47 protein-coding genes and 1 tRNA gene are annotated in these 49,243 nt (G+C 65.3%); 21 read left to right on the forward strand and 27 right to left on the reverse strand.

The genetic code is table 11. From position 1 onward, the window contains the following. Window positions 1–315 precede the first annotated feature (315 nt). Both BST44_RS22660 and BST44_RS22665 read left to right on the forward strand, forming a co-directional pair. Window positions 316–708: a heme-binding protein gene (locus tag BST44_RS22660; protein WP_083179325.1), complete on the forward strand. Its 393-nt coding sequence runs from the start codon at window positions 316–318 to the stop codon at window positions 706–708. A gap of 48 nt (window positions 709–756) precedes the next feature. Next, window positions 757–1,053, forward strand: a complete 297-nt coding sequence (locus BST44_RS22665) for a hypothetical protein (protein WP_083179368.1) — start codon at window positions 757–759, stop codon at window positions 1,051–1,053. Between the two features lie 33 nt (window positions 1,054–1,086). On the opposite strand, the gene BST44_RS22670 is transcribed toward BST44_RS22665, so the two are convergent. From BST44_RS22670 to BST44_RS22705, 8 genes are all read right to left on the reverse strand, one after another. Then, window positions 1,087–1,986, reverse strand: a complete 900-nt coding sequence (locus BST44_RS22670) for a TPM domain-containing protein (RefSeq protein WP_083179326.1) — start codon at window positions 1,984–1,986, stop codon at window positions 1,087–1,089. A gap of 80 nt (window positions 1,987–2,066) precedes the next feature. Beyond that, the gene (locus tag BST44_RS22675) at window positions 2,067–2,453 is read right to left on the reverse strand and encodes a YchJ family protein (RefSeq protein WP_083179327.1); all 387 of its coding nucleotides are present in this window, start codon (window positions 2,451–2,453) and stop codon (window positions 2,067–2,069) included. A 2-nt stretch (window positions 2,454–2,455) separates the two neighbouring features. After that, the gene (locus BST44_RS22680) at window positions 2,456–3,583 is read right to left on the reverse strand and encodes a cytochrome P450 family protein (protein WP_083179328.1); all 1,128 of its coding nucleotides are present in this window, start codon (window positions 3,581–3,583) and stop codon (window positions 2,456–2,458) included. Window positions 3,584–3,716: 133 nt separating this feature from the next. After that, entirely contained in the window at window positions 3,717–4,256 is a 540-nt protein-coding gene (locus BST44_RS22685) for a DUF4352 domain-containing protein (protein WP_439330749.1), read from the reverse strand. Between the two features lie 133 nt (window positions 4,257–4,389). Then, the gene (locus tag BST44_RS22690; RefSeq protein ID WP_083179329.1) at window positions 4,390–5,562 is read right to left on the reverse strand and encodes a CaiB/BaiF CoA transferase family protein; all 1,173 of its coding nucleotides are present in this window, start codon (window positions 5,560–5,562) and stop codon (window positions 4,390–4,392) included. Between the two features lie 70 nt (window positions 5,563–5,632). Further along, on the reverse strand, window positions 5,633–7,156 hold the full coding sequence (locus BST44_RS22695) for an aldehyde dehydrogenase family protein (protein ID WP_083179330.1): 1,524 nt from the start codon (window positions 7,154–7,156) through the stop codon (window positions 5,633–5,635). Between the two features lie 31 nt (window positions 7,157–7,187). Next, window positions 7,188–8,393 carry an amidohydrolase family protein gene (locus BST44_RS22700; protein ID WP_083179331.1) on the reverse strand — a complete coding sequence of 402 codons (1,206 nt, stop codon included), beginning with the start codon at window positions 8,391–8,393 and terminating at the stop codon, window positions 7,188–7,190. Window positions 8,394–8,458: 65 nt separating this feature from the next. Next, a complete protein-coding gene (locus BST44_RS22705) occupies window positions 8,459–9,685 on the reverse strand; it encodes a cytochrome P450 (RefSeq protein WP_208619871.1) in 1,227 nt (408 codons plus the stop codon). Window positions 9,686–10,052: 367 nt separating this feature from the next. On the opposite strand from BST44_RS22705, the gene BST44_RS22710 reads away from it, so the two are divergent. The 5 genes from BST44_RS22710 (at window position 10,053) to BST44_RS22730 (ending at window position 15,062) form a co-directional block, all read left to right on the forward strand. After that, a complete protein-coding gene (locus BST44_RS22710) occupies window positions 10,053–10,742 on the forward strand; it encodes a TetR/AcrR family transcriptional regulator (protein WP_083179332.1) in 690 nt (229 codons plus the stop codon). A gap of 216 nt (window positions 10,743–10,958) precedes the next feature. Then, entirely contained in the window at window positions 10,959–13,307 is a 2,349-nt protein-coding gene (locus BST44_RS22715; RefSeq protein WP_083179333.1) for a CaiB/BaiF CoA transferase family protein, read from the forward strand. 3 nt (window positions 13,308–13,310) lie between these two features. Next, on the forward strand, window positions 13,311–13,511 hold the full coding sequence (locus tag BST44_RS22720; RefSeq protein WP_083179334.1) for a ferredoxin: 201 nt from the start codon (window positions 13,311–13,313) through the stop codon (window positions 13,509–13,511). Then, on the forward strand, window positions 13,508–14,623 hold the full coding sequence (locus tag BST44_RS22725) for an NDMA-dependent alcohol dehydrogenase (RefSeq protein WP_083179335.1): 1,116 nt from the start codon (window positions 13,508–13,510) through the stop codon (window positions 14,621–14,623). Before BST44_RS22720 ends, BST44_RS22725 begins: the two co-directional genes overlap by 4 nt. A gap of 25 nt (window positions 14,624–14,648) precedes the next feature. Continuing rightward, window positions 14,649–15,062, forward strand: coding sequence for a limonene-1,2-epoxide hydrolase family protein (locus BST44_RS22730; RefSeq protein WP_083179336.1), 414 nt, complete (start codon window positions 14,649–14,651; stop codon window positions 15,060–15,062). Window positions 15,063–15,173: 111 nt separating this feature from the next. Here BST44_RS22730 and BST44_RS22735 read toward each other — a convergent pair whose 3' ends face one another. Both BST44_RS22735 and BST44_RS22740 read right to left on the reverse strand, forming a co-directional pair. Next, window positions 15,174–16,271, reverse strand: coding sequence for a cytochrome P450 (locus BST44_RS22735; RefSeq protein ID WP_083179337.1), 1,098 nt, complete (start codon window positions 16,269–16,271; stop codon window positions 15,174–15,176). A gap of 378 nt (window positions 16,272–16,649) precedes the next feature. Continuing rightward, window positions 16,650–17,300 carry an HAD-IA family hydrolase gene (locus BST44_RS22740; RefSeq protein WP_083179338.1) on the reverse strand — a complete coding sequence of 217 codons (651 nt, stop codon included), beginning with the start codon at window positions 17,298–17,300 and terminating at the stop codon, window positions 16,650–16,652. Between the two features lie 472 nt (window positions 17,301–17,772). Here BST44_RS22740 and BST44_RS22745 point away from each other — a divergent pair, with 472 nt between their 5' ends. Then, on the forward strand, window positions 17,773–18,702 hold the full coding sequence (locus BST44_RS22745; protein ID WP_158086673.1) for a class I SAM-dependent methyltransferase: 930 nt from the start codon (window positions 17,773–17,775) through the stop codon (window positions 18,700–18,702). 267 nt (window positions 18,703–18,969) lie between these two features. Here the strand turns inward: BST44_RS22745 and BST44_RS22750 are convergent. Together BST44_RS22750 and BST44_RS22755 are read right to left on the reverse strand one after the other, a co-directional pair. Then, window positions 18,970–19,043 (reverse strand) — tRNA-Ile (locus BST44_RS22750). 15 nt (window positions 19,044–19,058) lie between these two features. Next, window positions 19,059–20,285: a tyrosine-type recombinase/integrase gene (locus BST44_RS22755; protein WP_083179340.1), complete on the reverse strand. Its 1,227-nt coding sequence runs from the start codon at window positions 20,283–20,285 to the stop codon at window positions 19,059–19,061. A gap of 289 nt (window positions 20,286–20,574) precedes the next feature. On the opposite strand from BST44_RS22755, the gene BST44_RS31545 reads away from it, so the two are divergent. The 7 genes from BST44_RS31545 (at window position 20,575) to BST44_RS29700 (ending at window position 27,963) form a co-directional block, all read left to right on the forward strand. Next, on the forward strand, window positions 20,575–20,775 hold the full coding sequence (locus BST44_RS31545; protein ID WP_083179371.1) for a helix-turn-helix transcriptional regulator: 201 nt from the start codon (window positions 20,575–20,577) through the stop codon (window positions 20,773–20,775). A gap of 1 nt (window position 20,776) precedes the next feature. Next, complete coding sequence (locus tag BST44_RS31550) at window positions 20,777–20,962, forward strand: helix-turn-helix transcriptional regulator (protein WP_083179341.1); 186 nt, start codon at window positions 20,777–20,779, stop codon at window positions 20,960–20,962. Between the two features lie 299 nt (window positions 20,963–21,261). Beyond that, the gene (locus BST44_RS22770; protein ID WP_083179342.1) at window positions 21,262–22,401 is read left to right on the forward strand and encodes a DUF3631 domain-containing protein; all 1,140 of its coding nucleotides are present in this window, start codon (window positions 21,262–21,264) and stop codon (window positions 22,399–22,401) included. Window positions 22,402–22,815: 414 nt separating this feature from the next. Beyond that, window positions 22,816–23,220, forward strand: a complete 405-nt coding sequence (locus tag BST44_RS22780) for a hypothetical protein (RefSeq protein WP_083179344.1) — start codon at window positions 22,816–22,818, stop codon at window positions 23,218–23,220. Between the two features lie 715 nt (window positions 23,221–23,935). Next, complete coding sequence (locus BST44_RS22790) at window positions 23,936–24,265, forward strand: P27 family phage terminase small subunit (RefSeq protein ID WP_244184907.1); 330 nt, start codon at window positions 23,936–23,938, stop codon at window positions 24,263–24,265. Window positions 24,266–25,182: 917 nt separating this feature from the next. Then, window positions 25,183–26,487, forward strand: a complete 1,305-nt coding sequence (locus BST44_RS22800; protein ID WP_083179348.1) for a phage major capsid protein — start codon at window positions 25,183–25,185, stop codon at window positions 26,485–26,487. Between the two features lie 696 nt (window positions 26,488–27,183). Further along, on the forward strand, window positions 27,184–27,963 hold the full coding sequence (locus BST44_RS29700; RefSeq protein ID WP_142274651.1) for a hypothetical protein: 780 nt from the start codon (window positions 27,184–27,186) through the stop codon (window positions 27,961–27,963). A gap of 264 nt (window positions 27,964–28,227) precedes the next feature. On the opposite strand, the gene BST44_RS22805 is transcribed toward BST44_RS29700, so the two are convergent. The 7 genes from BST44_RS22805 to BST44_RS22835 form a co-directional block, all read right to left on the reverse strand. After that, a complete protein-coding gene (locus BST44_RS22805; RefSeq protein ID WP_083179349.1) occupies window positions 28,228–28,584 on the reverse strand; it encodes a DUF732 domain-containing protein in 357 nt (118 codons plus the stop codon). Window positions 28,585–28,749: 165 nt separating this feature from the next. Then, entirely contained in the window at window positions 28,750–29,079 is a 330-nt protein-coding gene (locus BST44_RS22810; RefSeq protein ID WP_142274652.1) for a hypothetical protein, read from the reverse strand. Between the two features lie 306 nt (window positions 29,080–29,385). Next, window positions 29,386–29,742, reverse strand: a complete 357-nt coding sequence (locus BST44_RS22815) for a DUF732 domain-containing protein (protein ID WP_142274655.1) — start codon at window positions 29,740–29,742, stop codon at window positions 29,386–29,388. 355 nt (window positions 29,743–30,097) lie between these two features. Beyond that, window positions 30,098–30,520: a hypothetical protein gene (locus BST44_RS22820; RefSeq protein WP_244184908.1), complete on the reverse strand. Its 423-nt coding sequence runs from the start codon at window positions 30,518–30,520 to the stop codon at window positions 30,098–30,100. 386 nt (window positions 30,521–30,906) lie between these two features. Then, window positions 30,907–31,773 carry a carboxymuconolactone decarboxylase family protein gene (locus BST44_RS22825; protein WP_083179353.1) on the reverse strand — a complete coding sequence of 289 codons (867 nt, stop codon included), beginning with the start codon at window positions 31,771–31,773 and terminating at the stop codon, window positions 30,907–30,909. A 62-nt stretch (window positions 31,774–31,835) separates the two neighbouring features. After that, window positions 31,836–33,209, reverse strand: coding sequence for a TldD/PmbA family protein (locus BST44_RS22830; protein ID WP_083179354.1), 1,374 nt, complete (start codon window positions 33,207–33,209; stop codon window positions 31,836–31,838). Then, on the reverse strand, window positions 33,206–34,735 hold the full coding sequence (locus BST44_RS22835) for a TldD/PmbA family protein (protein ID WP_083179372.1): 1,530 nt from the start codon (window positions 34,733–34,735) through the stop codon (window positions 33,206–33,208). Before BST44_RS22835 ends, BST44_RS22830 begins: the two co-directional genes overlap by 4 nt. Window positions 34,736–34,794: 59 nt before the next feature. Between BST44_RS22835 and BST44_RS22840 the strand changes: the two genes are divergently transcribed. From BST44_RS22840 to BST44_RS22850, 3 genes are all read left to right on the forward strand, one after another. Then, window positions 34,795–35,679 carry a carbohydrate ABC transporter permease gene (locus tag BST44_RS22840; protein WP_083179355.1) on the forward strand — a complete coding sequence of 295 codons (885 nt, stop codon included), beginning with the start codon at window positions 34,795–34,797 and terminating at the stop codon, window positions 35,677–35,679. Further along, on the forward strand, window positions 35,666–36,481 hold the full coding sequence (locus BST44_RS22845; RefSeq protein ID WP_083179356.1) for a carbohydrate ABC transporter permease: 816 nt from the start codon (window positions 35,666–35,668) through the stop codon (window positions 36,479–36,481). The genes BST44_RS22840 and BST44_RS22845 overlap by 14 nt, the downstream gene beginning before the upstream one ends. A 79-nt stretch (window positions 36,482–36,560) precedes the next feature. Continuing rightward, window positions 36,561–37,883 carry an extracellular solute-binding protein gene (locus BST44_RS22850; RefSeq protein ID WP_083179357.1) on the forward strand — a complete coding sequence of 441 codons (1,323 nt, stop codon included), beginning with the start codon at window positions 36,561–36,563 and terminating at the stop codon, window positions 37,881–37,883. Here the strand turns inward: BST44_RS22850 and BST44_RS22855 are convergent. Genes BST44_RS22855 through ddaH form a run of 4 tightly spaced genes read right to left on the reverse strand, consistent with a single transcriptional unit; the run spans window position 37,880 to window position 42,308 of the window. Then, a complete protein-coding gene (locus tag BST44_RS22855; RefSeq protein ID WP_083179358.1) occupies window positions 37,880–38,758 on the reverse strand; it encodes a universal stress protein in 879 nt (292 codons plus the stop codon). The two genes, BST44_RS22850 and BST44_RS22855, sit on opposite strands and share 4 nt — an antisense overlap. After that, window positions 38,755–40,200: an amino acid permease gene (locus BST44_RS22860; RefSeq protein WP_083179359.1), complete on the reverse strand. Its 1,446-nt coding sequence runs from the start codon at window positions 40,198–40,200 to the stop codon at window positions 38,755–38,757. The genes BST44_RS22855 and BST44_RS22860 overlap by 4 nt, the downstream gene beginning before the upstream one ends. A 24-nt stretch (window positions 40,201–40,224) precedes the next feature. Further along, window positions 40,225–41,460 carry an ornithine--oxo-acid transaminase gene (gene rocD / locus BST44_RS22865; protein WP_083179360.1) on the reverse strand — a complete coding sequence of 412 codons (1,236 nt, stop codon included), beginning with the start codon at window positions 41,458–41,460 and terminating at the stop codon, window positions 40,225–40,227. After that, entirely contained in the window at window positions 41,457–42,308 is an 852-nt protein-coding gene (gene ddaH, locus BST44_RS22870; protein WP_083179361.1) for a dimethylargininase, read from the reverse strand. Before ddaH ends, rocD begins: the two co-directional genes overlap by 4 nt. Window positions 42,309–42,430: 122 nt before the next feature. Between ddaH and BST44_RS22875 the strand changes: the two genes are divergently transcribed. Beyond that, entirely contained in the window at window positions 42,431–42,877 is a 447-nt protein-coding gene (locus BST44_RS22875) for an Rv2324 family transcriptional regulator (protein ID WP_083179362.1), read from the forward strand. A 43-nt stretch (window positions 42,878–42,920) separates the two neighbouring features. Here the strand turns inward: BST44_RS22875 and BST44_RS22880 are convergent, their stop codons facing one another. The 4 genes from BST44_RS22880 to BST44_RS22895 are packed head-to-tail and all read right to left on the reverse strand — an operon-like array spanning window position 42,921 to window position 48,013. Continuing rightward, window positions 42,921–44,723, reverse strand: coding sequence for a sulfatase-like hydrolase/transferase (locus BST44_RS22880; RefSeq protein ID WP_083179363.1), 1,803 nt, complete (start codon window positions 44,721–44,723; stop codon window positions 42,921–42,923). Then, the gene (locus BST44_RS22885) at window positions 44,716–45,174 is read right to left on the reverse strand and encodes an SRPBCC family protein (RefSeq protein WP_083179364.1); all 459 of its coding nucleotides are present in this window, start codon (window positions 45,172–45,174) and stop codon (window positions 44,716–44,718) included. The genes BST44_RS22880 and BST44_RS22885 overlap by 8 nt, the downstream gene beginning before the upstream one ends. Window positions 45,175–45,194: 20 nt before the next feature. Next, a complete protein-coding gene (locus BST44_RS22890) occupies window positions 45,195–46,046 on the reverse strand; it encodes a CbiQ family ECF transporter T component (protein ID WP_142274653.1) in 852 nt (283 codons plus the stop codon). Then, window positions 46,043–48,013, reverse strand: coding sequence for an ATP-binding cassette domain-containing protein (locus BST44_RS22895; protein WP_142274656.1), 1,971 nt, complete (start codon window positions 48,011–48,013; stop codon window positions 46,043–46,045). The genes BST44_RS22890 and BST44_RS22895 overlap by 4 nt, the downstream gene beginning before the upstream one ends. A 193-nt stretch (window positions 48,014–48,206) precedes the next feature. On the opposite strand from BST44_RS22895, the gene BST44_RS22900 reads away from it, so the two are divergent. Both BST44_RS22900 and BST44_RS22905 read left to right on the forward strand, forming a co-directional pair. Beyond that, window positions 48,207–48,680 (forward strand): MarR family winged helix-turn-helix transcriptional regulator, encoded by a 474-nt coding sequence (locus BST44_RS22900; RefSeq protein WP_083179367.1) that lies wholly within the window; start codon window positions 48,207–48,209, stop codon window positions 48,678–48,680. Between the two features lie 81 nt (window positions 48,681–48,761). Beyond that, window positions 48,762–49,243 (forward strand): FHA domain-containing protein (locus BST44_RS22905; protein WP_244184909.1); only part of this gene is annotated, 482 nt, incomplete at its 3' end.

Here is a 49,243-nt window from a genome sequence, read left to right on the forward strand (position 1 = left end):
CCGCCGGACCGCCGGCCGTCCCCATCCCGCACATCCCCCTGCCCGGCATCCCCCATCTGTAGCGGGTAGTGGCACCGAGGCGTTATTCTCGTTTTTCGCAACGCATTTCGTCATCTATGGGACTCCGCAACCAGGCGAGGCGGCCGTGCCGCCGAGCCACGCTGCGCGGCCGCACCCCAGGGCAACATCAGTGACGCTTGGCCGTTGGGGTAGTGACTTTCGGCCCGAGCAAAGGACCTCGCTCAGTGCCCAGAGTTAACCCATGCCAACTGCTGCTCAACTCGGTTTGAACCGTGCCGGACTAAGGGGGCCGTCGTGTTCCGCGCAGATCTGATCCGCCGACCGTTGGTCGGGGCAATCGGTGCGGGCGCCGTGGCCGGCACCCTCGTGTGCGCCACCGCGGGGACCGCCGCGGCCGACCCCCCGCCCCGGCCGCCCAACTGCACGGCCGCCGACGTCGCCGGTGTCGCGGCCGGTGTGGCCGCGGCGCTGTCGACCTACCTCTACACCCACCCGGACTTGAACGGCTTCTACACCGGCCTTCAGGACCAGCCCAAAGACCAGATCCGTGAGGATGTGCAGCAGTACTTCAACGCCAACCCGCAGGAGCAAGCCGACCTCGAGAACATCCGTCAGCCGCTGGCGGACATCAGGCAACGTTGCCAGTGGACACCGCTTGTCGGGCAGCCCGGTGCCACCCCAGACTGATGGGGAACGCCCGTGTGCCAACGCACGGCCTGGGTTAAGGAGATCCCGATGAAGGCGTGGGCACGGTCCCGGACCGCAGGAGGAATAGCCATACTGGCCCTCGTCGCGATTCCGGAGACGTATGCCGTCGTGCAGCCCTCCGGGGCGGCCAACGCGGACGTCTGCGCCAGCGTCGGCAGGCGTGTTTCGGTGAGCGGGTGCACCAACGTCGCCGATACGATCAACGCCAACGTCGCACCGCCGGACGCGTATGCGCCGCTGCCGCAGGACTTTCCGCCCCCACCGCCACCGGTCAACGTGTGCGTGGGAGGCGGGCGGCGAGTCCATGTCAGTGGGTGCTTCTGAACTGGCGTTCCGAGCCGGCGGTGGTATCGCCGGTCATCGGCTAGCAGTGCTCCCGCCTCGTCGCGGCCGGTGCGCCTTGAGCACGTCGGCGTTCGCCAGCGTTTGCGCCTGAGCGGCCAGTGTCGATGCCCTGTTGGCATAGGCCATTGCTTCGGCCTCGTTCGTCGGTTGCCTGCCGTGCGCCGCAGCCAGATACCGCTTGGCCTCTTCGGCGCGGGCCGCGGCCTCGGCGCCGATGCTCTGGCGATGCCGGGCGACATAGTCCGAGACCTGGCGCGTCCGCGCGTCCGCGGTCGCCAACGCCTGCGCCGGCGACTGCCACTCGATGTTGGCCTGCCCGCCGCGGGTGTCGATCCGCCGCCGGCGCGCGCGATAGAGCAGGAGAAACACCAGGACCACGACGACGACCACGATGACCACGACGAGGCCGCCCACGATCGGCAACCAGATCGGCTTCGACGAGCTCACCGACACGTCCAACCCGTCGGCCGCGGCGACCGCGGCGCCGCTCCAGTCCTTGGCATCCACCGCAGGTTCAATTCGCTTGCTCCGCAGAGTGTCCAGCTCGGCCAGGGTCAGGCCGGGCACCTGCGGCGGCACCGCGAACGCGTACGTCTTCGTGTTCGTGGCCACGGCCAGCAGCACGTCGCGGCCGCCCAATCCGCTGGCGTTACGCGTCCGGTCGGCCCAGTTCTCCGGTTTGAACCTGGAGAAGTTGTCGACGTAGACCACCCATAACTGGATGTGCCGATCGCGGTAGAGCCGGTCGATTGCCGAGCTGACCGCCGCCCGACCGGGGTCCGTCAACACGCCGCCGCTGTCGGTGATGTGATCCGTGAGCTTCAACGGTTGCTGCGCCCCAGCGGGCGCCGCCAGCAGTAAGGCCGCTGTGAGGATCGTCAGGACCGCACCGAACAGGCGACTACCGCGCATACGGGTAATTTAGCCGTCGGCTCACGATGTGGCGGACACTGCCGCCCGCGGAAACGCGCGGGCCGGGGCGCCACCCGCGGCTACGCCTGTTCCGCCACGCCGTCGAGATAGAACCACCGGCCGGCGCGGCGCTCGAAGCGGCTTCGCTCGTGCAGGCTGCCGGCGCGGCCCACGGACTCGAACCGGGCAATGAATTCCACCTCCCCGCCGTCGTCTTCCGGACCACCCGCGACGGTGTCAAGCACGCTCAGACCGGTCCAGGTGATGTGCGGATCGACCGTCACGTCGGACGGCCGCGTGCGCGGGTGCCAGGTGCGGAACAGGTAGTCAGCGTCACCCTGGGCGAACGCCGAGTACCTCGATCGCATCAATTCCTCGGCCGTGCCGGCCTGCACCTCGCCCTCGTGAAGCGGCCGGCAGCAGGCGCGATAGTCATCGTCACCGCCGCAGGGACACGGTTCCTTCATGCTCAGAGCCTGACAGACCGTTGCGGCGGCGCGGCGCTCGCGGCGTACCGCCACCGGAGTGGCACGTGAACCGGGAACCAACCGTCGAAAATGTCGCTCGGCGACGGGCCATAGGGCTTGGGATACCACGCTTTGGGGACCTCACCGCTGTTCCAGTCGAACCAGAAGAACGGGATCTTGGCGAGCCACACTTCGAAGAACACGCCCAGCAGGTCGCGGGCCAAGTGCGACGCCGGACACCGGTGCGGCCCTCCCCCGAAGCTCCAATTCCGCTGTGGTCCATCAAGTTTGATGTCATGACCGGACATATCGTCAGCCTCGTCGCGGTGAACGAATCCGACGCACAACTCGACAGGCGCCCCGGCCGGGACCGTCGTTTCGCCGATCGTCACGCTGCGGCTCGTGATTCGGGACACGGTCTTCGCCCCGCCATCCAGCCGCAGCAGCTCTTCGATGAACCTGCGTTGCCGGTCAGGGTTTTCACGTAACTCGCGCTGCAGCACCGGCTTTCGCGCCAGTACTGCCAACCCGGCCTTGATAGCGAACGACGCGAAGATGAAGCCGCGACCCACCGAGGCCATCAGTCCCAGCACCTCTTCGTCGGTCAGGGGTTCGTCGGCGAGGAGGCTGATCACATCGGGACCGCCCTGCGGGGCCCGGCGGATGGCCGCCACCAGGTCGGTGTTGACCGCGTCGGGAGCGACGTCCGTCGGCAGCCCGCAAACCGTGACGAAGGCTGCGCGCCAAACGACCTCGGCGACCCCCGCACCGTCGCAGCCGTCCAGTTGCGTCGCTACGGCGTCGACGCATGTTTCGACGATCGCGCGCACGGGCTGCAGCATGTCCCGCGAATTGCCGGGAGTGAACAACTGCTCGACCATGATTTTCCGGTACGGACCGAATGGCGGATTGCCCGGCATCAGCTCGCCTTGGCGGCTGGCGAAGAGCTCGCCATCGCGGATGGCAGCGAGGACGTCGTCGCGCCGCCACAACACGTACGTGCCGTCGGGCTGCCGCAGCACTCTGCGACCGGCCCGTTCCGCGGCGGCCAGCCACTCCCGGAAACCCGTGGCCGCTTCCTCGTCGGAGCGCATGACTTCCAGCGCGGCGTCGCTAACCGGCTCGGTCACCGCGCACCACCGACTTTCACGTTCGGCGGTCGCTGGGAAACTACGTCTTACCGGCGCCGCCTGGGACTTTGACGCCGAAGTCTATCCCCGAGGTCGGCGAGATGTCGCCGCAACGGTCGCCGGTTTGCGGCGGCTAGGTGTGGACCTTCCAGCCCGCCAGGGGGGTGGGCGCCGCCGGAGCGTTGGGGTCGTTGAACTCGATGTACACGTCACCCTGGTTGACACTGCTGTCGTAGGCGATGTATCCGTGGGCGGTTTGGCCGTTGGTGACGCTGCCCGAACGCAGGGGCGGCGTCTTGTTGATCTTCTGGTAGTCAGCGGTGGATGAGCCGCCTTGCACGTCCCGGTAGGGGTCTTGCCTCCACGGGGAGGACGCGGCGGTCAGAGTGGTCGCGCTGTAGCTGAATGGTGCATCCGACTTGCCGACGATGGTGAGCTCGACGACGTTGCATCCCCCGCCGGTCAGGCCGCAGCCCGACGAGACCCAGGTCGCGTTGTTGAGCGTGACGTCGGCGGTCGCGGTGCTGTATTCCGTGACGTGGATGGTGGTGCCGGATTTTCCGGTCGGGAACGGCGACTGTTGGGGTGTCGGGTCCGCGGCGGCGAGCGGCGCCGTCGCACAAGCTGTTATCACAACCAACGTCACGACCGCTGCGCTCACCGGAGTCGATATGGCCACCAGCAGACGATAACGCGGATTGTGCTCGTGGTAACCCGGTATGCGACTGCGGGGATCGGTGGCCCCATCGGTGAAGGGCTGCGGGGGCCGGTCCGCGACCAACTGGTCAACAGTCGTCCGCCGGCGTTCAGATAGCACCGATCGCACGGAGGCGCGCGATTCCGGCCGGTTCGTAGCCGGCCAGGGCGGCGAGTAACTCCTCCGTGTGCTGCCCGACGTGCGGCGCGGCCGGCGGTGCAAAGTCTTCGTCGGGTTTGGTCTTGATGCACGTTCCGATGAATCGCTGCGAGGTTCCCTCCGGCTGAGCCTGTTCGTAGACCAGCCGGCGAGCCTTCATGTGGTCGTCCTCGAACAGGTCTGCTCCCAAAAAAGCCGGCGCCCCTGCGATGTCGGTCGCAATGAAGAAGTCAGTCCATTCCCTGCGGGTGCGGCTTTTGAATATTGTCGTCAACTCCTCGCGCAGCCGGGCCTCTGCCTCGAGATCCTCCCCCGGCTTCCGGCGACCTGGTTCGTAGAGATCCATCCTGTCGAGTGACTCGCAGAATCTGCGCCAGAACTTGTCTTCCAGGGCGTTGAACACCACGTAGTTGCCGTCGCCCGTTTCGTAGTACTGGTAGCGAAGCGAAGCACGAATTCCCTCGCCGTAGCCCGGCTGACCGTTCGCGAGCGCCGTGAGGTGCTGAAAGTTCCAGTTGATCGCCGCATCGACCTGCGCCACTTCGACGTACTGCGGTTTGCCGTCGCGGCGGGCGGCATGAAGCGCGGCGAGTACGCCCATCGCCGCGTACAGCGGTCCCGCCAGAACACCCGTCGTCCCTGTGGACGCCCCCGAAAGGCGTGGTGTTCCATCCGCTTCGATGATCGGCGGACTCAAGCCGGCGAAACAGTCGAAGGACAGCCCGTGCGTGGGCAATCGGGTGTAGGGCCCATAGCTGCCCATGCCATTGAGCGCGCAATAGACAACCGTCGGGTTGACTGCGACGATGTCGTCGTAGCTGAAGCCGAGCCGGTCCGCGGTTCCGTAACGTAAACCGTCGACGACTACCGCCGATTTCGCGGCCAAGCGGCGAAACGCCTCTTGACCATCACCCGTTTTCAGGTTTATCGCCACACTCTTCTTGCCGCGGTTCCAGTGCGAGTCCTGCAGCCCGCCGCCGGAAACCGCCGAACCGCGGAACCCGGCGCCGCCGGGCGGCTCCACTTTGATCACCTCTGCGCCGAGGTCCGCCAGATGCCCGCCCAGCGCATCCGCGGAGAACAGCGACACCTCGAGGACCCGGACGTCCCGGAGAAGTTCCATAATGCCGACCCTTCCAACCGCAAGTCCCCGACGTGGACCCACGCCGCGTCATCCAAGGCGCGGCGCCCCGCTACATCATGGTGATCGACTTCAGCTCGGTGTATTCCTCGAAACCCCAGCGCCCCTGCTCGCGGCCGAGTCCACTCTGTTTGAAGCCGCCGAACGGCCCACCGCCGTTGAACATGCCGCGCGCCGGCAGTGACCAGCCGGGACCCTGCCCGCCACCCGGATTGACCCCTAGATCGACACCGGGCGCGACAGTCTGCACCATGATGGTGCCGGTCCGGACCTGCCGGGCGACGTTGAATCCCCTTGCGGCGTTACGGGTCATCACCAAACCCGCCAGCCCGTAGATGGAGTCGTTCGCGATGCGAATGGCTTCGTCCTCGGAGCGATAGGTCATCACGGCCAGTACGGGGCCAAACACCTCGTCCTGGCACAAGCGCATACCGCTGTGGCAGTCGACGAATGCCGTCGGCTCGTAGTAGAAGCCGCGTTCGAGATGTTCGGGACGTTTGCCGCCGACCACCAGCCGCGCGCCTTGCTCGAGGCCCGACTGAACGAACGACTCGACGCGCTGGCGCTGCTGATCCCTGATCAGCGGACCGACGACGGTGGCGGGATCACGCGGGTCCCCGACCGTGATCGTGGGAGCCATGGCCTTGAGGCCTTCGACATACGCGTCGAGCAGGTGCTCGGGCAGCAGAAGTCGCGACGTGACGGTGCATGCCTGTCCGGCATGCATCAGCACTTGCCCGAAACCGATTCCCGCAACATCACTTTCCGTGACATCGTCAAGGACGATGTGCGCGCTCTTGCCGCCGAGTTCCAGCTGTGCGCGCTTCATCGTTGCCGCCGATACTTCGCGGATGCGCCGACCCGTCGCCGTCGAACCGGTGAACCCGATCATGTCGACGCCCCGGTGCGTACACAGCTCCTCCCCCACGTCGGCACCGCCCACAACGACGTTGAACACGCCGGGCGGCAGGCCCGCCTCCTCACCAACCTTGGCCAGCTCCAAGGCGTTCATCGGGGTCCACGGGTGGGGCTTGAGCACCACGGTGCAGCCGACGGCCAAGGCGGACAGGCACTTCTGAATGTTGATCGAGAACGGAAAGTTGAACGGCGTGATGACGCCGACCACCCCGACCGGTTCGCGGACCACCGTCACGCCGCCCAGGCCGGTCGGCGAAACCGTGGGCCCGCCCGGCGTTTCCACCCACGTCACATCGTGTTCGACGAACTCACCGTAGTAGTGCGCGGCCTCGATGGCGCCGCCAACCTGAATCAGGTCGGTGATGAAGCCGGTCGAACCGATCTCCGCGACGACCAGCTCACGCAGTTCCGCTTTGCGCTCGTCGAGGATCTGAGCGAGCCGCTTGATGATCTTCGCCCGTTCCCGGACGGACATCCACGGCCACGGCCCGTCGTCGAACGCCCGCCGGGCAGCCTCGATCGCCATGGCCGCCTGTTTCGGTCCACCATTGACGACGCGGCCGATCAACTCCTCATTGGACGGATCGATGACATCGATGGTGCCGACGGCGTTGTCGCTCAACCACCGACCGTCGATGAAGCTCTGATACTCCCGCATCAAGCGAATCCGTCAGCCACTGAAGCCATTGCTAGGTCAGCGTCGGGTATGGCGCGGGCTCAAAGTCGAAAACCCGGCGGGCATTACCCTGCAGCACTTTGTACTTGTCGAGGTCGGACCGGCCGTCGAGTGCCTTATGGGCGGCCTGAAGGGAGTTGGGCCATAGGCTGTCGGTGTGCGGGTAATCCGTTTCGATCATCACATTCTCGACGCCGATGAAGTCGAGATTCGCCGCCCCGAAGTCGTCCTCGATGAAGCAGCCGTACATGTGGTCGCGGAACAGCTGGCGCGGAGACTCCGGGAAGATGTCGGGATCGGTGGGCACCGGGGTCAAGCGCATCGTGGCCGGGTCAACCGCCCAGTTGTTGGCGCGCAGGTATTGGTAGTCGGCGGCGACATGTTCAGCGCGCTCGATGAGGTAAGGAATCCAGCCGATGCCGCCCTCGGCAAGCACGATCTTCAGATCGGGGTACTTCTGCAGCTTGCCCGAGAACAGCCAGTCGGTGGTTGAGTTCGCCAGGTTGAGGTTGATGTTGACCGCCTGAACGCCAAACGGTGCGTCAGGTGCTGTGGTGGGGCTAACCGAGGACGATCCGATGTGTGTGCACAGCGGCATTTTCGTCTCGTTCACCACCGCGAAGAAATCGTCCCACTCCCCCGAGTGGATGGACGGAAACCCTAATGGATGCAGGTTCTCCGAGAAGGCGATGGCTTTGGCGCCCTTGCCGGCGCACCGCAGGGTCTCCTCGACGGCCAGTCGGGTATCCCACAGTGGGATGATCACCATCGGGATGTAGCGACCGGGTGCCGCCGCACACCACTCGTCGATGACGAAGTCGTTGTAGGCCCGCACGCACTTCAGACCCAGGTCGCGGTCACCGAGGTGGGCGAACATCTGACCACAGAACCGGGGGAAGAAGGGAAAGTTCAAACCCGCGATCACATGATCCTCGTCCATGTCGGGGATGCGGGCCACCGGATCGAAATAGGCACGCGGCATCTCGTCGTAATTCACTGGCAGCGGGGAATACTCGGCAGGCCGTTGGTGAGCCGCAACCAAGATGCCCAACACCGACGCGCGCGCTTGGTCGTAGACCCATGTATCGACGCCGTCGATGCGCTCGACGTGTGGGACTCGATCGCGATCGGCGGCCGATGCGCGGTCGACCCATAGGTTCGGTGGCTCGATGATGTGGTCATCGACGGAGATCATCCATTGCAGATCTTGCTTGTCCACGGGTTCCTCCCTGATTTCGCTATGACGTTGGCTGCGAGACGTTATCGGCGGTCGTTTGCCGCACCTCACCGGCCGACGCGGGCACCCGGCGCGAAGACGATGGGCAGCGCGCGGTAACCCCGGGTCACCGAGTTCCCGTGAAAATCGACCTTCGCCCCGGGGGGGATGGCGTAGTCGGGTATTCGCTTCAGTGTCTGTTCGACGCCAACCCGAAACTCGAGCCGGGCGAGATTGGAACCCAGACAGCGATGCACGCCGGCGCCAAAGCCGAGGTGACGATTTGTCTGTCGATCGAGAATGCACTTGTCGGGTTCGTCGAACTCGCGCGCATCGCGGTTGGCGGCCGCATAGTTCACGACGACGGTCTCGCCGGGACAGAACTTCTGGCCGCTCAGCTCAACCTCCTCCGCGACCGAGCGATGCAGTCCGTGGACCGAGCCGGCGAACCGGATGAATTCCTCTATCGCCGTGGGCATCAACTCGGCATCGCGCACGAGTAGGTCGCGCTCCGAAGCATGGGTGCCCAGATAGAAGAAGGCGAACGACATTGCACTAGACGTGGTCTCGAGCCCCGCTTGCACCAGCAGCATCACATTCGCGACGACGTCGTCGAAGCTCAACTTCTCACCGTCGATCTCGGCGGCGAGCAGGACATCGATCAGGTCGTCGCGCGGCGGTTCACCACGACGCTTGTCGATCTCCTCACGCACTCGGAGATAGAGATTCGTCATCGAACCGTTTCGGACTTCTTCGCTCTCACCATTGATCGCGAGGTCCGCTGTCTCGATGTAGAGCGGAACGTCCTCAACGGGCATACCGAGTACGTACCGGAAGAACACGATCCCTGGTTGCTGCCATGCAACGTCTGCGAGGTCGCCGCGGCCCAATTCGATGAAGTTGTCGATCAACCCATCGGTGACGGAGCGCACCTGGGGCTCCAGCTCCTTCATCCGGCCCGGAGAAAAATATGGGTTGAGAACCTTGCGGAGCTGTTGCTGCCGTGGGGGATCCAAGGTGATCACGATGTCGCCGAACGACATCGGGTTGCCCTCGAGTCCCATGGGCTTGCTGGAGAAGCTGCGCCAATCCCGCAAGATTTCGTAGCAGTCGTCGTAGCGGGTGGCGATCCATGCACCGCCTGGCGTAGGGCCCAGGAATGGCACGTCCTGGTGACTGAACGGTCCGTTGTCCCGCATCACCGAGTAGACCTCGTAGAGGAACTCCTGGTCGTTGAAATCTTCATGACGCAGATCGAGGTTCCGGGCGTGTTCCTCCGGTGACTTGCTCACCATGGGCAGTCCTTTCCGCCCCCGAACGCGGGCACGCCGACACCGAGACACCGCCAGCGGTCAACCCGGCCGGACAGCCCCCAACGAGGGTCCGCCCACCTTCCGGCTACGCCGCAATCGTGCCACCGTCCATGTGCCATCTGCGCCGGCCCTCGGATTCCTCGCACACACCGAAATTCGCTTTGGCAGCACAGTAAGTCGTCGACCACGCAGAGTCAAGTCGCACTCGATAACTAGCTGAGGGCGCTAGCCGCCAGCGCGCCGCAGGGCGCGCGCACAACAGCGATGAGCCGGCGAAGGCCCGGGTGACATGGGGCGGCACGCATGCGAGCTTCCCCGCAGCCGAGGGGCGCTCGCTACAGTATGGGTGATGACCACAGGCGCGCGACGGCGAGTTCGCGACAAGGACGGCAAACAACGAGCCCTCCTTGAAGCGGCTGCCGAGGTCTTTGCCGAAGCGGGATACGCGGCCGCGGCGACCAAGGAGATCGCCCGTCGCGCCGACTGCTCGGAGGCAATGCTGTTCCACTACTTCGGGGACAAGCGGGGCATCTTCGAGCAAGTCGTTTCCCGGCAGATCGCGGACCTCGTCAGCGAGGCCGAAGAGCAAGTCGTGGCCGCCCTCCCCGCGCGCTTCGAGGACTACATCGAGCAGCTTTTCTTTGCGAGGCTACGGATCGACGACCGCGAGAGCGGCGTTCCCGGCTGGGACATTTCCGGTCGAGCGTTATCCGATCCGGACTTCTCGCTGCGCGTGCTGCAACCCAATCACGCACGCCGTACGGCCGTTATCGCCCAAGGCGTTCGCCACTACCAAGCCGCGAGGCAGATCCGGGCCGACGTCGACGCCGACCTGTTCGCCGAACTTCTCGCCAATTTCATCATTTTCACGACGAGCCTCGGGCCGCGCTGGTTCGGCACGGGCGAGGCAGACATCCGCGCGCAGATCGAACTGGGCTCGCAGATCCTGGCCAAAGGCGTCAGCACGTCAACGACAAAACCGCCCGCCAAACGTGGCGGACGGGTCCAGCGAGCTCCAGAGGCGCGCCCGGCCGACTGAGAGATCCGACGAACTCCACCGCGGCCGCAGTTATCGAGTCACACTTGACACCTGAGCTTTCCCGTCGCTAGCGTCGTTGCCAGCCAGGCCGCAGCCATGCGGATGCAGAGCACCCTGCTCGATCGGCGCGAGCGTGAGGACAGGACGTGGCGTGTGTGCACTCATCGGCCCGAGTAATCCACTGCCGAAGGCAGTGACGCGGAAAGCCGCAAGGCGATGAACGCGCTGGGCGGGGTGCGTGTCATCGAGTGGGCGACGGAAATTTCCGGACCGTACTGCACCAAGTTGTTCGCCGACCTCGGAGCTGAGGTAATCAAGGTCGAAGCACCGGACGGGGATCCGTTCCGCCGCAGAATGTTTGGTGATCGAAGCGACGCCGGCGCGCTGTTCAAATTCTTGAACGCCGGCAAACGTTCGGTCATCGGCGCTTCGCTGGCCGACCTGGAGACTCTGATCGCTTCCGCCGATGTGTTCGTCGATTCACTCGGCCCCGGGGCGCTCGACCGCGAGGCCCTCCTGCGCCGTGCGCCACACCTGGTGATCGTGGCGTTGACTCCGTACGGGTTGACCGGACCGTACCGGGACCGACCCTCGACGGAGTTCACGATCCAGGCCGAGAGCGGCACCCTGGCGTTGCGGGGCCGCCCGGACCAACCGCCCATTCAGGCGGGTGGCCGAGTCTTCGAATGGGTCATGGCCAGCTATGCCGCCGTCGGGGCGCTTGCGGCCCTGCGTCGGGCTCAACTCGGCGGACCAGGCGAGATCATCGACTGCTCGTTGCTGGAGACCTGCCACCTCAGCGCCGGCGGATTCGCTGACCTCTATTGCGAGTTGGCCGGTCGTCCCCCGTTGACCGTGCCGGCCCGACAGGTCGAAATCCCGTCGATCGAACCGACCGCAGACGGATGGGTGGGCTTCAACACCAATACCCGCCAACAATTCGAGTCGTTCCTGGCCATGATCGGCCGACTGGACCTGCTCGACGACGATCCGGCATGGGCACTCGCCACGACGCGCTGGGAACGCCGAGACGAGTGGAATCAGATTGTGCGGGAATGGACGACGAGACGTTCCACGGACGAGATCGTCGCGCTGGCCTCCGACCTGCGGATCCCCGTCTCACCGGTCAACAATGGCCAGACCGTGTTGGACCACCCGCAGTTCGCGGCGCGCGGTGTGTGGGGCACGTATGCCGACGGCAGCTTCATCCACCCGCTGGCGCCCTACCAGATCGATGGCCGACGACCCGCCCCGACCGCCGGCGCTCCACCGCTCGGCGAAATGGCAGAAGTACCCGCCCACAGCAGGATTGCGAGCGCCGCCGACCGTCCACCGGGGCTTCCGCTGGACGGCGTACGGATTCTCGACGCGACAGCCTGGTGGGCGGGCCCCTCCTCCACCCACATTCTCGCCGCACTGGGCGCCGAGGTCATTCACCTGGAATCGACCGCCCACCCCGACGGCGCACGGATGGCCGCCGCCGCGTTCGCCGATCAGCCCCAGTGGTGGGAGCGCTCGGGGATGTATCTGGCGACCAACACCAACAAGCGAGGACTCACCCTCGACCTGTCCCGGCCCGAAGGGCGGGACTTATTGTTCGGACTCGTCAAATGCTCGGACATCCTGGTCGAAAACTTCTCGCCCAGAGTCTTCGACAATTTCGCCATCACGTGGGAGGCCGTCAGGGAGCAGAACCCACGAATAGTGATGGTGCGCATGCCCGCGTTCGGGCTCGACGGACCATGGCGCAACAACGTGGGTTTCGCGCAGACGATGGAACAAATGACCGGAATGGCGTGGGTGACCGGCCACGAATACGACCAGCCGCGAATCCCCCGCGGCCCCTGTGACCCACTGGCGGGAATGCACTCCGCATTCGCCATGCTCGCCGGCCTGAGGCGCCGCGACCAGACCGGCGAAGGATCGTTCATCGAGGTATCGATGGTGGAGTCCGCACTCAACGCAGCCGCCGAGCAGGTGGTCGAATTCACCGCCTACGGGAGCCTGATATCGCGACTGGGAAACCGCAGCCGCGACGCCGCCCCGCAGGGGCTCTACCCATGCGCGGGCACCGAGCGGTGGCTGGCGATTTCGATCGCCACAAACGAGCAGTGGCGCCTCCTGAAGTCGGCTGTCGGAGAGCCGGGTTGGGCGAATGACCCCGCGCTGGACACCCACGAAGGGCGCGTGCGAGCGCACGATGTGATCGACAAGCATCTCGAGCAATGGGCTTGCCACCACGATTCGCGTTCCGCTGCAGAGCTACTCGTTGAACGCGGTGTTCCGGCTGCGGATTTGGCAGACGCCAGGGCGGGTTCGATTCACCCACAACTGGCCGCACGCGGCTTTTTCGAGAGCCTAGACCATCCCATCGTGGGACGGCATCACGTGCCGGCGGTTCCGTTCAAGTACCGCGGCGTCGACAACTGGTATCGGTGCCCGGCGCCCACGTTGGGACAGCACAACGCGGGCATCCTCGGCGACCTGCTCGGCCTCGACGCCGCATCGATTGCTTCGCTGACCGAGCAGGGCGTCATCGGGACCCGACCGAACGGATTGGACTGAACGGTGAAGCTTGGAGTCGACGCGGAGATGTGCCAGGGCCACAGCCGTTGTTACGCAACGTATCCGGAGATGTTCGATATCGACGACGACGGGAACGCCTTCGTCACCGTCACCGATATACCGCCGGCGTGGGAAGACCGCGCGTACAACGCAATCGCGAACTGTCCCGAGCGTGCCATACATATCGTGAAGGAGTCGCCATGAAGACCAACGGAGCAGTTCTGTGGGGGCTGAACGAGAAGTGGTCGGTGGAAGAGATCGAACTCGATCCGCCGCAGGAAGGCGAGCTGCTTGTCGAGTTCGAAGCCACCGGCCTGTGTCATTCCGACCACCACATCCGCACCGGCGACATGTTCGGCGTCAGTTTTCCCTTGATAGGTGGACACGAAGGGGCGGGCGTCGTCCGGGAGGTGGGTCCGGGAGTGCGCGATGTGGCGGTGGGAGACCATGTGGTCACGTCCTTCCTGCCGGCGTGCGGTCGCTGCCGCTGGTGCGCCACCGGCCGTCAAAACCTCTGCGATTACGGGGCGATCATCCTCGCGGGAGTTCAGGCCGACGGAACCTTCCGGCGCCGAGCCAGAGGACGGGGCATCGGGGCCCTCTCTGGCGTCGGCAGTTTCGCGCAATGGGGCGTGTTGTCGGAAGCCTCCGTGGTCAAGATCGACAACGATGTGCCGTTGTCGTGCGCATGCCTTCTCGGCTGCGGCATCACCACCGGTTGGGGTTCGGCCGTCAATACCGCCAACGTCAGTCCCGGCGACGTGGTCGTCGTCGTTGGCTGCGGTGGGATCGGCAGCGGCGCCATTCAGGGCGCGCGCCTGGCAGGGGCGGAGCACATCGTCGTCGTCGATATTGAACCGGGCAAGCGCGACAAGGCGTTTCAGTTCGGGGCCACCCACTTCGCCACCTCGATGGAGGAAGCGACCCAATTAGTCGGTGAGATCACGCGTGGCGTCATGGCCGACTCGGCCATCCTCACCCCAGGCGTGCTGGAAGGCGCGATGATCAACGACGCGCTCAACGCCGTGCGGAAGGGTGGTGCCGTGGTGGCCACCGCACTGGCATCGATGTCCGACGTGACGCCGACGCTGCCGCTGACGTTGTTCACGCTGTTCCAAAAGCGCCTCCTGGGCAGCCTGTACGGCGAAGCCAACCCGCGCGCCGACATCCCTCGACTGATCAGTCTGTATCGAAGCGGCAAGCTGCTGCTCGACGAAGCCGTCACCACCGAGTACAAGCTCGACGACATCAACGAGGCGTACGACGACATGCTCGCCGGCCGCAACATCCGTGGGGTAATCATCCACGAGCATTGAGTCTTTCGGGGAAGGGATCCCACTCATGTCATCGCCAGCCGATATCGTCCGCAACTTCTGCGCCCTGATGGCGCAGCGGGACGCCGAAGCGTTGGGTCCCTTCCTGGCCGAAAGGGCCGTTTATCAGAACGTGGGGATGCCCGCGTTCGTCGGACCAGGCGCCATCATGGAGAACATGGCCGCCCAGTTCGCGATGTTCCCCGATGCCTACGCCTTCGAAATCGTCAACCTCGCGAGCGACGGTTCCGTAGTGCTCACCGAACGCCTGGACTACATCCAGGCTCCGGACGGAAGCAAGCCGGCCATCCCGGTGATGGGGACCTTCGTCGTCGACGACGACGGGAAGATCACTCGCTGGACCGACTATTTCGACCTGAACCTGATAATCAAGCTTCTTCAAGGCGAGGACATCAGCGCACTGGTGCCCGCAACCGCATGAGTTGGGACATCAGCCGCCGATCTGGACGAACGGCGCTTGCTGTCGCGGCGAGGGCAGGACGCAATTCCACCCCGTTGCCGGCGCAACCGGCAACCTCGGCGCCGCCGCGTCTCACGTCGGCCACTGCAGGGGCATGGTGATTGGGCCGAGTCGGGTGCTGTCGTCGCCGACATTCAACTCGATGTGGTCCTGTGCCACCGTGAATTCGGGGATACGACGCAGGAACTCGGCGATAAGGACGCTCAATTGCGCTCGGGCAACGTGCATTCCGAGACATCGGCGCGCTCCGGCTCCGAACGAGTAAAACGGGCGGCCGTGGACTTTGTCGTCGCTGTACGTGATGAGATAACCGCCGTCCAAATTCAACGTGCGCAAGGAGAGTTCCAGTTCGGTTAGCGGCGCCACCCTTACCCCGCCAATGGTGATCTCCTCCAGGGTGACGCGCGGGCAATAGCCGAGCGGAGAGTAAAGGCGCACCACCTCGTTGATAAATGTTTCGATTTGATCGGGGTGCCGGATGAGGAGTGCCCGTAGCTGCGGATCGGTGGCCAGCTCGAACAGGGCAAAACCGATTCCCGCAGTCGTCGTCTCGATTGCCGCACCGAACAGGAGCAAGACGAAGCTCAATATTTCCACTTCCTCGAATTCGTCGCGGAGTGCGGCAATGACCCCCGGCGGCCTGGCTGTGGAAATTGCTTGGTTGACGTATTCGATCAGGTCGGCATGAAAGGGCGCGCTCCTGGGGAATTCCGCTTGCCGTGCCAGTAACCGCAGCAGCGTCTCGAGACTGTCCGCCGGCAATCCGAGCAGCGTCAGCACTGTTTGGGTCGCCAGCCGGCGGGCGATCTCGGCGACGGCCTCGCACTGGCCCTGCGCAGCGACCGCGTCGACGAGCGCCGCGGCATGCTCCTGGACGGATGGCATGAGCCACGCCAGCGCTCGTGGCCTGAACAGCGGGTTGAGAACCCCCCGGTACCTGACGTGTTGGGCGGGTGCCGCGCCGGTGGGTACCCAGGGGTGAGCGTCGTCGTGGCCCCGCATCGGATGGGTGAGTCTGGCCGTGTCGCGCAGAAGCGCCAGGATGTCCTCGGGTCGCGTCGGGCAGATCGCGCCGCGGCGCGAAACGACCAGCGGACCAGTCCGACGCGCCTCGATCTGCTCGACGCGCTCCTGAGCCCGGCTCAACTGCCATATGAGCCGTGTCGTCACGCTGCGTCTCCATTGCGCCGCAACGTCGTTCGCTTGCAGGTTCGCGACGATCGCGTCGCTCGCTGCGCGCCATCAGCCTTCGCGTGCGCCGCAGCGCGGGCCTCGGCAGACGATAAAGATCCTGCGGACATGTCGCCGTCGACCTCTCGGCGGTTGTCGGACCTTCGGGCGAGATCCGGAACTCTCAAGCTTAACGGCCTGGTCAACCGCCCCGGTGAGTGCGGAGGCACCCGACATCCCCCAGGGCGGTCAGCCACGCTTGACTCGCCGACAGGCGCATCATCCCCGTCAAGCTCGACATCACCAGCGACGCCGACATCAGCACCGCGGCCGTCGTGCGGTTCACGCACCTGCGTTGCGGCGCAGGCCGTCGCGGCATCAGTTGGTCAGCAAGGCGACACCAGTGTCGGTGACCTCCACGTCCACGCAGGACAGATCGGCTACGACGACGTTGGCGCCTGTCAATTCGGACGCGCGGTGGGTGGTCGTGACGGCGAGCACTTGCGCCCCCGCGGCCCGCCCGGCGCCGACGCCCGCCGGCGCGTCTTCGACGACTACGCACTCCTGGGCGTCGAGGCCCATCGCGGCGGCGGCCTTGAGGTAGCTCTCGGGATTTGGCTTGCCATCCGAGACGTCCTCCGCACCGATCAGCAATTTCGGAGTTGGCAGCCGCGCTGCCGCCAGTCGGGCAGCCATCAACGACCGCGGCCCGGAAGTCACTGCAGCCCAGTGACTATGCGGCAGGGCGTCAAGCAGTCGGCGTGCTCCCGGTAGCGCAAGGACACCATCGACGTCAGCGAGCTCTTGTAGTGCGAGCAGCCGGGCTGTCGCTGCGACTCGGTCGCGCGGTGCGACGAATTGCGCGACGGTGTCCTCGGTGCGCCTGCCATGACACACCTTGAGTACCTCTTCGTAGTCGACGCCGTATTCCTCGGCCCAGGTCCCCCAGGACCGTTCGACCGTGGCGGTTGAGTCCACCAGGGTGCCGTCGATGTCGAACAAGATCCTCTTGCCGTGCAGCACCGCCATAGGCAGAAACCCTAACGGGAGCCGGACCCAAGCTCGCAGAGTGTGACACTGCCCACAATGGGCTTCCGGAATGTGATGGCTCACACGATATTCCGGTCAACTACCGCACCCGGCGCCGCGTAACCCACGCCGACAGCTTCGTTGGGCTGACGCGATAGTTTGCCCCTGACCAGGGTGCTCGACGACGTCAGGCCGACGCGGACGCGGCGGCCGGGCAATCCGCGGTGAGAACCGCACGTCAAACGCGCTTTGCTCAGCAGCATGAGCAAAAAGATGCGGCCCCACCATTGCGCTGGTCGTCTTTGCCGTACGCGTGTTCAGCGCTCTTGTAAAGCGAAATCGGCCAAATTTGACTGCCCTTTAATTTGCAGCGGGCTGATACGATGCATTGAATCAATTGCCTTGGCTCCGCCTGCCGCCACCCAACGATGCCGCGCCAGGCGTTTGACGCGTCCTGACGGAAGGATTGTTGGTGCCACCAGCCACCAAACGAGCTCAATACGATTTCATTCACGCGACTTTCCAGCACGGAACCCCCGCCCTGAATTTCACTTTGTCGGTGTTGGAACGCAGTTATGAATCCCATTTTACGAATTATTCCGGCGACGTCCGTGCGACTCTGGAACACGCATGCAAGTACTTGCTGGCAGCGCATAATGGGCGCGAACTCTATCAAGCAGGCCAAGAGGTGCACGAACGATTCTTTACATCCGAGGGAGACGGGTCATGGTTCAGCGAGGGCTACTCGGCGTACAAGTCGCAGCGTAAGCCGCTGCAGGACTTCAACAATTTCGCGGACGCCATCAGTGGTAGCCGGGTACTGGACTTCGGCACCGGTCGCGGTCATTTAGCCGCGCTGATAGCGCGTGCCGGCTTTGACTGTTACAGCACCGACGTCATGGACTACCGCGGCACGGAGGCTGCCCATCTGCCGTTCCGGCAGATGGCTTCACCTGTCGACGTCCCCTATGCGGACGACATGTTCGACAGTGCGATCGTCAAGACCGTTCTTCATCATGTTGATGAACACGATTTGATTCCGCTGCTGACAAATTTGCGGCGCGTCGCACGACGGTTGATCATCGAAGAAGACACTTACGCCGTCCCCGTAACGCCGCCAGGAGTCGCCGCACCGGAGCAGATCGACCTGACCGAGTTCAATAAGCTGGAGGAAAGCGATCAATTTCGGGCGCTCGTGCTCATCGACTTCTTTGGTAATGCCGTCGCCCAGGGCCTTGTCGATATGAATTTCGGCTGCCAATTCAAGCGGGTAAGCGAGTGGCATTCAATATTCGACAGCCTGGGGCTGCGAATCGTAGATACCGACGTCGTGGGCTTCCGCCCGGGCAATATTCACAAAGCTTGTCAGGTTCGCTTCGTTGTCGATCGCGAGGATTTGTAGGGAACGGGCTACCTAGCCGGTCGTTTGAGCCCATCGCGCAATGTGGATTCGGTATCGGCGCCGGCGCCGCAGGATGGGCGCGACCTGGTCGACGAAGTCATCACGACGCGCGGCCCGACGGCAGCCAGAGCCGTCGAGCGCGCTCAACTCGGCCGTCGACGGAGTGTCAAGGATCCACCGAGGCAGCTGTCACGCATCAGCCGAAACACTGTCGCGCATCACCGAAAGACGAAACGTCAGCGATCAGCCGACGTCACAGGAACAAAGTAGGGCGGGCGGGGCTCGAACCCGCGACCAACGGATTATGAGTCCGCGGCTCTAACCAACTGAGCTACCGCCCCTAGTGGGTCTAGCTGCTATTTAATGGCTTTTAGCAACCTACCTTTAGTCGCGTCTTGGTCGTCGTACCGCAGCGATACCGCAGTGGTTTTGATTGCCTTGCCCAGCGCGTCAGCGACCCCGGTCAGGTCGTCATCAAAGAGGTGGCCGTAGAGATCCAGGGTCATTGCTGCCGTGGCGTGGCCGAGCATGCGTTGCACGACCTTCACGTTAGCGCCTGCCGAGATGGCGAGTGATGCCGTGGTGTGCCGCAGCCCGTGGGGCGTCAACCCCTCGATGCCTACCTGTTTGCATGCCCGGTCAAACGCACGCCGGTATTCCTCGATGGGCAACAGTCCGCCCCGCATGCGAGGAAAGACCAACGCGTTCCCGTCGGCGGGCAACTCACTCTTTAACCGTTCCCATACCGGGGCCGGGATAGGGACGTGGCGCGTCCGGCCCGTCTTAGTTGTCGTCTCGACGATCCCTTTGCCGGTGACGGCGGTGGCTGATCCGATGATGGTTAGCTCCCGGTCCTCCACGTGCCTACGTCGAAGTGCTACCGCTTCCCCGAACCGCAGTCCGCAATAGCCCAGAACGAGTGTCAGCGCCTCAAAGCGCCCTGTCGCTCTCGCCAGCTTCAACAGTTCCGCATGAGTAAGGTAGCGGCGTTCGCGCGCAACCTGCTGCGGCAAGTCCTCGCCCCGGTTGATGTCGGCGGCAACGTTTTTAGCTATCTTGCCGGTGCGCTGCGCGTACTTGAGGACAGCACCGACGAGCTGATGGGCTTGGGTTATTCGGCTGGCAGACAGTCCTTTACCGGCCTGCGACCCGTCGACCGCCAGGCCACCCAGCCACATCGAATACTGTTCGTAGTCAATGCTTTTCAGCGGGACCTCGCCCCACTCGGGCAGCACAACGGTATCCATGAGGGACCGATACCCAGCAACCGTTTTGGGCTTACGGTGGGATTTGGTTTTGAACCATTGTTCGGCGACTGACCCGAACGTCTCCAAACCTTTGCGCGGGTCGACGTACTCGCCGCGATGGGCTTCGGCGGTCACCTTGTTGAGATGGGCCTGCGCATCGGACTTTCGGTCGAACACTTTCGTGTACTCGTGGCCGTCGTGGACCCAGCGGACGCGCCAGCGCGTGACTTTCCCGTAGAGCGGCGACCGCTCCGTGTGCATCTTGCCGTCCGGGCCTTTGACCCGTTTATGCCAGCGGTCGTCTATCCCGGCCCGCTGGTTCCTACCTGTTGTCATGGCGGCAGCATACCGCAGACAATCCGTACAGAAAATCCGTTGTGTCACCTAAGCCAAAGGCTACGGCCAAGATGGTGCACGGGTTGCACGCCTTAGCGATTAAGTAGCGATTGACCAGCGCGAATCGTCCGCAACAGGGACGTTCCGCGAAGGCCCCGATGGCCTTCCACCTGCGGTTTCCCGCGTTCGGCGCGTTGTACCACCTTGGCCCGTCCCACGCAGGTCCTAGCGTTACCCAACAACGGCCGGGAGTTGCCCGGCAGGGATAAACGCTATTGGGAGAAAAATGATGGACCAATCAGGGGCGGACCTGCTCTTTACCGAAGAGGTCGCCGCAATGTGCCGCAAGTCGCCAGCCACGATACGTTGGCTCAAGGCGATGGGCCGGGGTCCCCGCTGCGGCAAGCTCGGCAACCGCGTCGTCTATCGGCGGGCGGACGTAATGGAGTGGATTAACTCTGCGTTTGAAGGCCCGATTGTAAGGAACTAACTTGGATGAACTAATCAGCCTCCGCGAACTAGCGGCATATCTCGGCGTGCCAGAATCAACCGTTTATTCGTGGCGTTGTAACGGCTCTATGCCCATACCGGGCGTCCGTATCGGAAGAAGGGTGATGTTCCGCCGGGAAGATGTTAAAGCGTGGCTCGACACGGCCTTCGCTAATTGCATTTCGTAACACAAACGTTACACGTTTCTATTGCAAAATTTGCGAAAATCTGCTAGTGTCTATAAATAAGTGGGCTTTTTGCGCCCTTCTTCAGGTCAGTTTTGACCAGCCGCGCACCTTACCCCCTTTCTAAGCGCACTGGGGCCACGGCCGCACATGGCGCTTGAACTTTCGAACGACCTGTCCGGCTTGTGTCCGGCTAGCGTCCACCTAACCATCCTGCGTATTCACGCATGTCAGGGCATCTTTGTCCGGCTTGTCCGGCTTTGTCCACCTAGCTGAGTAGAGAGGTCTAGCGAAGACCAACAATGGAACAACCCCTAGACGATATTCGTCATCAGATCGAACGTTTCTGCATCCTCCCCGGCCGCCACGAAGTGACCGCCGTAACACTATGGGTGGCGGCGACGCATTTACTTGATCGGTTTGACTTCGCGCCCCGTTTGGTGATCAGGAGCGCCCTAAAGCAGTCTGGCAAATCTCGGCTGTTAGAAGTTGTAGCCGAAATGGTGCATGCACCGCTGAAGCAGTTCAACGCCACCACCCCCTATATTTTCCGCTCACTCGACGAGAAGCCGCGAACACTGCTCATTGATGAGGCCGATGCCCTATTCGGCACCAGGACGAAGGCCGACCTCAACGAGGACTTACGCGCGCTCCTCAATGCTGGTTTCCAGCGGGGCGCGACTATTGGCCGCACGGTGGGTCCGATGCATGAGCCGCATGAGTTTCCCGTGTTCGCTATGGCCGCGTTAGCCGGTATCGGCCGGATGCCCGACACAATCGAGGACCGCGCAATTGTCGTGTTGATGCAGCGGCGGAAACCGGACGAGAAGGTTGAGCCTTACCGGCTATCGCGCGACCGCGCCGACCTCACCGAGGTACGCGCAAAGGTTCAAGAATGGACCGCAACGGTACCTGAAGACGTCGGCGCTATGCGCCCGGACATTCCCGTTGATGACAGGCCAGCGGACCTGTGGGAGCCGCTCATCATCGTTGCTGAGCTTGCCGGTGGCGAGTGGCCTGAGCGTGCACGGTTGGCCTGTAAGGCGTTGACCGCTCGACATATTGAGGACGACACAGCCAGCGTGCAACTGCTGGCAGACATCCGCGAAATGTTCACGGTTGCCTTGCGGCACGAGTGCTTCCGGCCCGGCGAGGTCGGCATGTTCAAGTCGGAGGACTTGTGTAGCGCATTGCGCGGCCTGCCGGATTCACCTTGGCGCGAGATCGATCTAACCCCCTCAAAGCTGGGGAGACGGTTGAGCGAGTTCGGCGTCAAGACGACCAAGGTAACGGTGGCCGGGCGTCGGACTAACTATTACCGGCGCAGCGACTTCGATGACGTGTTCGCGCGGTACTTGCCCACTGGCCCGGACAAAGCCGGACTAGTCGGACAAACCGCCGATGACGTGCACAAACCCGGTAAACACTTAGCCGGCCGCTAGCCGGACGCTAGCCGGACAGGAGGAACGAAAACTTGAGAATTGATGTTGGCGCGGGCACGCCTATACGGGTGCAGTGTCACGACGACGGATCAACCGTCATCTATCAAGGTCGACGCTCGCGCATAAAAATGACTAGCACAGAGGTCGACCTACTTATCCGGGCACTAATCCAGCCGGATAACCCGGAAGCCACACTGACCGGCTCCCCGGAAGACTTTTAAGTGAGTCCGGTGGAGCTAGAGGCGGTCGACTTAACCCGCGACGGAACCAGCGTCCTGTTAAGGCTTATTCTCGGCAACGGCAGCACCGTGGAGTTGACGCTTCCGAATGAGCAGGCCGAGTACACGGGCGCTGCCCTCTTTTCGTATGCGCGAGGGGACGAGATTAAGGGCGGTATCTTAAGGGCGGCCGAGCGTGGTTAGTGCCAAGTGGTTGCGACTCGCCCGCGAGCTTGAAGAGGTTGGTCTGACCGAAGCCAAGATCGACGCGGCGTTGAAAGATAACCCTGCGGTGCGCGTCGCCGTCATCGCAAAAACGCAAGAGGTCGCCGCCTATTGGAAGGCGATAAGCCCCGTAAGTAACGCTAAACCGCACCCGCTATATAAAGACAGCGGAGTCATAGTTGACTCGCCCGAAGAATATCGACGCGCGGTCAAATTCAAGTTTAAGGATGGCGACGGGGGGTTGACGGGCATCGTGTTTAATGACTCCCCGGTGGTCCGGTTTGTCGAATACGGCACCAAATTTGCGAAGCCCCAGGGCATTGCGCAGCGCGTACTTGACGCTTTCGGCGGCCACAACGGCGCGGTAGAGGCATGATCTGCGGGCGGCCCTGGACCGAGGTCAGATCGGAGGACCCCGACGGAGGGTCACTGTGCAACGTCACCGTCGAGGACCCAGACGCAGGACCCGAGCAATCCCGGACCCGTCGACCACTCAGGCGACGACGCAACGCCACGACGGCGGCACGTCCCACCTGCGGCCACCATGGCAGGCCGTAGTTGTACACGGCGGTGCACACAGTGCTTCGCCGTGGGTTTCAATCTGAAGTCCCAAAGGCGAAGCCCCCATCCCAGCAAATAACCAACCTGGCACCCCAGGGCGTCGCCCACCCCGGTGCCCTGGTGGCCTCTAGCCTCTAGGGGGCCGCGCCGAAAGACCGCTGGTCGGGCTTTCTTTGAGCGGTAAAGAGTCGAAATTGAAAATCTGGTCCGAGATACAGCAAAGAGCCGTGACCTAAACCGTTCCATGCCTCGTGCGCTTCAATTTGCTGCACTCCACGGTGTACTCGCCCTCGGGTTTGTCGTCGTCGGGCCAGACCTTGACGACACAAATATCGTCCACGCCTACGTGTTGCAATATCCCGCTCCTGGTGCGGCCGTGTTCATCCGTCCACTCAACCGTGTCACCGGGGCGCAATCCCTCATAAGTCATGGTCCCGATTTTACTTGGCTGCGGCGGAAGCATTTTTTAGCGGCGGCCGCCTCAATAACTTTTATGCGAGATTCACTTGGAATTTAACCCACCCGTCCCGTTGAGCATCACTGCGCGCAAGACGTGGGACAGGCACGCCCAGCGCATTTACTCCGAGGGCCGCTGGCCCATCGTCAACCAGGACATGCTTGTCGTCTTCTGCCAAACGCTGGAACTCTACGAGCAGTGCAAGGCGGAGATCGACGCCCATGGCGTACTGGTCCAGGGTCGCACGACCAGGGAGCTTGTCCGCAACCCAGCACTGACGCCGCTTAACCAAGCTCGAGCCTCGTTGGTCCACTTGGCCCGTGCCGTTCCACTCGTGGACCCAAAGCCCGCCCACGAAAGCGCAGCTTTCGATGCCTATCTCGATGAATTGCTGGCCGAATGAGCGCCGCTGTCGCCCACCGCGCAGCCGCTATCCGTCACTATCTCGCGGGCTTGAGCGCGGACCCTGTTGACGCACGCCGCTACAGCCTTGCCGCATCACGTTGGGAGGCGCTCCGCCGGGCGATGCTCCGTGGCGACACGACGCCCGGTGATTCCGACCGTTACCACGAATTGTCTAGCGTCCTTAGAGCGCTTACGAGAAAGCTGGGCTTGCCGGCCGTCTCGGTTGGTTCCGGCGACGCAATTCCGGGTCTCACGGACGCCCGGGGCTTTTTGCCCGGTGACCCGGAACGGATCTTCTGCGATTCGTGGCGAGAGGCGGCCCGGGACTGGTGAACATTTCCTCCGGGTGTGTCCGCCCTACCCCATCACGTAAATGTCGCTCCGTTGATCTGAGAGGCCATTGATGACCATTACGGTTAGCCCGATACAGGCTGCCGAAGCCCTGGCCGACATGGTTTGGGATGTTGTCGGCAACCATCCCGACGCGCCTGATAAAAATACGTTGCGGACGGCTGCCGGGCGCTGCCTTGTCGCCTCCTGGCGCACACCCCGCGTCCCCCATGTGGAGCTGGCGCGGACCCTGGCCTACGCGGCTTTAGCGTGGGCCGACGGGGTACCTAACTCTGTAGAGGCGTTGCGAGTCGCTAGCCGCGATTACGAGCAGCGCCGTATCCGAAGAACTTAACCGACAGTTCTGTCGGTTCGGCTTGGCTCTTTAGCCGCTCGCCGCTTATATGCCGCTCCGTTGGACCCGCCTCTATAACCCCGCGATCCGCTGGAAGACTAAGCCAAGATAAGTGCCTTAATGGCACGCCCGTCCCGCACGGCACGCGCCGCTTTGCTTCGGTAAACCCGCATCGTGTCGGGCCGCACAGTTAGTTAATCACTAACCCACAATTGAAAGAAAACAGAATAATGAGCCTAAATAAAGCTCAATACGAGCACCGCTTAAAGACCCTGAAGTCATGGGGGCGCGAACTTGGCGTTAAGACCAAGGCGATGCAAGAAAATCGTCTTGCCCCCAACCAGGTGGCCGAGGTGCAAGCCGAAGTGGCCGCTTGGATGGAAGAGAAAGCCACGCTTGACCAGGCCGCCAAGTCCTTTGGCAGTAATGCCGGTGTCGCCTTTGGCGGGGACATGGCCGCTCACGGTGGCGGTCTGAAGACTATCGGCGTGCCCCACGAGGGCGAACCGGTGTCGGAGCATTTCGACCAGCAGGGCCGCCGCATCACCACTTTGGGCCGCGACGTTAACCCGTTCCGGATCGATGCGCACACCCTTGACCTGATGTCGCAATCTGTGAAAACCGGACACGCCTTTCAGGTCAAGCTAGTTGGGGACGGCATCACCACTAAGACCCCAAACTTCAACACCGTTGATTCTCTGCTACCGGCCGAACTTATGCCCGGTGTGGTCGAACGCATTCACGAGCCTCGGATTGCCGACCTCCTGCCGACCGTCACGTCTAGCACGCTGAATTACGAGTACATCTCGGATAACACATCGAGCAACACCGTTACGGGTATTACGGGCGAGGGCGTTGCCGCTCCCGATGCGGTGTTGTCGTTCGGGGAGACCACTTTGGCGGCGCAGGCAATCAAATGCACCTTCGGGGCGTCATATGAAACCCTTAGCGACAGGCCCAGCCTATTGGGATATCTGACCGCTGAAGTTTTCAAGCAGTTCTCCGACGAAGAGAACAGCCTTTTGCTGAACGGCACTTCCGGTATTGTCGGGTTGACCCAAACCTCCGGTATTACCACGGTCGCGGTTCCGGGGACTCTGCCGACGGGCGCGAACACATTCGACTATGTCATCGCCACCATTGACGCAATGCGGGTTTCTAAGTCGCTGGCGGTGGCCGATAAGGCATTTGTGCACCCCGCGACTTTCCACGCTCTCGTTGCGCAGAATAAGGACACGCTGGGCCGCTGGCTGTCCACTCCGGACCCGACGACCGCAATCATGGAGCAGATATTCGGAGTCAAGATTTATTTGTCGACCCAAGTGACTGCTGGCGAAATGGTCTTCATCGATACTGACCGTTTTGGGTTCGTGATCCTGCGTGAGGGTCTGCGGCTGCTGTCTCCCGGTTACAACGCCAGCGACTTCAGCGAGTTCTTGCAACGCTGGGCGGTTATCGAGCGGCTGAACCTGGCCGTGGTCCGACCGACTGCGGTAGGGCTTCTTACCGGGTTGCCGTCGTCGTTCGCGGTCTAATTGTTGGATATCGCACGGTCCGGGGAGTTTCCCGGTTATGTGAATCCACGGGACCGGGTGGTGGCCGCCGCGCTCGCTTTCCTTGAAGATGAGGATAGCGACGCTGAAGCGTGTCGAACGGATACGCGCGGCCGCCGCGTCCCACCCCCAGCACGCTTAGCCCTCAGCGGCTAACGGAGCTTTGCCCTTTTGGGCAAAGGTGTCTGCTCCCGGGACTTGGAAACCTGGGGGCACGACTCTATTTCAACCAGTTGGATAAGTTGAACCGGGGTCGCCTCAGAAGGACACCGAAGCCGCAATGACGGGGCATCTTCCTTTTCTCGCCCCACTTGCAGTCGTTGCGGCATTAGAGCCCCGGGGAGGCTGGATTTTTTGAAACAGGCATTTCATCCCCAGCCTTTCCCGGCTCTTTCCTCAAAAGTTTTCAAGCCTGCCGGTGCGCGCCTCTAGTGGCTGCTGCACGGCATCGCACGGGATCACCCTTGAGAGTCCCGTGCTGGGGGCCTCGGTCCGGGTCGGTTTTGGGTTGTGCCTCCGACCCGGGCCGGGCGTCCCTTCTAAAGTGTCCGCGCTGCGGATGGGTCCACGCGGCCTGCTCACCCGCGCGGACCGGGCCGGGGGTCGGGTTGTATCGCAGCGAATCGGAACCCGACCCCTTGGCCCAGCCCAATGCCGGTGTGTCGCATAGTCGTTCCCTTGGCTGCTTATGGCAGCCTTGAAGGAATGCGCGGCATTACGGTGTGTGATGGTGGCGATTTGCGCCTGAGCAATATTCAAATCAACTTTAATGATGACGGTGTCGAATCCCCGTCGCCAACCGTGCATCTACGCACCGATACATGGCCCTATTGGCTGGCCGAGGCGGTAAGCGCCGCTGTCGACGCGGCGAAAACTTCAACAGAGATTCCGGCAGCGGTGGCTGCCAGTAATGACGACAAAATTGGGCGGCTGATGGTCCTCGAATTGCGTGCTTCCATGCGGGCGCTCACATCATCGGCTTTTGCCATCGACGCATTCTATGCATCGGTTAAGGCGCGCTCACCAAAGCATCCGCAACAAGATATATGGCACCAAAACTCAACAGCACGATCGAAGCAAGTTGCGGAAACATTGCGCTATCATCTGAAGGTCGCAAAGAATGAGAGTGCCAAGGAGTTGCGCCGCCGGATTAAAGAGCTTTTTAAATATCGTGACTGGGCAGTGCATCCGGGAAGTAAGTTCCGGGAGCCCATTTATCGGGAAGATCTCGACGCTGCGGTGGATTGGCATTTCGTTGTATTCAGTGCGGCGAACGCACAAGGCGGCACGTATCTGGCCGTGAACACTTTAGATAATTTGGTTACTGTATTGAATCGCGGTTCGGAAGAATTGGTACAATTCAAGCCGCGTGCCCGTGAGGCAATGGACAAGATTCTGGACGTTTACGAATCGTCGGAACATCTTATACCGATCGTTCGTTCGGAACCTGGCGTTTAAGTCCCCCTGAGTTGGCGGCCGTCAAACTCGGTGCCCCTTTTGCGAACAGTTATGGCGTTCGTCTAGTAAGGCGTCCGCCACGTCGATTGACGGCAGTGGACCGCCCCGTTCGCGTGCCGCAAGGCGCAGCGCCGCAATCAGTCTGAAGTCAATGGTGTCCCGGTCCCGCATACCGCCAGAGTCAAGCCGGGCCGGGGGGGTGACCCGCAAGTCACTCCTCGGCGGCGTCGGCCGCCTCAAGCAGCGCGGTAAGACCAGAGACGTTCACTGGGCACCACCCCCCGGAAGCTGGCTTTCGTCCCACGGGCAATAGGAAACGAGGGCCGCAGCGACCAACCAGTCGGCCTGGGCTTTGTTGACATTGCCCTCCATAGCTTGCATAACGACATCGGTCGCCTGCACCGGGGTAATCCCATTGTTGTCAATGCCGTCACAGACGCTGTGACCCATCTGGGTCAACTCCGAGTCGCTATGGCATATGAAAGACCCTTCACCGCAACCCATTTGATGCTGCTCTAGGATGCCGATGAATTGCGCATCGCCAGGATCGGCGTGCGCAATCGACACCGAACAAAAGGCAGCAACGACTATTGGCGCGGTGACGAACACTACTGCACGCATGCTCCAACTCCTCGTCTGATGCGTGTGACGGTTGCCCGAGTTCGTCGATGGAAGCGGTATGCGATTCCGCAGTCATCTTAACGCCGGAATTGTGAGATTCACCCTGCGAATTCGCTGGCTAAATTGCATGAGGTGCTGCGTTTGTGGGCGTAGGGGCCGCCGACTTTACTTGAATAGCTCGGGGTGTTCCCGCATCAGCCGGATTTGTGCTTGTGCCACTTCCGCTTCCGCTGCCGCTGCCGCCGCCTCTGCGGCCGCCGCGTCGGCGCTTGCCTTGGCCGCCAGGTATTCCCGGTAGGTGCGCTGGACTTCCTGCCATTGGGCCTCACGCTGCTGTGCGTACCGGCTGACCCCGGTGACGATGCCGTAGGCCAGCAGCGCCCAGGCGGCGAGCAGCCCGACCCACCAGGTACCCGTCAATGCGGTCACGATGGCCCACAGGAGCAGGGACAGGAAACCAAGCCAGATGGCGCGCAACGCAAGCATTTTCGTCACCCGCCTCTCCAGCAAACTACATTTTCGGCAAAGTGTGCGTTCGTACCGCAATGGTACCGCAGCATCCGCCAACGGCACCGAGAGCCAGCACGAACCGCCCACCATAAAATACCAGTTCAAAGGCTGTTTCTTATTGCCGCTTCTCAACGACCCATAATCGCCAATTGCGAAATGTACGGATTATGAGTCCGCGGCTCTAACCAACTGAGCTACCGCCCCTGGAATGTTCAGTAGGAAACGGTAGCCCAACCGCACGGACCGAGCCCAGCGCGCTCCCCGAAGAGGCGCGCCGGGCTCGGCGGGGTGTCAGACCGGCGCGGGCTGCCCGGGAACTTGCCGTGCAGCTTGGTCCTTGAGTCGGGGGATCAAATCCGGCGCGTACACGTAGATCGCCGACTCGACCTCCCACTCGGCCTGCTTCTGAGACATCGGGGTGGTCCTGGTGATCATGTTGACCAACTCCTGGGCCTCCCCGAACGGGTTCGGGGAGGACCGCACCTGACTGGCGAACCACCGCCCCTCGGCGGCCTCGCTGCAATCGTTGAAATCGGCGTTGTGCACCATCTTGTTCTGCGCCAGCAGCTTGATGTACTGATCGTCCGCCGGGCTCATGTTGCACGACGCCGACGCGTGCGGCGCCGACAGGACGGCACCACCGAACATCGTGGCCCCCAGCACGACGGAGGCGGCCCCCGCCGCCAGCCCTTGCGCGCGCGATCCTGTGATCGTCACCTTTCCAGACCCCCTCATCACGGAATTTGCTGATTTCTCTTTCGCGCTGCACATCGGGTACCACCGGCGAGAAGTACAGCAAACGAGCAGCGGTTCGAATACTGGATGAACGGCTGTTTGCCAAAGCCTCAGTGCGCGTAAACGACGCAGGTCGCTTCCAGCAGTGGATCGATCGATAGTTGGCGCCGACGGGCAACCGCATGCGTGGCGACGAACAGGACGCCCCCGTTACTAGGGGTGTGCTGCCTCGGTTAGCTGGTACCGCCGTGCGTGGAGCGGGCGGCCCTTACTCGGCGGGCCAGTTGAAGTGCGCGGCCTGGTCCTTGATCTTGGGGATCATGTCGGGTGCGTAGACGTAGATCGCCGACTCGACCTCCCACTCGGCCTGCGCCTGGTTCATCGACGTGGTCCTGGTGACCATGTTCACCAGCTCCTGGGCCTCCCCGAACGGGTTCGGGTTGGACCGCACCTGGTCGGCGAACCAGCGGCCCTCGGCGGCCTCGGTGCAATCGCTGAAGTCGGCGTTGTGCACCATCTTGTTCTGCGCGAGCAGGTTGATGTACTGGTCGTCCTTCGGACTGAGATTGCACGATGCCGCGGCCTGCGGCGCCGACAGCACGGCGCCACCGAGCATCGAGGCGCCCAGCGCGACGCTGGCAGCCCAGACCGATGACACTCGCATCCGCGAGCGTGAACGAGTGGTTGTCATCCCCGGACCTCCCTCTGCGCGGGCGCGGTGCGCGCTCCGACGCAAGCCAAGCTTTGGTGTGGCAATTACTAACCGAAACTGCGGGTCACGGCCAACAGTCACCCGGTCAATGCTCATCAACTCAGGCGGCGCTGCCAGCTGAGATCACCGTCACGTATCAGTTTCGGTGCCGAGCAATAAATTTAGCCAGTACCAGCGGCCCGAGCGACGAACTTTTGTTTGCGCGGCCGTGTACGGATGGTTAACATTTCGTGCTTCGCGCCGGGCCCAGGGCCGATTGGACGATTCCCGCCGGTCACGGCGTCATTTCTCGGGTTCGCCGGCCCGACCAGTGCTTGAACGCCCGCGCCGGGTGCTCGGTGGCGATTCGAACCGCCATCCGGCCGTCAGTCGAAGACGGTTTGCCCGTCGGCCCCGAGCAGATATCGCTCGGTACCCTGCTCGACCCGGGGGGCGTCGGCGCCCAAAGCGACGGCGATTTTGTTGCTTGCATTCCGCATGATGTCAAAGGTGAGCTCGACGGCCTCGGCATCGGAGAACCGGGAGCGCACCTCGGCGGCATCGTCGGCGGCGAGGTGCGCAGGCGTCCAAATTAACGCATCGGCGTAGCGGAGCGCGGCTTTAACGCGGTCATCCAGCAAGCTCGACGACTCGAAACGATCGATCTCGTCGTAAAGCGTCTCCGAACCACCGGCGTCGAGCGCGGTGCCCTCACGCAACGACTTGCACAATCGGCAATTGTGTTGAGCCGCGCCGCGCAGCCGGACCAACTCGGAGGTGATCGGGTCCAGCGCGCGCATCCGGGCCACCGCGGGCAAGAAGTCGTTGAACACCAGACCCGACGGCTCGGTGGTGTGATCCCAGGCAAGGGGGCCGTCGGCCCAGCTCAGGTACTGCGCGCCGACGCCGAGCGCTTCCAGCCCGGCCCGTACCCGCGGAACGAAGTCCGCGATGTACATCAGCACGACCACGCCAAAGGCCCTGCCCCCCAGCCGCTTGACGAACCGGGACCGTTGTTCGCCGGTGACCGCGGAGACGTCGGCGCCGAATTGTTCGGCGAACTCGACGACGACGAGTTCGTCCTCCGACTCCGGCGCGCCCACCTCGACCGCGGTGGGCAATGGTGGCAGCGACAGCGTCCGGGCACACGTCCGCCGAATCAGCGCCGCAATCCGGGCGTCCGCCGGGGAATCCGGGGACAGGGCCACAAGCCGTGCCAGCTGATCTTCTCGTACCGAAACCGGAGCCGCCATTCGTCACACGCTAGAACGCGGTTCACCCAGCGGCAATGGTCTATCGCGGGCCTACTGCGGGCCTATTGCGCCTGACTCACCGACGACATGTAGAAGTCCGGTATCCGCAGCGACGGCATCGCGGTGCGGGTGGCCCAGTCCGCCCACTCGCGGGGCAAGGTCTTTTCGCTCAGCCCGGCCTCGGTGGCCCGCCGCAGCAGCTCCAGCGGACTCTCGTTGAACCGGAAATTGTTGACCGCGGCGGTCACCTCGCCGTCCTCGATGAGGTAGACGCCGTCGCGGGTCAGGCCCGTGAGCAGCAGTGTGGTGGGGTCGACCTCGCGGATGTACCACAGGGTGGTCAGCAGCAGGCCGCGTTCGGTGGCAGCGATCATGTCGGCCAGCCCGGCCGACCCGCCGGTCATGACCATGTTGTCGGCGGCGACCGCGACCTCGGCGTCGAATTTGGCGGCCGTCGCCCGCGGGTAGGCCAGCGCGTTGATCACCCCGTCGCGGATCCAGTCCACCTGAGAAATCTCCATGCCGTTGTCGAACACCGACACCGTCTCCGACGAGCTGCTCGCCGCCACGAACGGTGTGCACGCCAGGCCCGGTGCCATCGGATCGGAGAACAGGGTCAGCGGCAGGTCGGTGAGCCGCTCCCCCACCCGCGTCCCGCCGCCGGGCGCCGAGAACGCGGTGCGGCCCTCCTGGGCGCCGCGGCCGGCCATCGACCACGCCAGGTACAGCATCATGTCGGCCACCGTGGACGGCGGCATGATCGTCTCGTAGCGTCCCGCGGGCAACTCCACCCTGCGCTCGGCCCAGCCCAGCCGCATCGACAGCTCGTCGAGCAGCGAATCCATTGGCACGTCGACGAAGTCGGGCGTGCCGAGACCCGCCCAGGCGCTCGCGTCGCCGCGTTTGCCGTTGATCTCCACCGCCCCGGCGGGCTGGCTGTAGCGCCGGCGCACGCCCGTCGACGACGCCAGGAACGTCGTCGAAACGCTGTGGTGGGCGAAGCCATACAGGCGATCGGTGCCGCGAAAGCCCCGGCTCAAGGAGTCGGCGACGTCGGCGAACACCAGGGGACCGGTGCCGGGGACCGGCGCGTTCCAGTCGGCGGGCACCCCGGTGTCGGCCAGCAGCGGGGCGGCGTCACCGGCCTCGGGCGCCGAGCGGGCCGCCTCCTGGGACGCGGCCACCAGCGCGGGGATCACCCGCGGATCCACTTCGGCGGAGACCATCGTGCCGATGCGCGCGCTGGAGCCTTGCCGGACGACGGAGATCACCGTGATGCTGCGGTTGACCGAAACACCGTTGGTGGTCATCGAATTGCCCGCCCAGCGCAATGTCGCCTCGACCTTGTCGGTGACGAGCACCATGGTCTCCGTGGCGCCGCCCAGCTTGGCGGCCTCCTCGAGAACGAGGTTGACGACGTGCTGGGGGGTGATCATCGGCCGCCCTCGGTCCGGGTGTTGAGCACGTTGACGCCGCGGAACAACGCCGACGGGCACCCGTGGCTGACCGGGGCGATCTGGCCGGGCTGGGCCTTGCCGCAGTTGAATGCGCCGCCCAACCGCCAGGTCGACGGGCCGCCGACGGCTTCCATGGAGTTCCAGAAATCGGTGGTGGTGGCCTGGTAGGCGACGTCCCGGAGTTGGCCGTCCAGCCGGCCGTCGCGGATGCGGAAGAACCGCTGACCGGTGAACTGAAAGTTGTAGCGCTGCATGTCGATCGACCACGACTTGTCGCCGACGATGTAGATGCCGTCCTCGACGCGGCCGATCAGGTCGGCGGTGCTGACATCCTCGCGGGCGGGTTGCAGCGACACGTTGGCCATCCGCTGGATCGGCACGTGATGCGGCGAGTCGGCGTACGAGCAACCATTGGACCGCGGCTGCTCAAGGTCCCGCCCGAGCCTCAGCGCGAAGACCCGGTCGAGCTGATAACCGACGAAGATGCCGTCGCGCACCAGATCCCAAGTTTGGGCCGCCACTCCCTCGTCGTCGTAGCCGACGGTCGCCAATCCGTGTGCGACGGTGCGGTCGGCGGTCACGTTCATCACCGGGGAGCCGTACCGCATGGTCCCGAGTTTGTCCGGGGTGGCGAACGACGTTCCGGCGTAGGCGGCCTCATAGCCGATGGCACGGTCGTATTCGGTTGCGTGCCCGACGGATTCGTGGATCGTCAGCCACAGGTTGGTGGGGTCGATCACCAGGTCCGTGCGTCCCGCCGTCACGCTGGGCGACTTGACCTTCTCGGCCAGCAGCGACGGTAGTTGCGCCAGCTCGTCGGTCCAGTTCCACACCTCGTCGCCGGCCAGCACCTCCCAGCCGCGGCCGGTCGGCGGGGCCAGCGTGCGCATCGAGTCGAAGCTGCCCGCCTCGGCGTCGACGGTCACCGCCTCCAGCGACGGCTGCACCCGCACCCGTTGCTGGGTGATCGACGACCCGAAGGTGTCGGCGTAGAACGTCTGCTCCTTGACGGCGGTCAGCACCGCCGAGACGTGGTCGACGCCGTCGGCGCTGAGCAGCCGGCCGGAGTACTCCTCGAGCACGCCGATCTTGTCGACGGCCGGGATGGTGAACGGATCGATCCGGTAGTCGGAAACCCAGGTGGCGTCGGCGTACACCGGCTCGGGCGCCAACTCGACCCGCTCGCTGTTCAGCGCCGCCAGGGTGGTGGCCACCTGCACCGCGTGCCGCGCGGTCTCGGCGGCGACGGCGGGCGCCAGCTCGGCGTGCGACGCGAAGCCCCACGTGCCGTCGACGATCACCCGCACGGCCAGGCCGACCTCGCGGTCGACGACCGCGGTCTGCAGCTCGCCGTCGCGCAGCTGGATGATCTCGGTCATGATCCGGTGAACCCGCAGGTCGGCGTAGCTGGCGCCGGCCGCGGTGGCCGCCGCGAGGGCGGCGTCGGCCAGCTCGTGGCGGGGCAGGTTCAGGAAGTCGGCATCGATCCCCCGGTTCGGTGTCACGGCTCCACCGTAACGGCCGCGCACCCCAAACCCCGGCGCCGCCCGCTTTAATTACCTCCATGGCCAGCGGCGTCGGAAGGGCACAGCCTCGCCCCACCGCGCTGGGCTATGCGCTGCTGGCGCCCAGCCTCTTCGGAGTCGTCGCCTTCCTGCTGCTGCCCATCCTGGTGGTGATGTGGCTGAGTCTCTACCGGTGGGACCTGCTGGGTCCGCTGCACTACGTCGGCTTGTCGAACTGGCGATCGGTGCTCACCGACCGCAACTTCGCCAACTCGTTGATCATCACGGCCCTCTTCGTGGCGATCGTGGTGCCGGCCCAGACGGTGCTGGGCCTGCTGGCCGCGTCCATGCTGGCGCCCCGGCTGCCCGGCACCGGCCTGTTCCGCACCCTCTACGTGCTGCCCTGGATCTGCGCGCCGCTGGCGATCGCGGTGCTGTGGCGCTGGATTCTGGCCCCCACCGACGGAGCCGTGAGCACCCTGCTGGGGCACAGCATCGACTGGCTGTCGGACCCCAGCTTCGCGTTGCCGCTGGTGTCGGCGGTCGTCGTGTGGACCAACGTCGGCTACGTCTCGCTGTCGTTCCTGGCCGGGCTGCTGGCGATCCCGGACGACATTCACGCCGCCGCTCGCACCGACGGCGCCACTGCGTGGCAACGGTTCTGGCGGATCACCCTGCCCATGCTGCGGCCGACCACCTTCTTCGTCCTGGTGACCGGGATCGTCAGCACGGCACAGGTTTTCGACATGGTGTACGCGCTGACCGGTGGCGGGCCCGCGGGCAGCACCGACCTGGTGGCACACCGCATCTACGCCGAGGCTTTCGCCGGCGCGGCGATCGGGCGCGCGTCGGTGATGGCGGTGGTGCTGTTCGTCATCCTCATCGGCGTCACCATGGTGCAGCACTTCTACTTCCGGCGACGGATCAGCTATGACCTCACCTAGCCGGCTCGTCATCTACACCGGGCTGGTCCTCGGGGCACTGATCACGTTGTTGCCGTTCGCGCTTGGCCTGCTCACCTCGTTCACCTCGGTGCACCAGTTCGCCACGGGGACGCCGCTGCAGTTGCCGCGGCCGTTCACGCTGTCCAATTACGCCGACCTCGCCGGGGCCGGCTTCGGCCGCGCGGCCGCCGTCACCGCCCTGATGACGGCGGTGATCCTGGTGGGCCAGTTGACCTTTTCGGTGTTGGCCGGATACGCGTTCGCGCGGTTGAACTTTCCGGGCCGCGACGCCTTGTTCTGGGTCTACATCGCCACGTTGATGGTGCCGGGGACGGTCACGGTGGTGCCGTTGTACCTGATGATGGCCCAGCTCGGCCTGCGCAACACGTTCTGGGCGTTAGTGTTGCCGTTCATGTTCGGCTCGCCGTACGCGATCTTCCTGCTGCGCGAGCACTTTCGCATCATCCCGAACGACTTGGTCAACGCGGCCCACCTGGACGGGGCCAACACCCTCGACGTGATCGTGCACGTGGTCATCCCGTCCAGCCGGCCGGTGCTGGCGGCCCTGACGCTGATCACGGTGGTCTCGCAGTGGAACAACTTCATGTGGCCGTTGGTGATCACCAGCGGGCACAAGTGGCGGGTGCTCACCGTCGCGACCGCCGATTTGCAGTCGCGCTTCAACTCGCAGTGGACGTTGGTCATGGCGGCGACGACCGTCGCGATCGTCCCGCTGATCGCGCTCTTCGTGGTCTTCCAGCGTCACATCGTCGCCTCGATCGTCGTCTCGGGGCTCAAGTGAGGCGCTCGCGCACCGAGATTGCCGTGACGGCTGCGATTCCGTGCGATCCACGACCACCACGGCAATCTCGGCGCCAGACATGAGCCGGCCACGCTTTTCGACGCTGATGGCCGGGGCGCTCGCGCTGGTCGCGATCCTGTTGGGGGCGACGGCGGTCCTGCTCGACTACTCCGGCCGGCCGCCCGGCGGCAGGACCGTCGTGACGGTGCGCGTGTGGGCCGAACAGATCGCCGCGGCCTATCGACGGTCGTTTGAGGCGTTCAACCGCGCGCACCCCGAGATCACCGTGCACACCAGCGTGGTCGCCTACTCGACGTACTTCGACACGCTGCGCACCGACGTCGCCGGTGGCAGCGCCGACGACATCTTCTGGCTGTCCAACGCCTACCTGTCCGCCTACGCCGACAGCGGCCGGTTGATGAAGATCGATGCCGCCGCGCCGGCGTGGGATTCGGCGGTGGTCGAGCAGTTCACCCGCGGCGGCGCGCTGTGGGGAGTGCCGCAGCTCACCGATGCCGGCATCGCGCTGTACTACAACGCGGACCTCCTCGCCGCGGCCGGCGTCGACCCCGCCGAGCTGAACGACCTGCGGTGGAGTACCGACGACCGCGACACGCTGCGGCCCACGCTCGCCCGGCTCACCGTGGACGCCGACGGACATCGCGGACACACAACGGGTTTCGATCCCGGACGGGTTCGGCAGTGGGGCTACAACGCCGCCAACGACCCGCAGGGTATCTACCTGAACTACATCGGCTCGGCCGGCGGCGTCTTCCAGCGCGGCGACGCCTTCGCGTTCGCCAATCCCGCTGCGGTGCAAGCATTCCGCTACCTCGTTGGCCTGATCAACCGCGACCACGTGGCGCCGCCCGCCTCGGACACCAACGACAACGGCGACTTCTCCCGCAATCAATTCCTGGCCGGCAGGATGGCGCTCTTCCAATCCGGCACCTACAACCTGGCCCCGGTGGCCCGCGACGCCCGCTTCCGCTGGGGTGTGGCGATGATGCCGGCGGGCCCGGTGGGCCGGGTGAGTGTCACCAATGGCATCGCGGCGGCGGGCAATGCCGCGACCAGGCATCCCGGCGCGGTGCGCCAGGTGTTGGCCTGGATGGGCAGCAAAGAGGGCAACGAGTTCCTGGGGCGCGAAGGTGCGGCGATCCCGGCGGTCCTGACGGCTCAGCCCGTCTACTTCGATTACTGGTCGGCCCACGGCGTGGATGTCACACCCTTCTTCCGCGTGCTGAACGGCCCGCGCATCGCGGCGCCCGGCGGCGCCGGCTTTCCCGCCGGCAGCGACGCGCTCAAGCCGTACTTCGACGAAATGTTCTTGGGCCGTGGCGATGTCGCGGCAACCCTGGAGCGGGCGCAAGCGGCCGCGAATGCCGCGGCGCAGCGTTAGCCGGGCAGCACCAGCACCGGGACCGGGCTCTCCCGAATGATCTTGGTGCTGCGGGAGCCGAGGAAGACGCGCCTGATGTCGCCCCGCGGCCGGGTGCCCAGCGCCAGGATCTCCCCCTCCTGCCAATCCGCCTTTTCGAGCGCCTCATTCCAGCTGCGTCCGGTAACCACTTGCAGCGCAACGTCTTCACCGACTATCCCGTCCGTCTTCAGTTCCTCGAGGATGCCCCGCACCTGAGAAGCCCAGGCCCGCAGCACCTGATCCTCGACCTCGAGCCCGACCTCCGGTGGATACATCGTCTTGCCCCGTACCGCGAAGGTGATCACCCGCACCGGCACACCGAATTGCCGACCGAACTCAAAGCACCGTTTCACCACGTCGATCGAGTCCGGGGTCGCCGAGTAGGCGCAGGTGAGCCGGGTCAGCTTGCCCTGGTGCGCACGGTAATTGCGCGGGCTGATGGCCACCGGCACGGGAGAGGCGTGCAGCAGCCAGTCGGCGGTGGAGCCGATCAGGACTTGGCCGCGACCGCCGCTGGGCAGCGAGCCCAGCACCAGCACGTCGGCGTCGACCTCGTGGATGACGTCGAGGAGTCCGCCCGAGACCGATCCGTGCGCGCGGTGCACGTAGTCGACCTCCACCCCGCCGGCCGCCGTGTCGAGAAAGCGGGCGGCCTCCTGCGCCGACTCCGCGGCCAGCGAGTCGGCCCACAACTCGAACTCCGCGTCGACGCGGGCGCGCGACGGGGTCAGCCACGGCTTGGGCACGATGGTCGCCACGGTGAGGGAGGTGCCGCGGGTCCGCGCGATGCGCACGCCCAGGTGCAAGCCGGAAAGCCCCACCTTGCCGGCCCGGTATCCGACGACGACGGTCACAGCGCATCCCGCTGCAGCGTTTCGTCGTTGAGCGCGCTGTGATGGCGGCCCCACACGAAGTAGAAGATCAACGCCAGCACGACCCAGCCGCTGAACGCGATCCAGGTGTACCAATGCAGGCTGGCGAGGATGTATCCGCACGCCAGCACCGAAAGGACCGGCGTGACCGGGTAACCGGGGACCTTGAAGCCCCGCGGCAAGTCGGGCTCGCGCACCCGCAGGATGATCACTCCGACGGATACGACGACGAACGCGGTGAGCGTGCCGATGGACACCATGTCCGCCAGCTTCTCCAGCGGGATGAAGGCCGCCAACGCCGAAGCCGCGACGGCCACGATCACCGTGTTGCCCACCGGCGTCATGGTGCGCGTGTTCACCCGCGCGAACCTCGCCGGCAGCAGCCCGTCGCGGCCCATCGCGAAGAGGATCCGCGTCTGCCCGTACATGCTGACCAGCGTGACGGAAAAGATCGAGATGACCGCGCCCGCGGCCAGGATCGTGCTGGCCCAGTCCCCGCGGGTGACGTTGTCGAGGATGGTCGCCAACCCAGCCTCCTGCTGCCCGGCGAAATCCTGCCACGGCTGGGTTCCCAGCGCGGCCACCGCGACGAACACGTATACGCCGGTCACCGTCAGCAGCGCCGCAATCAGCGCGCGCGGCATGGTCTGCTGCGGGTTCTTCACCTCGTCACCCGCCGTCGACACGGCATCCAGGCCGATGTAGGAGAAGAAGATCGTGCCGGCCGCCGAGCCGATGCCCGCGACGCCGAACGGCGCGAAGTCGCGAAGATTATCGGCGTCGAAGGCGGTGAACGCGACCACCGCGAAGATGACCAGGACGCCCAGCTTGACGAGCACCATGATGGTGTTGACCCGGGCCGATTCGCTGGCGCCGCGGATGAGCAGCAGCGCGCACAGCGCGAGCAAGATGATCGCCGGCAGGTTCACCAAGCCGGGTTGCGAATCCCAGGGCGCGGCGGACACCGCGTGCGGAAATTGGGTGCCGAGGACGTTGCTGAGCAGCTTGTTGAGGTAGCCGCTCCAGCTGACCGCGACGGCGGCGGTCGACACCCCGTATTCCAGCAGCAGACAGGCGGCCACCCCCATGGCGACGACCTCGCCCAAGGTGGTGTACGCATACGAGTACGACGACCCCGAAACCGGGACGGCGGAAGCCAATTCCGCGTAGCAGATCGCCGCGAGCCCGGCCGCGAGCCCGGCGATGAGGAACGACAGAATCACCCCGGGGCCAGCCTCCGGCACGGCCTGCGACATGACGAAGAAGATGCCCGTCCCGACCGTCGAACCGACCCCGAACATGGTGAGCTGAAACGCGCCGATGCTGCGCTTGAGATGGTCCGCGGCCCCGTACGCGACGGGCGTGCCGACGACCGGTCGGCGCCGTAGCATCTGGTCCTTGAGGCTGATCGACGTGGGTGGCATGCCCCTCCTTGCTCGATCAGCTGATTATGGGCCAGCCTCCCGCAACGCCATAGCGAACTGCCCGACCGCCCAGTCGATCTCCTGCTCGGTGATCACCAGCGGCGGCGCGAACCGCAGCGTCGAGCCGTGGGTGTCCTTCACCAACACTCCCCGACCGGCCAGCCGGAGGCTCACCTGCTTGCCCGTTCCGAGCGCCGGGTCGACGTCGACCCCGGCCCACAGCCCCAGCCCGCGCACCGCCAGCACCCCGTGGCCCACCAGCTCACGCAGCCGCGCGTGCAGCTGCGCGCCCAGTCGCGCCGAACGGGCCTGGAACTCTCCGCGGCCCAGCATGGAAACCACGGTGGTCCCGACGGCGGCGGCCAAGGGGTTGCCGCCGAACGTGGAGCCGTGTTCGCCGGGGTGCAGCACGCCCAGGACCGCGCGGTCGGCGACCACCGCCGACAGGGGGACCACGCCGCCGCCCAGCGCCTTCCCGAGCAGGTAGACGTCCGGCACCACACCCCAGTGGTCGCAGGCGAAGGTACGGCCCGTGCGGGCCAGGCCGGACTGGATCTCGTCGGCGATCATCAGCGTGTTGTGCTCGGTGCACAGCGCGCGGACGGTCGGCAGGTAGTCGTCGGGCGGGACGACGATGCCCGCCTCGCCCTGGACGGGCTCGAGCAGCACCGCGACGGTGTCGTCGTCGATCACAGCGGCCAGCGCGGCGGCGTCGCCGAAGGGCACGGAGCGGAATCCCGGGGTGAACGGCCCGAATCCGCGTCGCGCCGCCGGGTCGGAGGAGAAACCCACGATGCTGATCGTTCGGCCGTGGAAGTTGTTGTCCGCCACGATGATGTTGGCCCGGCCGTCGGGAACGCCCTTGACGTCGGCGCCCCACTTACGGGCGACTTTGAGACCGCTCTCCACGGCTTCGGCGCCCGAGTTCATCGGCAGCACCAACTGCTTTCCGCACAGCCGCGCGAGAGCGGCGCAGAACGGACCGAGCGTGTCGGAGTGGAACGCGCGGCTCACCAACGTGACGGTGTCCAGTTGGGCGTGCGCCGCGGCGGTGATCTCCGGGTGGCGATGGCCGAAGTTGACCGCCGAGTACGCGGCCAGGCAATCCAGATAGCGGCGGCCCTCCACGTCGGTGATCCAGGCGCCCTCGGCGCTGGCGGCCACCACGGGCAGTGGCGAATAATTGTGCGCGGCATGGCGTTCGACGAGGTCGATCGCGACCTCGGTGCGGGTCGCAGGACGTGCGTCGAGAATCGTCATGGAAACACCTCCAATGTGCAGCACTTGACCGAACCGCCGCCCTTGAGCAATTCGGACAGGTCGACGCCGACGGGCCGGAACCCGGCGGCGCGCAATCGCGCGGCGAAAACCGTTGCGGCCGCGGGAAGCACGACGTGCAGGCCGTCGGAGACGACGTTGAGGCCGAGCACGAATGCGTCGGCGCTTCCCACGACGATCGCGTCGGGAAACAGCGCCTGCAGTTGGGCCTGCGCGGCGGCGCTGAACGCGGGCGGGTAGAACGCGATGGTGCGGTCGTCGAGAACGGCCAGCGCGGTGTCGAGGTGGTAGAAGCGCGGATCCACCAGCTCGAGCGAGACGACCGGCAGTCGCAGGGCCGCGGCGATTTCCGTGTGCGCACGCCGGTCGGTGCGAAAGCCGTAGCCCGCCAACACCGTTTCCCCGACCAACAGTAAGTCACCCTGCCCCTCGTTGACATAGCGCGTGCACAGTGGCCGGTAGCCGAGCGACGACATCCACGCGGCGTACGCGCGTGATTCCCCGGCCCGTTGGGCGAAGCGGAATTTCGCGACGATCGCGACGTCGCGCGCGATGAGCCCGCCGTTGGCGGCGTACACCATGTCCGGTAGCCCGCGCACGGGCTCGATGATCTCCACACGGTGACCCAGCCGCAGGTAGGTGGTGCGCAGTGTCTCCCACTGCGCGTGCGCGAGGGCGACGTCGACCGGCGTGGCGGTGTCCATCCACGGGTTGATCGCGTACTCGACCGCGAAGAACGCCGGCGGCGTCATCCCGTACCGGCGGGCACGTGGCGTGCGGGCGGCGGGTGCCGGGGCGGACCGTGGCGCAGCGACGTGTGATTCCGTCATGAATCAACGGTATTTGCGCGCCCTGGCACAAGCAAACGCTGGATCTTGCGTGTCTATGCGCCATCTATTGCGTTAGAGTGACGGTAGCACCGATTTGTTGCGCAGAGCCCGAGGGGAAGCCGTTGGAGCGCCTGGACGAGACCGACGGCCGCATCCTCGCCGAACTGACCGAGAATGCGCGGGCCACCTTCGCCGAAATCGGCGAGAAGGTGAATCTGTCTGCGCCGGCGGTCAAACGCCGCGTCGACCGGATGCTCGACAGTGGCGTCATCAAAGGTTTCACCACCGTCGTCGACCGCAACGCCCTGGGCTGGAACACCGAGGCCTACGTGCAGGTGTTCTGCCACGGCACGATCGCTCCGGACCGGTTGCGGGCGGCGTGGGTGGACATGCCGGAGGTGGTCAGCGCCGCGACGGTGACGGGCACGTCGGATGCGATCCTGCACGTGCTCGCGCGCGACATGCGGCACCTGGAGGCCGCGCTCGAGCGCATCCGGTCGAGCGCGGACATCGAGCGCAGCGAAAGCATCGTGGTGCTGTCGAACCTGATCGACCGGATGCGGACCTGAGGCAGCGCCGAGCGAGCGCAGCAGTGGGGTTACGTTCGCGGCGTCAGAGCCTTCGGACGAGGCGCCCCAGCCGCGACGGCCGCGGGGTCGGGGGGCGACGAGAGGCGTAGGGCCACGGCCGGTTTCGCTCGGGCACGGAGTCGGCGCGCGCATGCTTGAGCCGCGTCCGCAGGTGCTCGCGCAGGGCGTGCAGCTCGGGGTCGGCCCAGCGGTTGATCGCCTCGACCGGATCGGCGGTCAGGTCGTAGAGCTCCCACTGGTCGTCGAGCGGCGAAGTCCGGTACGCCTCTCCCCCGATCCCGTTGGCCGCCAGGTGCCGCACTCCCGGTTCCGTCCAGGTGCTCGGGTCGTCGAAGGTGCGGACCAGCTTCCAGAGGTGGCCGGCACCGCCGCCGGCCGTCTCCTCGTCGACGCGGACGACCAGCCCCTCGAAGTTGGAGGCGGTGTGGGCGGGGACCCGGATCCGCAGTGGGGCCGGCGGGTCGACGGTCCGCTTCAGCCGGCGCGCCAATCCCGATGCGCCACTGTCCCCTTCGAGCATGTTGTCGCGGGTCATCAGGTAGACGGCGCGGGCCTCGTCGGCCGGGGCGCCGTCCACGATGGGCATGAGGTTGCGACCCGGCAGCCGGTGCACTTCCGAGAACGACTGGGCCAGCGTGTCGGCCACCGCCGCGACGTCGACGCCCGCCGCCGCCAGCAGCGTCGGGACCAGGTCGACGTGTGAGGTGGGCGCCGTGACCCGCCGTGGGCGCGTCGCCCGGTCGCCGGCGCGCGCGATGACGAAGGGGACGCGGGTGGCCTCGTCGTAGAGGTTGAACCACTTCTGGTGCAGGCCGCCGTGCGCGCCCAGCAGGTCACCGTGATCGGAGGTGCGCACCAACACCGCGTTGGCCGAGCCGCCGTCGGTGACGGCGCGCCTGACGCGGTCGATCGGCCCGTCCACCTCGGCGTGCAGCCGGTAGTACAGGTCGCGATAGCGCTGCGCGTTGCGCCCATAGGTTCGGCCGACCGCGGGTGCGGGACCGTAGCCGGAGTAATAGGCCTCGCGAAAGGCGATCTGCGCCGCCGGTTTCGTGGACAGATCTTCGTCGGCGGTGGGCGCGGCGGGTACCGCGGGCGGGTCAAGCGGTGACGGCTCGACCGGACTCCGCCGCACCCAGGCCGGGAACAGCACGATGTCGTGGGGGTTGACGAAGCTGGCGACAAGAAGGAAGGGACGCAACGCCGCGGGATCCCCGTCGCGGCGGCGGGCGTAGCGGTCGGCGAGCCACGCGACCACCCGGTCGGCGATCAGCGGGTCGCGGCGCACGCCGGCGTCGGCCAGCGCCGCCCCGTGCGGCTCCGGGCCCACCCAGCCGGAGAAACCGAACGGCCCCAACGGGTCCGCCTCCAGGTAGCGCCGCACCGCCGCGGCGTCGACGGCTCCGTTCTTGTCGTTGGTGGCCAGCGGTCGGCCGGTCGCCGGGTCGGTGATGTCGGCGTGCGAGATGTGCCACTTGCCGTCGTAGTGGGTGTCATAGCCGGCGGCGCGGAACCAGTTGCCCAACGTGGGCACCTCGCCCTGGCGCAGCCAACGCATGCGCGAGTCTTCGGCGGTCTTGCCGATGCCGTCGGTCTGGGTGACCCCGTGCAGATCGGGGTAGTGCCCCGTGAAAATCGTTGGGCGGCTTGGGACGCAGGCCAGCGAGCCGGTGTAGTGCCGGGCGAAGCTGACCCCGTGATCCTCGAACCACCGGCGACCGGTCAGCGTCCGGGCGCGCCACGCCAGCACGTCGGGAGCCTCGTACGGCGGCACCGCGCGTTCCTCGTCCGTCATGATGACGACGACGTCGGGACGATCAGACATACGCGTGCTCCAATCGATTCGCCAAGCCCGCGAGCATCGCATCGGACTGTCGCGCAAGGAACCGGCACAGCACCTCTTCGGCCAGCTTTTGCACTGGGCGGGGCCCGATTTCGACGGTGCTGGTCAGCGTCACCCGTGTCGCGGTAGTCGTCTCGCCGGCGGCCGTCAGCGTCCAGCGGTTGGCCACCCTGCGCAGGAGGTTGGGCAGGCCTTCGATGTCGTAGCCGAGTGCGCTCGGCGGGTCGAATTCGGTGACGCGCTCGAGGAGGACGTCGCGCTTGACCTGCACTCGCCGGACAGTGCCGAGCACCTCACCGCCGGGTCCGGGAAACAGGATGCAGGAATGGTCGACGTTGCCGGCCCACGAACTGATCGACCCGAAGTCGGCGAGTGTTTCCCAGATGTCGCCGATGCGAGCCGCGATCGTGCGAGTCCGGTGGATGTCGGCCACCCGCTCACGCTACGCGAGACCTAGGCCGTCAGGTGGAATATCGTCTCGATGGCCACCGCGGCGCCGCTGACCGCGACGGTGATCGCGAGCGTGACCCAGTCCCCGAGTTTCGGCCGCGCCGGATCGGCGGAGAGCTGACCGATGCCGCCGCGCGCGGTGATCGCGTCACCCATCTCGTCGGCACGGCGCAGGGTCACCACGATCGCGGCGGCGACCAGGTCGATCGAGTTGCCCGCCGTCTGCCGAACCCGGGCCTTGCGACTCGTCGGCATATGGTTGGGCCGCAGCCGGCGGGCGGCGTAGAGGACCTGGAACTCCTCGATCAGCAAGGGGAACGCGCGCAGCGCCAGCGCCAAGGCCACCGCCCACTCGTCAACCGGAATCCGCACCAATTTGAAGGGCCGGCCCAAAATCGCCAGGGCCGGTGCGATTTCGGCGACGTTGGTGGTCCAGGACACCATCGCACCCAGCCCGAGCAAGACGACCGATAGCGTGGTGATGCGCAGAAAGTTCAGCGCTCCGCCGAGCCAGACGTGGGTGCCGCCGATCGACAGCATCGGGCTGCCGCCGGCCAGCGCGGCGGTCACGAAGCCCACCGCGAGCAGGATCCACAGCCACCGCGGAATCGACGGAAGTGCCCCCCGCGGGATGCGGGCGGTCCAGACCGCTGCCAGCACCAGCGCCGCCACCGACCCGATCGTCACCCAACCCGGATACAAGGTGAGCAACACCGAAACACCGAATACCACCAGGAGTTTGGTGCCGGCCCACAGGTTGTGGATGGGGGAACCGCCCGGCACCGGCACCAACAACACCACCGGCCGAGAGGTGCGCCGGCTCCTCCTGGGCGTGGAGGCGGACGTTTCGGTCACGCCACACCACCGGCCGAGGCGGTGGCCGACACCGCTTGCAGCGCGCCGTTTTGCAGATGCACGGTCCGCGTGCACACCGCCTCCAAACCGACGAAGTCGTGGGAAATGACAACTACGGTCAGACCTCGGTGACGGCGCAGGTCGGCCAGCAGGCGCAGCAGTCCCCGCTGGCTGGCGACGTCCAACCCTGCCAGCGGCTCGTCGAGGATCAGCACGCGCGGCGAACACGCCAGCAGGCCGGCCAGGACCACCCGTCGCATTTGGCCGCCGCTGAGCTGATCGATGCGCCGCTTGCCCATCGCGGGTTCCAGCCCGACCGCGGCCAGCGCAGCCGTCACGCGACCTTCGTCGTCGTCCGAAAAGCCCGCTACTGAAGCCAGTTCCAGGCCGACGTGGCTGCGCATCAATTGCAGACGCGCCGTCTGAAACGACAGCGCCACCGCACCGACGTGCTCTCGGATGGGCTCACCGTCGATCAGGCAGGCGCCGCTGGTGGGAACGGTCAGCCCGGCCATGATCCAGGCCAGCGTCGACTTGCCCGAGCCGTTGCCGCCGTGAATCAAGATCCCGTCGCCCTGTTCCACGACGATGTCGATGTCGCGCAGGGCGGTCTTCGCCCATGGTGTCCCGCTGTTGTATTCGTGTGAGACGCCGATGATTTCGAGCACCGGCTTGGTCGAGCCCCACTTGGCCGCCGGGGCCGGCACCGGGGGCGGGGCCGTTTCGACCATGCCAGTGTTGTCCGGGGAGTCGCTGAGGTTGATCGTCCGGTTCGCCGACGCGGCCTCGTTGTCGAAGTGGGTGATGTGCACCAGGGCGGTCCGATGCCGTTGGGGAAGGCCCGAGAGCACGTTCAACAAGACGTTGCGGCCCTCCTGGTCGATCATGCTGGTGAATTCGTCGGCGATCAGCAGCGCCGGTTCGCGGGCCAGCGCCGCGGCCAGGGCGAGGCGCTGCAATTCCCCGCCGGACAGGCTGCCGGTATCCCGCTCCGCGAAACCCTCGAGCCCCACTTCGCGCAGCAGATGGTCGACGTCGACCGCGGTGCCCGGCGGCAGTCCCCACACCACATCGTCGGCGACCCGGGTCCCCAGCACCTGGCTCTTCGGGTGTTGCAGGACGAGCGCCGTGCCACCCATCATGCCCAGCCCGACCGCGCCGGGGCGCCGCACGGTGCCCGACGTCGGCGGCCGGCCCGCCAGGATCAGCGTCAACGTGGTCTTGCCGGACCCGTTGGCGCCGATGACGGCAACGTGTTCCCCGACTTGCAGTTCCATGCTGAGCTCGCGCAACGCGTCCTGCTGGGCGTGCGGATAGCGGAACCGCACCTTGTCGAGCCGCACGGGCACGGGCCCGATCGGGGCGTCGGGAGGCTCGTCCGGGGCGTCGAGTTTGTGCACATCCGGGACGTTGCCCATCCGATCCAGCAGGCGAGAGAGCGCCCACCAACCGATCAACGACGAGACCATGACCCCGTAGGTGACGTACCCGAGCATCAGCCACGGCCAATAATGCAGCCCGAATTCGAAGACCCGCTTGACGTCGGCGCCGAGCCACCGCAGATCCACGCGGTCCAGGAACGCGACGAGACCGTCCACGTTGGCGGTCATCACCTGGAAGATCAGATGCCGCAATCGATTCAGCACCGCCAGTAAACCGACCGTGGCGACGGCGACGGCGAAGCCGACGATCAGGGAGGCAAAAGTCACGGTCGGTGTGCCCCGGCCCCTGCGTTTGACGACTCCGGTCAATCCGCCGATGTAGGCGCAGTTGACGACGGTCAAGAAACTGCCCAGTCCGGAGATGAGGAAGGCGAGAGTTCCGGCGGCAAACGTCGCGGCGATCAGCACCCGGAACCGGTAACGGTAGGTCAGCAGCCCCATCGGCACGGTGCCCAGCAGAGCCAATCCCTGCGCGAACGGGATCACCCCGGCGACGATCGAGATCACCGCGCAGAGCGCCCCCATGACCGATGCCTGCGCCAATTCGGCCGGCTCTAGAGGTCCACCCCGGTGGCGCGAACGGACGGGGCGACGGGCATTCACTTCACTGATTGTGCCAGGCCGCAGCGCCAAGTCGCGTCGTCACACTGCGCGACTTTCGACTCGTTCGGGCCGCCGCTTCTCGTCTCCCTTAGCAAAGCTATGGAACGATGGGTACATGGACAGAGTTGTCGAGACCGCAAACGTCGAGGCCCAGCAGTTGGGCGCGGACCTGCTCGCCGTGGTGGCGCGGCTCAACCGGCTGGCCACCCAGCGGATCCAGATGCCCTTGCCCGCGGCGCAGGCTCGGCTGCTCGCCAGCATCGAAGCCCACGGTGAAGCCCGGATCGGTGACCTGGCCGCCGTCGATCACTGCTCGCAACCGACCATGACCACGCAGGTGCGCCGGCTCGAGGACGCCGGCCTGGTCACCCGCACCGTCGACCCGGGGGATGCCCGCGCCGTGCGGATCCGCATCACCCCGCAAGGGAAGCGCACGCTCAACGCGGTGCGCGCGGACCGCGCCGCCGCGATCGAACCGCAGCTGGCGTTGCTGGAGCCCGGTGATCGCCAGGTGCTGACGGATGCGGTCGAGGTTCTGCGCCGGCTACTGGACAACGCGTCGTCGGCGGGCCGGCGTAACACGCTGTGATGGGAATGGCCCCGGTGGATTGCCGGCGGCCGGGGGGTAGACACTAGGTCGAGCTGACCGGTGTGACGAAAGGTGGCGGCCATGCGGCCCGAGGCTTCCGCGTTCAGGGCCTCCCCGTTGACCGTTTGGGTTGGGTCGATGAGGTTCGATTTCGCCCCCGGCCGCGACGTGATCGTCGGCTACGGTCCGGGTTGCGACATCGCGCTCGAGCGACTCGGCAATCCGGCGTCGCCGCCACCACCGCCCCGCCCGGAGCTGGTGCTGCGATTCGCCGGCGCCCAGTGGGTGGCCATCGACCTGAGTCACAACGGCATCTTCGTCGACGGCGCGCGGGTGTCGACGGTGAATATCCGCGGCGGTCAGGCGATCAGCATCGGTGATCCGCAGCACGGTCCGCGACTGGTGTTCGAAACCGGTCATCCGGCCGGTCCGGCCGCGGCCGCGCGCCCGGCTCCGCGACCCGCCGCACATCCCCCGCCGCGGCCGCCGGTCGCGCCCGGACCCGCCCGTCCAACCGCTCCGAACCCGGGGGCTCCTACCCAGCGCGAGACCCAACGCATGCG

Origin of the sequence: Mycobacterium scrofulaceum, assembly GCF_002086735.1 — a bacterium.
Classification (GTDB): Bacteria; Actinomycetota; Actinomycetes; order Mycobacteriales; family Mycobacteriaceae; genus Mycobacterium; species Mycobacterium scrofulaceum.

Coding starts and splice junctions, on each gene's coding strand:
- BST44_RS22830 (WP_083179354.1), bottom strand. CDS start 33,209: ATGATCACCCCCCAGCACGTCGTCAACCTCGTTCTCGAGGAGGCCGCC.
- BST44_RS22825 (WP_083179353.1), bottom strand. CDS start 31,773: ATGGCGGCTCCGGTTTCGGTACGAGAAGATCAGCTGGCACGGCTTGTG.
- ddaH (WP_083179361.1), bottom strand. CDS start 42,308: ATGACGGAATCACACGTCGCTGCGCCACGGTCCGCCCCGGCACCCGCC.
- BST44_RS22695 (WP_083179330.1), bottom strand. CDS start 7,156: ATGCGGGAGTATCAGAGCTTCATCGACGGTCGGTGGTTGAGCGACAAC.
- BST44_RS22770 (WP_083179342.1), top strand. CDS start 21,262: ATGGAACAACCCCTAGACGATATTCGTCATCAGATCGAACGTTTCTGC.
- BST44_RS22675 (WP_083179327.1), bottom strand. CDS start 2,453: ATGAAGGAACCGTGTCCCTGCGGCGGTGACGATGACTATCGCGCCTGC.
- BST44_RS22860 (WP_083179359.1), bottom strand. CDS start 40,200: ATGCCACCCACGTCGATCAGCCTCAAGGACCAGATGCTACGGCGCCGA.
- BST44_RS22895 (WP_142274656.1), bottom strand. CDS start 48,013: ATGGGGGCGCTCTGCGCGGTGATCTCGATCGTCGCCGGGGTGATCCCG.
- BST44_RS22730 (WP_083179336.1), top strand. CDS start 14,649: ATGTCATCGCCAGCCGATATCGTCCGCAACTTCTGCGCCCTGATGGCG.
- BST44_RS31545 (WP_083179371.1), top strand. CDS start 20,575: ATGGACCAATCAGGGGCGGACCTGCTCTTTACCGAAGAGGTCGCCGCA.
- BST44_RS22665 (WP_083179368.1), top strand. CDS start 757: ATGAAGGCGTGGGCACGGTCCCGGACCGCAGGAGGAATAGCCATACTG.
- BST44_RS22815 (WP_142274655.1), bottom strand. CDS start 29,742: ATGTTCGGTGGTGCCGTCCTGTCGGCGCCGCACGCGTCGGCGTCGTGC.
- BST44_RS22840 (WP_083179355.1), top strand. CDS start 34,795: ATGGCCAGCGGCGTCGGAAGGGCACAGCCTCGCCCCACCGCGCTGGGC.
- BST44_RS22715 (WP_083179333.1), top strand. CDS start 10,959: ATGAACGCGCTGGGCGGGGTGCGTGTCATCGAGTGGGCGACGGAAATT.
- BST44_RS22755 (WP_083179340.1), bottom strand. CDS start 20,285: ATGACAACAGGTAGGAACCAGCGGGCCGGGATAGACGACCGCTGGCAT.
- BST44_RS22845 (WP_083179356.1), top strand. CDS start 35,666: ATGACCTCACCTAGCCGGCTCGTCATCTACACCGGGCTGGTCCTCGGG.
- BST44_RS22740 (WP_083179338.1), bottom strand. CDS start 17,300: ATGGCGGTGCTGCACGGCAAGAGGATCTTGTTCGACATCGACGGCACC.
- BST44_RS22850 (WP_083179357.1), top strand. CDS start 36,561: ATGAGCCGGCCACGCTTTTCGACGCTGATGGCCGGGGCGCTCGCGCTG.
- BST44_RS22880 (WP_083179363.1), bottom strand. CDS start 44,723: ATGTCTGATCGTCCCGACGTCGTCGTCATCATGACGGACGAGGAACGC.
- BST44_RS22805 (WP_083179349.1), bottom strand. CDS start 28,584: ATGCGTGCAGTAGTGTTCGTCACCGCGCCAATAGTCGTTGCTGCCTTT.
- BST44_RS22690 (WP_083179329.1), bottom strand. CDS start 5,562: ATGGAACTTCTCCGGGACGTCCGGGTCCTCGAGGTGTCGCTGTTCTCC.
- BST44_RS22725 (WP_083179335.1), top strand. CDS start 13,508: ATGAAGACCAACGGAGCAGTTCTGTGGGGGCTGAACGAGAAGTGGTCG.
- BST44_RS22800 (WP_083179348.1), top strand. CDS start 25,183: ATGAGCCTAAATAAAGCTCAATACGAGCACCGCTTAAAGACCCTGAAG.
- BST44_RS22705 (WP_208619871.1), bottom strand. CDS start 9,685: ATGGTGAGCAAGTCACCGGAGGAACACGCCCGGAACCTCGATCTGCGT.
- BST44_RS22820 (WP_244184908.1), bottom strand. CDS start 30,520: ATGACAACCACTCGTTCACGCTCGCGGATGCGAGTGTCATCGGTCTGG.
- BST44_RS22670 (WP_083179326.1), bottom strand. CDS start 1,986: ATGCGCGGTAGTCGCCTGTTCGGTGCGGTCCTGACGATCCTCACAGCG.
- BST44_RS22900 (WP_083179367.1), top strand. CDS start 48,207: ATGGACAGAGTTGTCGAGACCGCAAACGTCGAGGCCCAGCAGTTGGGC.
- BST44_RS22710 (WP_083179332.1), top strand. CDS start 10,053: ATGACCACAGGCGCGCGACGGCGAGTTCGCGACAAGGACGGCAAACAA.
- rocD (WP_083179360.1), bottom strand. CDS start 41,460: ATGACGATTCTCGACGCACGTCCTGCGACCCGCACCGAGGTCGCGATC.